This is a genomic window from Ensifer sp. ENS08 (assembly GCF_014852195.1).
In the GTDB taxonomy this organism is placed as follows: Bacteria; Pseudomonadota; Alphaproteobacteria; order Rhizobiales; family Rhizobiaceae; genus Ensifer; species Ensifer adhaerens.
Window position 1 is genome coordinate 1 of record NZ_JACVBF010000029.1, and the last position, 41,131, is coordinate 41,131.

Consider the following 41,131-nt stretch of genomic DNA (forward strand, 5'->3'; position numbering starts at 1 on the left):
TGCCGTTCTGGTTCGAGCATTACAACAATCTTCACCCGCACAGCGCTTTAGGATATCAATCCCCGCGCGAGTTCATCAGCTCGCAATCTCAAGCCTGAGCATGTCCGGTCTTTTGGGGGCAACTCCAGCCGATTTTCTTAACGAGGCGGTGGGTTTCTTGGGCCGCCAATGACAAGAACTCGGCGGGGTCTTTCCCGGTCCCTGCCAACTCTTTCATGGTTTCCCGAGTGAAAGTAAAACGCACTGGCTCTGGAAGGCCTGTGGTTTGGTTCCAAGCCTGTCCCTCAAAGTGCTCGATCCCTCCAGACCCAATGACCATCTTTTTGATGTATAGGTCTTGGCCTCCGTGGCTAATGCTCTGCCTTTTCTTCATCTCGACCTGAGGGTAGGCTTCATGGCGCTTTTGCGAGAGGCGATAGAGTGTCGGCCACCAACCGGAAGTGTCGATCTCGAAGGGCTGACAAGATAAAAGGACATCTCTCAGTTCGGGAGGGATGCCGTTGAGTTTTGTCTGTTTCAGCTTGTCGTCGAATTTCTGTTCTGTCTCAAAACAGGGGAAGTAGATGTGCGGTTTCTTCCCATCATTTGGCCCAAACTTGTCGTAGATCGCGTTCATCACCTTATCCAGCAGGAGGTGAACGTTTACGACGAGGTCTCCAATTTCCACTTCAAGGTCGGCTTTTTGTGAATCGTTACGGGCGTCCTGGATCATTTTTCCCAGCGCAGTGACGTCACGTTCAATTTTACTGAGGCCTCGTTCAAGCGACTGCGGTAGCGGCATGTTTCGTCTCTTCCTGCGATTATCGGTAGAGCACGTTACGCGACTAGAAATTGCCGGATCAAGCGAGATTCGCGTCGCTTCCCACTGTTTTAGGTATTTGTTCCTATTTCGTTCTGGTGATAGGCTGGCGCCATGGTGCGCCCGGTTGACACAGAGGCGAAGCGGTACATCCGCATGACGCTCGGAGATTTGCAGGAGTGGTTTGTCCTCTACGGCAACTGCTTCAAGTGCGATCACGTCGGCTATATCGATCGCTACAGGCTTGTGCATCGGTTCGGCGCGAAGCAGCGCATGAAGCCGCTAGAGGCGAAGCTGTTCTGCAAGCGCTGCGGCAACAGGCATTTCAACGGTTTCGCGGTAGCCCCAATGCAGCGGTGATGAGGCGCGACGTTTTCGCTGTTTCATGCGTTAATGCGTGATGGCTAAAACGTCGCCTAAGAAACCACCTCTTACGCCGCCGGCAGATCCTATGCCGAACCGCGTTGATCCGTGCCTTGCCACGCTCGTCGACGCGCCACCGAAAAGCCCGGGCTGGGGCTTCGAGGTAAAATGGGACGGCTATCGTGCCGCCCTCCATATCGAGCCGGGCCACGTCCGCATCCTGACACGCGGCGGCCACGACTGGACCAGCCGCTTTCCCGCCATTGCAGCTGATGCGCCTACCCTTTGCGCCACCACTGCGATCATCGACGGCGAGGCCGTCGTGCTCGACGAGAAGGGCCGATCCGACTTCGGCTTGCTGCAGCGCGCTCTTGGCCGCCGGCCGGGCGTGCATGGTCCTGGCGAAATCCTCCTCTTTGCTTTTGATCTTCTCTATCTCGACGGGCGCGACTTGCGCCGGCTGCCTTATGCCGAGCGGCGGCAGGTGCTTGAACAGCTTCTCACGGACCGCAACGGGGCGATCCGTCTCTCTGAGGAGGTGGATGCCGATGGCGCCGAGTTCTTCCGGGTTGCGTGCGATCTGGGCCTCGAAGGAATTATCGCCAAGCGCCGGGACATGCCCTATCGGGTCGGACGCCGGCCGGAATGGCTGAAGATCAAATGTGTGCGCCGCGACACGTTCGTGATCGTTGGCTATGAGCCGTCGACGATGCCCGGCCGCCTCGGCCGGCTGCTGCTTGCCGCGAGAGAGGGAAAAGGGCTTGCCTATGTGGGCGGCGTCGGAACCGGATGGACTGATGAATTATCTCGCGAGCTGCGGAAGGTGCTTGAAACGCTGGTGACCACCACTCCTGCGGTAAAGCTTTCGCGGAAGGGTGCCGTCTTCACCGAACCGGTGCTGGTCGCGGACGTCGAATATCGTGCGTGGACGGAAGACAAGCGACTTCGCCACCCATCGTTCAAGGGAGTTACGAAGCGGAGCCCTAAGACCAGGCTTTACGAGCTGGCGGACTAGGCCTCGCGGCGACCATCAAGGATCGCGCGGAGAAGCGACACGATGTAGCCGCTCTTCAGAATGTGGATGTGCTCGCGACCAGCGCGTGTCGTCATGCCGGCCAGGTAGGCCTTTGGTCGACCGTTGACCATTTGCACCGTGAAGGCCGAACCTCCACTCATGCCGTCAGGGTCTATCGAAAGCGGTTCAGCGGCCCTCAGCCTCATCAGCGCCGGGTCGGCAGGTTGACCGTCGAGATCGCAGATAACCTTGTACTTCTTAAATCCAAGCCGTTTTGTTTCTTCATCTACATCGTAGTCTTGCACTGATGAGGGGTAGCCCGTGACCTGCAAGAAGATGGTGTCGGTGTTCGGGGCATAGGGAGGGATGTCCCGGAAGGGAAAAAAGCGGCGCCGAAGATCAGGGTGTTCGCGACATGGCTCCGAAAAGTCGAAAATTGCCAAGTCGGAATAGTCGGAATCCGTCTTGGTAATGAAATGCCGCACGCCGGCCGAAGTCACGAGGTGGGTGCCGTCTTCTTCCAGCAGCGCCACGCGATCGTACTCGATGCCCTTCAATTGATGGCTGCAGCACGCCAGAAAATAGCGTCCTTCAAAGACGATCGGCGTGGCCGATCCACGAAGGGAGAGCAGGAACGTCGGATCGTCATTGTGAACGACCAGGTTGGTCACGTAGCGAGAAAAGACGTTGCTGATCGACCTTGCCGGCACCATCACGCCGTTCAGATCAATGGGCATCTGGAGAAAGGTATCGACCGTTGTGTTCACCTGTCAGACTCAGAATCGGTTGTAGGGGCCACTCATGTTCGCAGGGAGTCGCGACGGTCGTAAAGCCCCCTGGGAACGGTACCTCGGCGGCTGGACACTGTTGAGGAAAAACATAATGAAAAGGCTGGACGGTTGAGTGTCCAGCCTTCGTGTAAGTTATTGATTTTGTGCTCTTCAGGTGGCCCGCCTCGGGGCATCATTAATTGACTACGAACCCAACCCATTCATTCATTTCACTGAAGCACAGGTAACCTTCCGACGGGTGCCGTACCCAATGCTCTCTCCAGACATTATCGAGGTCAAAGACGACGTAGCCACCGATGCCGTTTTCGACAGCGATCCTTCTGAGGACTGCACTCATGGAAAAAATCAATACGACGCTATCGCTCGCTTTGACAGTGAAACCTTCTTGCTTCGCTCGAAGATCGTAGATGAATGGGCCGGGTAGCGCCTTATTCCTAGATGGATTAATTGACCAATTCCGTTGCGGATCAATAGACGGGTTGAGCCTTGGATTTATAGACGGATTTAATTTGTAGTTTATCCGCGAGTTGTATCTGGGATTTATCTGCGTGTTATATTTTGGGTTGATTTGAACATTATATTTAGGGTTTAGCTGCGTGTTGTATTTCGGGTTTAGTTTGATGTTGTGTTTCGGGTTTATTTGGAAGTTATGGTTTGGATTCACCGAGCGATCTCGCTGAGGATCGCGCGCGCGGGGCGACGGGTTCTGCAGTGGGCTTGCGGGGGTGAGCGCCACCAAATCAGCGGCTAGCAGGTATTCGCCGCTGTCATCGGTCCCAAACGAGAAGAAGATCTTCGTTCCGTCTTCTTGAAACGTATACAGCACGCCATCCGCAACGACGGAAACATGTCGATGACTCAGAAGCTCGTCCTTCGTTGAGCCCTCCACCAACCGAATGAAGTTGCCAACGGTCGGTATGGCCTCGGGTGTCGAAATAACGGTCTTGGAAAAATCCGGCGTGACGATGTATCTCATTTGAGAACCTTCTGAATTTCTCTCATCGCCGCTTGGAACTCGCCGGTTTCGCCGTCTTTTATCTTCTGGCGAGATTTCTCGATCTGTTCGGGGAGGAGCCGGCTTAGTGCATACGCACGGCAATACTCTGTGTCTCGGAAGTTCTGGATCTCCGTTTCAAACGCATGCAGCCACTTATGAAAAAGAAGGGTTGCACCGGCAGATACCACCAGCAGGTAGAACGATGTCGACCGATACGTCGAAGACCAGTCCACGTGGCCAGAGGCCGTGATGTCGCTCACGAAGGTGTTTGAGAAGATCCCGATTAGGATCGAGGCCGTAAGTGAGATCGCTGTCTTCAGAAACGGCGATGTGTAAACCTTGTGCTTCAACGCACTCAGCATGCCCTGTCCCTCGAACTTCCCCAATCCTTGATATCAGATGGCGTGTCGTAAGCAACGTACGAGGGAGGAATTGTCGTGAGACACGAGCGGCGAAAAAGATAACCAAATGACGATTTGCCAGCGTGTCCCGCAAAACGGCAAGCGATTGATTTTGGACTCTTACCTCGCTCCGGCATGGGGCACCACCACATACACTTTCTTCACATCCATAGTCCGACATGCCTGAACGCCGCCGCAGTCATTGAACTGTCGCTTGCGAAGGTGTTAGTTGCGCTGCAGCACAAAACTGTCATGGCAGCGTCATGTTACCGAGAATAGAGACCTACGACGAACTCTACCGCGCCTTCCGCTGGCAGATTCCGGAAAAGTTCAATATCGGCGTTGCCGTCAGCGACGCCTGGGCTGAGCGGGCGCCGGAGCGTGTCTGTCTCCAGCATTTCGATCCTGGCGGTACGCATCAATCGCTGACCTATCGTCAATTCGCCCGGCAATCCTCGGCCTTTGCCAAGGGGCTGACGCGGGAGGGTATCATGCCCGGCGAACGGGTGGCGATCCTGTTGCCGCAGGGGTTCGAGACGGCGATTGCCCATGCAGCGATCTATAAGCACGGTGCCATCGCGCTGCCGCTGGCACTGCTCTTCGGCGTCGAGGCGCTCGAATACCGGCTGCGCGACGCCGGCGTGGCGGCTGTCATCACCAACGGCTTTGGCTATGAACGCATCGCGGCGATCCGTGAGCGGCTGCCTGACTTGCGGCTGGTGGTGCTGGCGGATGATCAGCCGCGTCCGGGCACGATTGTCTTCTCTGACTTGGCGTCGGGTGATCCCTCTGGCTTTGTTGCGGCCGATACCGGCCCCGACGATCCGGCCTTGATGATCTATACGTCAGGCACGACAGGGCCGCCGAAGGGGGCACTGCACGGGCACCGGGTGCTGCTCGGCCATCTGCCGGGCTTCGAGTTTCACCATCACTTCCTGCCGCAGCCGGGTGACCGCATGTGGACGCCGGCCGACTGGGCCTGGGCGGGAGGGCTGCTCAACGCGCTGTTACCGTCGCTGCTGCACGGCGTACCCGTCGTATCGTCGCCGGCGCAGAAGTTCGACCCGCATACTGCCTTTCGCATCCTGGAAGAAATGGACGTGCGCAATGCGTTCATTCCGCCGACGGCGCTCAGGCTGATGAAGGCGGTCGAGAATCCGCGCGAGCGCTATCGGCTTAATCTCCGAACCATCGGCTCGGCTGGCGAGTCCCTCGGCCGCGAGACCTATGAATGGGCAAAGGCGGCGCTCGGTCTCGAGGTCAGCGAGTTCTACGGCCAGACCGAGTGCAACATCGTCATTTCGTCAGCCGCCGATCTCGGCGTCGTCAAGCCGGGGTCGATGGGCAAGGCCGCACCCGGCCACCGGGTGGCGATCATCGACGGCGAAGGCCGCGAACTGCCGGCCGGCAGCGTCGGGCAGGTGGCGGTGAAGCGGCCGGACCCGGTGATGTTCCTCGGCTACTGGGGCAACGCGGCGGCGACGGAGAAGAAGTTCATCGGCGACTGGATGACGACAGGCGATCAGGGCGTGATGGACGAGGAGGGCTATTTCACCTTCTTCGGGCGTGACGACGACGTCATCACCTCGTCGGGCTATCGCATCGGCCCGGGCGAGATCGAGGATTGCCTCGCCGGCCATCCGGACGTGCAATTGGCCGCCGCTGTCGGCAAGCCCGATCCGGTGCGCACCGAGATCGTCAAGGCCTATGTCGTGCTACGGCCGGGCGTCGTTGGCGACGCGCGCGTGGCAACCTCCATCCGCGAGTGGGTGAAGACCCGGCTCTCGATGCACGAGTATCCGCGCGAGATCGCCTTCGTCGACAGCCTGCCGCTGACGACCTCGGGCAAGGTGATCAGGCGGTTCCTGCGCGAGCAGGCGGCGGCGGAAGCGCGTGGGGCGATCGAGGTTTCCGAAGCGTCGTAGTCCCTCGGCCGCCGCGCGATTGATTTGAATTGGCTGGAGCGGGATGCGGGCGGAAAACGGCGCACGCTTTTTCCTCATCCCGCTCTAGCGTCCGGCAAGCGCCTTGATCTTGTCGCGCAGGATCCGCGCCATGTTGCGGGTGTTGCGATAGAGGTGGAGCTGGGCTGCCACCTGGCGCACTTCGCGGTCTCGGGTCTGCTGCAGGCCGATCACCATCGTGCCCATGTCTTCGCGCTCCTGCCAGAAACGGCTCATGATCGGGTGGTCCGGCACCGCGCAGGAATCGGAGCGGGCGATGTTGGCGTCGTCGAGATGCCATTCCGTCAGTTCGGCGAGAAGCAGTTTGCCCGGCGAAAACCTGGCATAGCGCTCGTCATAGGCCGTCTTCCAGGTATAGGCCTCGCCCGACATCAGGAAGACGACCATCGAGGCGATCGCCTTGCCGTCGAGATCGAGCGTGTGGATGCGCACGCTGTCGCCGTCGGCCAGATTGGTGATCGCCTCGCGGGCAAAGGCGGCCCGGAAGCGGTCGAGCACCATGGCGCTGCGCGCCTTGCCCTTCCAGCCGGATGCTTCCAGCGCCAGGAATTCCTCCATGCGCAGGCGGACGTCGGCGGGCTGACGGGCGACCGAATAGACGAGCTCGCCCTCTTTTTCGAGATTGTTCCACTGCCGCCGCAGCTCGCGGAAATGCGCCGGGCTGATTGCCTTGCGCAGATAGGTCGGGCCGTCGAGCAGGCTTTCGAGCATCGGCCGGCTGAAGGTGTCCGTCACCGTCAGAGGCAGGTTGCGGCCGATGGCGACGGCGCGGGTGAGGCGGGCGACCTTGCCGTTGAGCCGCATGTCGGGCAGCACCAGGATCGAGGGCAGCCCGGTTGCCGGCGCGGCAAAGGCTTCGAACAAGTTGTCGATGGTCTCGGCCGCATCCTCGGCGTCGAGCAGTGGCACGCCCAGTGGTCCGAACGGGTTCGACCAGGCGCGAATGATCGGCGCGCCGATCGAGAAGCCGGGCTTTTCGATCGAGAACGGCATCAGGAAACGCAGCCGGCTGCGGCGCTCGTCGTTGTCGCGCATGATCGCGAGCCGGATGACTCGCTCTTCCAGGCGTGGCATGGCCGGCGCCAGGAAGCGTCCGGTGAAGAAGACGTTCGGCTCCAGCGCCCGGTTCGACAGAAAGTCGAGTTCGCGCTGCAACTCGTAGCCGGCCCTTGCCGGATAGATGGCAAGATGCCGTCCGGGACGTCCGACCTCGATCAGATGCTCTGCGGTCGGTCCGCTTTCGCCGTCCTGCGCCAGACCGCCGAGAACCCGTGCGGCCCGGCTGTTTGCATCGCTCGGAAGATTGGTATTGCCGATCATGGATGGACAGCCCCGTTGTTTTCATTGCCGGCCCGCGCTCTTGCGAAGGCAAAGAGCGCAAAGCCGAAGGTACGCCGGACGGCGAGGTGCAGCAGCATCGCCTCTACGAACATAGCACCAGCGGTTGCAAAAGCAGCACCGTTCAGTCCGAAAAGAGGGATGAGGCTGAGGTTGAGTGCGATGTTGACCACCAGCGCGCCGGCGTAGAGGATCACGCACAGCGTCTGCTGGCCGGCCATCGTCAGCAGCGTTTCGGCCGGGCCGACGAAAGCCTTGGCGAGGATGCCCGCGAAAAGCACCATCATCAGCGGCAGCCCGGTGACGAAGGCCGGGCCGAAGAGCGAAAGCAGGAACGGCCCTGCCAGTAGCACCAGCGCGCCGACCAGAAGCGATGGCCAGAAGGCCCAGCGGGCGCTTTCGATCGCGATGCCAGGGATGTGGCCGGGATCGCGGGCCATCGCGTTGGAGACGCGCGGGCCCGCGGCTGCCTTGACCGCGAACATGACGAAATGCACAAGCGCCATGGTCTTGGCGGCAGCGAAATAGATCGCGACGTCGTCCGGCTCCAGGTAGAGGCCGACGATCACCACATCGGAATTGGTCAGCAGGAAGCCGAAGCCATCGACCAGGAAGACGGGGATCGAGACCTTGAGCCAACGGCGAAGCTCGATGCGTCGCGGTCCCGGAACATAGCGCGAGCGAAGACGGTAGGTGAGCGCGAGAAACTGCGAGACACTGGTGACATAGGCCGCGGCCATGGCTGCCATCATGGCGGTTTGCGCGGTGTGGGGCGCGCCGGTGGTGACGGCGAGCACCATGAAAACGAGCACGAGCAGCGGCCGGATGATGAAGGTGGGGCTCATCGCGGCAATCGGCCAGCCATGGGCACGCGCCGTTCCGTCCATGACGTCGCCCAGCGAGATCATCGGCAGGGTGAAGAGGCCGAGATAGAGGGGCACAAGGTAATAGGCCTCGATGTGCCCGGAAAAGAACCAGAGGCCGGCAAGGCCGAGGACGGCGACCGTGGTGGCGGAGGAAAGTGCGAAGACACGTACCGTCGTCGTCACGCCGCGGATTTCGTCCATGGCGGCCGACGCCTGGTATTCCGGCAGGAAGCGGATGACGACCGAGTGGAAGCCGACGCAGGAGAGGCTGCCGAACAGGATGACCAGCACCCAGACGAAGACGAAGATGCCATATTCGAACTCGCCCATCAGCCGCGCGAGGATGATCTGAGACAGAAAGGCGATGGCGGCGCTGACGATGCGAACCGAAAAGGCGACGAGCGCCATGCGGCGCGCGGCGTTCTTGGCGTCCGAACTGGTCAGGATGGGGAGAAGCCCGGCGATTATTGCGGACAGGCGGTGTCTCAGTGCCGACGGCAGCATTCGTCCGGCCGTTTGACATACCGCCATGAACACGAGAACACCCTGAGATTACGCAATACAGGGTTTCAGTACTGCCAGAACAGCGTTAACAAAGGGTGCAGCGCGGTTGAAGGAATGGGGGCAACCATGCCGATTGAGGACAGCGAGCGGCAGCGGATTATGCAGGCGAAATCGATTGGCCGCGCATGGTCGGCGATCTCCCGGAGGTCGGCATCGAGCGGCTGGACGACCTGAAAGCTTCCGACGCGCAAGACCTCGCACTTCGTATCAACGCCACGCTCGGTCGCCGCCATATCAACAGCACCGGCATTCGCGCGCTCGAAAACCTGATTGCCCACGCCAGGGCGTGCGATCGCTAGCAAACAGGCTCCAGGAAACGAAAATGCCGCCCGGAGGCGGCATTTCTGAAGGGCAGGGGGGCGCAGACAGTACCTGCATTCCGCGGCTGGCTTATGCCTCGTAGATGCCGTGGCAGTGCTTGTACTTCTTGCCCGAACCGCAGGGGCAGAGCTCGTTACGCGAGACCTTGCCCCAGGACAATGGGTTGGTTGCGTCTCGCTGCACTGGTGGGGCGGCCAGCAGCGTGCCGTCGCCGAAATCGTCCTCGCCGGTGAGCGGATCGATATGGTGGCCATGCATGACAGGCGGAGCCGGCTGCGGCGCTTCGGCTGCTTCGCGCACCAGCTCGACGCGCATGAGCTGTGCGGTCACGGCCTGGCGCAGGTTGCCGAGCAGGGCCTGGAACAGCTCGAAGGCTTCGGATTTGTATTCCTGCAGCGGATCGCGCTGGGCGTAGCCGCGGAAGCCGATGACCGAACGCAGGTGATCGAGGTTGACGATGTGCTCGCGCCACAGATGGTCGAGCGTCTGCAGCACGACCGAGCGTTCGACATACTGCATGATCTCCGGACCGAAGCGTTCGGCACGGTCGGCGGCTTCCTTTTCGGCAGCGGTCATGACGCGCTCGAGAATATCGGCTTCGTCGATGCCTTCCTCGGCAGCCCATTCGGTGATCGGCAGGTCGAGATTGAGGTATTGCTGCACGTCGGCCCTGAGGCCCGCGACGTCCCACTGCTCGGCATAGGCCTTCTCGGGAATGCGCTTGCTGACCATGTCTTCGACGACTTCGGTGCGCATGTCGGTCACGGTTTCGGTGACACTTTCGGCATCCATCAGCTCGATGCGCTGCTCGAAGATCACCTTGCGCTGATCGTTGAGAACGTCGTCGTACTTCAGAAGGTTCTTGCGGATGTCGAAGTTGCGGGCTTCAACCTTCTTCTGGGCGCGTTCGAGAGCCTTGTTGATCCACGGATGGATGATCGACTCACCTTCCTTGAGGCCCAGCTTCTGCAGCATACCGTCCATGCGGTCGGAGCCGAAGATGCGCATCAGGTCGTCCTGGAGCGACAGGTAGAACTTCGATCGACCCGGGTCGCCCTGACGGCCGGAACGGCCGCGAAGCTGGTTGTCGATGCGGCGGCTTTCGTGGCGCTCGGTAGCGAGAACGTAAAGCCCGCCCGCGGCCAGCGCTTTTTCCTTCAGCTGCTGCACTTCGGCGCGGATCGCCTGTTCGCGCTGTTCGCGCTCGGGGCCGGGCTCAACTTCCGAGAGCTCCTGCTGGATGCGCATGTCGACGTTGCCGCCGAGCTGGATATCGGTGCCGCGACCGGCCATGTTGGTGGCGATCGTGACGGCGCCGGGCACGCCGGCCTGGGCGACGATGAAGGCTTCCTGCTCGTGGTAGCGGGCGTTGAGAACCTGGAAGTTGGCAAAGCCGGACTTCTTCAGAAGGTCGGCCAACTGCTCGGACTTTTCGATCGACGTCGTGCCGACCAGCATCGGCTGGCCGCGCTCGTGTGCCGACTTGATCTCGTCGATGATGGCGTTCAGCTTTTCGCCCTGCGTACGGTAGACCTCGTCATCCTCGTCGATACGCTTGATCGGCAGATTGGTCGGAACTTCAACGACTTCCAGGCCGTAGATGTTGCCGAATTCTTCCGCTTCGGTGGAGGCCGTACCGGTCATGCCGCCGAGCTTGGAGTACATGCGGAAGTAGTTCTGGAAGGTGATCGATGCGAGCGTCTGGTTCTCTGGCTGGATCTGCACCTTTTCCTTGGCTTCGAGCGCCTGGTGCTGGCCTTCCGAATAACGGCGGCCCGGCATCATGCGGCCGGTGAATTCGTCGATGATGACGATCTCGCCGTTGCGAACGATGTAGTCCTTGTCGCGCTGGAACAGCTTGTGGGCCTTGAGCGCATTGTTGACGTGGTGGACGATTGCGACGTTTTCGATGTCGTAGAGCGATTCACCCTTGAGCAGGCCCGCCTCGCGCAGCAGGTTTTCGAGCTTCTCGGTGCCTTCTTCGGAGAAGTTGGCCGAGCGCTGCTTCTCGTCGATCTCGTAGTCCTCAGCCGAAAGCAGCGGAATGAATTCGTTGATTGTGTTGTAGAGATCCGAGCGGTCGTCGAGCGGGCCGGAGATGATCAGCGGCGTGCGCGCTTCGTCGACGAGGATCGAGTCCACTTCGTCGACGATGGCGAAGAAGTGGCCGCGCTGGACCATCTGTCCGCGCTCGTACTTCATGTTGTCGCGCAGATAGTCGAAGCCGAGCTCGTTGTTGGTGGCATAAGTGATGTCGCAGGCATAGGCGGCTTTGCGCTGCTCGTCGGTCAGGCCGTGGACGATGACGCCCGTGGTCATGCCGAGGAAGCTATAGATGCGGTCCATGGTGCCGGCGTCGCGCTGGGCGAGGTAGTCGTTGACGGTAACGACGTGCACGCCCTTGCTCGCGAGCGCGTTGAGGTAGACTGGAAGCGTCGCGACGAGGGTCTTGCCTTCACCGGTCTTCATTTCGGCGATGGCGCGTTCGTGCAGGATCATGCCGCCGATGAGCTGGACGTCGAACGGGCGCAAGCCGAGCACGCGGCGGGCCGCCTCGCGGGCGACCGCAAAGGCCGGAACCAGAAGGTCGTCGAGCGTCTTGCCTTCTTCCAGCTGCTTGCGGAATTCCACCGTCTTGCCGGCGAGCGCCTCATCCGACAAAGCCTTCATGTCGGCTTCAAGTGCGTTGATGGCGTCCACCCGTGCCTTGTAGCCACGCACGCGGCGATCGTTGGAGGAGCCAAACAACTTGCGGGCTAGGCCGCCGAGACTGACCATACGAATGGTCCTTTCATTTTTGTTGCCTTGGGTCTCATGGCCGCGCCGCGAAAACCGCGCAATGCCGTGAAACGCCCGGAAACTGTTCTGGACGCGAGGTTGCGTGACAGATAAGAGGGGGGTCGAATTATGTCAACGCAATTGCACTGCCGGACGGCTACAGAACCGCCACATTCTGGTGTTGTGCAGCCGCTACAAGCTGCAGGCAATTGCGCCGAAGGCCAATGTGAAAGGTTAGTGAGCATGACCAAGTTGAAAACCCTGGCCGCCGTGGCACTGGTTGCGGCGATGGCCGTACATGGTGGCGCGCGGGCGGAAGACGCCGATCCGGTGGTCGCCAAGGTTGGCGGCGAGGACGTGCGTCAGTCCGAACTCAATCTTGCTCTGGGTGGTCTCGACCCGCAGCTGCAGCAGATGCCGGAAGAGCAGAAGCGCGCCGCGGCACTGTCGGCGATCATCGACGTTAAGCTTCTTTCCGCCACGGCCGAGAAGGAAGGCCTGCAGGACGACGCCACTTTCAAGCAGCGCGTCGCGTACCTCACCGAGCGCGAACTTCACAACGCCTACTTCAAGAAGCATGTCGTCGACGCCATCACCAAGGAAGAGGTGAAGGCACGCTACGACAAGGAAGTCGCGGCCATTCCGGTTCAGGACGAAGTGAAGGCCCGCCATATCCTGGTCAAGACGGAAGACGAAGCCAAGGAAATCATCAAGGAACTCGACGCTGGCAAGAGCTTCGTCGAGCTTGCCAAGGCGAAGTCCACCGATCCGAACAAGAACGACGGCGGCGACCTCGGCTACTTCACCAAGGGCCGCATGGTGCCGGAATTCGAAACGGCTGCCTTCGCTCTCGAGAAGGGCGCCTACACCAAGACCCCGGTCAAGACGCAGTTCGGCTTCCACGTAATCCTGGTCGAAGACAAGCGCCCGCAGGCTCCGCCGCCGCTCGAGCAGGTCGAGCAGCAGGTTCGTCAGCTTGTCATGCGTGATAAGTATGTCGAGCTGCTTGCCGCAGCCAAGAAGGATGCAGGCGTCGAAATTTCCGACCCGGCGCTGAAGCAGGCCTATGACGAGGCCAACAAGGCGCAGGAAGCGCAACAAGCCAAGTAATTCGATCGGCGGGCCCTGCCACTGGCAGGGCCTGTCGTCACCGCTTTTTGTCGATGCCCGGCGGTGAAAACCGTTCGGGCATTTGTCGCAAGATGGATCTGGAGCCGTTTCGGTTGTAGACCGCTCCGGATCCTTGTTCTTAGGCATTTCCTGAAGGCCGCCAGGCTCTTTTGGAAATGCTTTGGCTCCAACACGTCACAGCAGGTTTCCCATGTCCGGCTCCGTTTCTCCGCTCGCTCCGAAAACCTTTGCCGAAATGCCCTCCGTGCGCGGCGTCCGCATGGCGACCGCAGCCGCGGGCATCAAGTACAAGAACCGCACCGACGTGCTGATGATGGTGTTCGACCGGCCGGCCGTCGTGGCCGGTGTCTTCACCCGTTCCAAGTGCCCTTCGGCCCCTGTCGATTTCTGCCGCAAGAACCTTGCCGGCGGTGTCGCGCGCGCTGTCGTCGTCAACTCCGGCAACGCCAATGCCTTCACCGGCAAGAAGGGCCGCGAAGCGACAGAACTGACGGCAAAGTCGGCGGCAAAGGCTGTCGGCTGCGCGGAGAGTGAAGTCTTCCTGGCGTCGACCGGCGTCATCGGCGAGCCTTTGGACGCGACCAAGTTTGCCGGCGTGCTCGACGATCTGGCTATTGCCGGCAAGGAGGACTTCTGGTTCGAAGCCGCCAAGGCGATCATGACGACGGATACCTATCCGAAGGTAGCGACACGCAGCGCCGAAATCGACGACGTCAAGGTGACGATCAACGGCATCTCCAAGGGCGCCGGCATGATCGCGCCCGACATGGCGACGATGCTCTCCTTCGTGGTCACGGATGCCGACATTGCGCCTTCGGCGCTGCAGGCCCTGCTGTCGGCCGGCGTCGGCCCGACCTTCAACTCGGTCACGGTCGACAGCGACACTTCGACGTCCGATACGCTGATGCTGTTCGCTACGGGCGCGGCATCGGCCGACGGCCAGCCGGCAATCTCCGATGCGGCCGACCCGCGTCTTAATGCCTTCCGCGCCGCACTGAACGACCTTTTGCGCGATCTCGCGCTCCAGGTGGTGCGCGACGGCGAAGGCGCTCGCAAGATGGTCGAGGTGACTGTCGAAGGCGCCGAGAATGATGCGGCCGCCAAGCGCATCGCGCTTTCGATCGCCAATTCGCCGCTCGTCAAGACGGCGGTCGCCGGTGAAGACGCCAACTGGGGCCGCGTGGTCATGGCCGTCGGCAAGTCCGGAGAAATGGCCGAGCGCGACCGGCTGGCGATCTGGTTCGGCGACGTGCGCGTCGCCGTCGAGGGGGAGCGCGATCCCACCTATTCTGAAGCTGCGGCCACGGCCGTGATGAAGGAAGAGGACATCACGATCCGCGTCGAAATCGGCCTCGGTTCCGGTCGGGCCACTGTCTATACCTGCGACCTGACGAAGGAATATGTCGAGATCAACGGCGATTACCGGAGCTGAGGCGCCGGTTATGTGATGGTGAGCGGCCTAGCGCGCCAGGCCGTAGAGGTAGCAAGATGACATCGAATGATATTCGGCCCGTGGCGGGCAAGGCACAGGCCGAAGCTGGGGAAGTGGCAATGGTGGATCTTCCAAACGTGCGCCGTCTCGAGGCCGTGGGTTTCCGCGCCTGGCCGGCAGCGTCCGTGCAATATGATGGCAGCTGGCTGATCCGGCTCAATGCAGGCCATGATTCCAAGCGGCTGAATTCCGTCAATCCGCTTGATCCGTCCGACTATCGCGACATCCCGGTCCGTCTCGAAAAGGCTGCCCGGCGCTTTGCCGACTACGGCCGGCCGCTGACTGTGCGCCAGACGCCGCTGACGCCGCCGCAGCTTGTCGCCCATATGGATGCCGAGGGCTGGAATGCGTTCAGCCGCAGCCTGGTCATGAGCGTCGACCTGGTCGAGCGCGAGTTCGGTGACGGCATCGATCATCTGCCGATCAAGGATGTCGGCCGGTTCGTCGATGCGTGCATCGGGATTGCGAAGAGCGATCCGAAGCGCAAGGCGGCGCTGGCCGAAATCATCAACGCGATCAAGCCGGAGAGTGGCCTCTTCCTGTTCGAGGATGCCGAGATGGGGCCGACGGCCGTGGCGCTCGTCGTCCAGGACAACGATCTTGCCGGCATCATGCAGTTTGCCGTGGACGAGCGGGTCCGTGGCCGGGGCGTCGGCAAGGCGATGCTCGACGTCTGCCTGCGCTGGGCGCGTCTGCGCGGAGCCAAGAAGGCCTGGCTGCAGGTGGAAGCGGATAACAGCGCGGCTATGGCGCTTTATCGCGGCGCCGGTTTCTCCGAGGTTTACAGCTACATCTATCGAACGCCGGGAGCTTGAGGCCATGGATGCCAACGGAAAGAAGATCGTGCTTGTCGCGGCCTGCGCGCTTGTCGATTCCGATGGTCGCATCCTGCTCGCGCAGCGGCCGGAAGGAAAATCGCTTGCCGGCCTATGGGAGTTTCCGGGCGGCAAGGTTGAAGCCGGCGAGACGCCGGAGGAAACCCTGATCCGCGAGCTTGAGGAAGAACTCGGCATCCGCACCAAGGTCGCATGCCTGGCGCCGCTCACCTTCGCCAGCCACACCTATGACGACTTCCATCTGCTGATGCCGCTCTATGTCTGCCGCCGCTATGAAGGGGTTGCGATCGGGCGGGAAGGCCAGGCGATCAAGTGGGTCCGGCCAAAGGCCCTGCGCGATTTTCCGATGCCGCCGGCAGACGAACCGCTTATCCCGTTTCTTATGGATTTGCTCTGAACCTACCCGAAATCTGATTGATTATTAATCGATCGTTTATCTCCCTGGCGCAAAGATAGCTCCAATTCAGTTTTGGTACGTATCGTTGGCAACGGCGTATCGATTTCAGGCAGTGCGGTGGAACCAAGCTTGGGAAGGGCGCTTGCGTTCGCCGTATTTTGCGCGTTTGTGAGGCTGGGATGGTGGACGACGATTTCTGGAACACGGTTCAGGAAAAGGATCTGATGAATAATCAGTCCCGCCGGACAGGTGTGCTCAATCTGTCGCTGTTGTTCGGAACGGCGGTGATCGCGCTGACGCTGATCCTGACGCCCATGCTGTCATCCAAGACCGACAAGCGCATCATGGCGAACACGCCCGTCGATTACGACAACATTTCCACCGGCTCCATCCCTTCGAAGGGGACCACCAAGCGCTACACGGTTCGGCGCAGCGTCCTTCAGGAAATGCCCGGAGCGGTTTGCATTATCGATGCCGACGGCCGCAAGAGCGGCTGCTGAGGCGAACGCCATCGGCCCGTTTGGCGCTGGCGTCCGATTCGGATTGAACACAAATCTGGCTGGGGACGCATGGAAACGCTTAGACGCTTGTTTGGTGGCACGGACGGCGGCATCGCCATCGAGTATGCGCTGATCGCCGCCCTCGTCTCCCTCAGCTTAATCTTCGGGGCCAACCAGATCGGCAACGCCCTGACCTACGTCTACGACTCGCTCGCCGCAGCGTTCCCGAGCGCATAAGCACTAAAACCGGATCTGGGGTGGATGCCGCCCTAGAGCGGCTGCTCCTTCGTGCCAAGCGCTACCGAAAGCCGTTGCTTTGCTGAACCCGGCTTCAGCGGCTTCTGCTGGCTTTCGTGCGGCGCCCAGCCGGACAGATAGATGATGGAGAAGGTAGCGCGAACGCGGCCGTCCGGATCGGAGAAGCGCTCCGCGTAAATTTCCGCAGCCCTGAGGAAGAACCGCCTGGAAACGGGCGTGCGGCTGCGCGCCGAAAGCGGGCTGGTCATACCCATGGCGCGCAGGTCGCGGATCAGCGCGAACAGCGAATCGTAGCGCACCGTGTAGGTTTCAGTGTCGGTGACCGGCAGTGCGAACCCGGCGCGTTGGAGCAGAGCGCCGACGTCACGGACATCGGCGAAGGGAATGACGCGCGGGCTGGCGCCGCCGGTCAGCTCGGCCTCTGCAGCCAGAAGCGCTTCGCGCAGCTCCTGCAGCGTGCCGCTGCCCGGGATGGCGGCGAGGAACAACCCATCGGGCTTTAGCGCCCGCCGCACCTGGATGAAGGCGCCCGGTGTATCGTTGGTCAGATGCAGGGACAGCGGCGAGACGATCAGGTTGACGCTTTCCGGTTCGGCCGGAACTTCCTCGAGCGAGGCGATCGTCACCGGCGCCTCGGTCGAGCTGAAGCGGGCGTCGGTCTCGACGCGCTCGATGGCGTCGATCTTGCCGGTCGCCATCAGTTGGCGGGCCGTTTCTCCGGTATAGCCGTGAAGTTCGAGTGCGCGATCAAAATGACGCTCGACCACGCCGACACGCTCGGCGAGCTCTTCGGCAACGATGTCGAGAAGAAAACCGGCCTTCGGATCGGCGTTTCTGAGCGCCCTTGCCCGGTGCGCCTCGACGAGGCTCTGGTCAAAGATTTTTTCCACGATAGTCTCTCCGCGATGGGCAGCAAAGAGACCTTCGGAGGCACAAAGTCAACCGCATGGCATGGGAGAGGTTGCGTATTCCGCAGGCGTGGCGCGCGGGCATGCTGAGACGGTTCGGACTGGGGCTTGTCGATCTCGTCTTTCCACCTGTCTGTTGCGGTTGCGGCCGGCTGGTCGGCGATCATCGCGCGGTCTGCGCCTCCTGCTGGGCGACGCTGCCGCTGATCGAACGGCCCTATTGCGATATTCTCGGCATGCCGTTTTCGGTCGATCACGGCGCCGGAGCGGTGTCACCGGAGGCGATCGCCAATCCGCCTGCATTCGATCGGTTAAGGTCGGTGGCGATCCATGAAGGCGTTGCCCGCGATCTGGTCCACGGGCTGAAATATCGCGACCGCACGGATCTCGCGCCGATGATGGCGACATGGATGATCCGGGCGAGCGACGGTGCCGTCGCTTCCGCCGACGCGATCATCCCCGTGCCGCTGCACGCCTTCCGGCTGTGGAAGCGGCGGTTCAACCAGTCGGCGGAGTTGGCGCGAGCCATTGCGCAGCTCTCCGGTCGTCCGTATCAGCCCGACATCTTGAGGCGCATCCGGCGCACGAGCCCGCAGGTACGCCTGGGGTTGCGCGCCCGCGAGGAGAACGTCCGCGGCGCCTTCGCCGTCTCGGAAAGCGGCAGGGCGGGTCTCAGTGGGAAAAGCGTGGTTCTCGTCGACGATGTATATACGACCGGCGCAACCGTTGCCGCAGCGACCCGTGCGCTGAAGCGGGCGGGAGCCGGGTCGGTCACGGTTTTGACCTTTGCAAGAGCCGTATCCGGTCTTATATGACAATCAGATGTCCGGCACGGTCGCCGGCAAAGGAGCGGTTCAGGATCATGGCTTCGGTGGTCATTTATACGCGTCAGTTCTGCGGCTATTGCTCGGCCGCAAAGAAACTCCTCGAAACCAAGGGCGTTTCCTTCCTCGAGCACGATGCCACCTATGATCCGAACGTTCGGCAGGTGATGATCGACAAGTCGCACGGTGGGACGACGTTCCCGCAGATCTTCATCAACGACATTCATGTCGGTGGCTGCGACGACCTGCACGCGCTGGAACGCGCCGGCAAACTCGACGCGATGCTGGCTGCCTGAGGCACCGTACCTTGCATGAGGCGACGACCCGTTTATCAGCGGTGAGCGCTTAGGAGTTGGACGTGATGACTTTCAAGGCCGCAGCCATTCAGATGTGTTCCGGCGTCGATCCGCGCAAGAATGCGGAGACGATGGTGCGGCTCGCGCGCGAAGCGGCAGCCCACGGCGCGACCTATATCCAGACTCCGGAAATGACCGGGGCGCTGCAGCGGGACCGGGCGGCGCTACGCGCGATCCTGAAGGACGAGGCCAACGATCTTATTGCCGCGGCGGCAGCTCAGCTTGCCGGCGAACTTGGCGTCTACCTCCATGTCGGCTCGACGCCGATCGCGCTTGCTGGCGGCAAGATCGCCAATCGCGGCCTGCTGTTTGGCACGAATGGCCAAAAGATCTGTGACTATGACAAGATCCATATGTTCGACGTCGATCTCGACAACGGCGAGAGCTGGCGGGAAAGTGCCGCCTATCAGCCAGGCAGCATTGCGCGCCTGGCCGAACTCGACTTCGGCAAACTTGGCTTTTCCATTTGCTACGACGTGCGCTTCCCGGAGCTTTTCCGGCAACAGGCCGTTGCCGGCGCCGAGATCATGTCGGTGCCCGCCGCCTTCACGCGGCAGACGGGCGAGGCGCACTGGGAAATCCTGCTTCGCGCCCGCGCGATCGAGAACGGCCTCTTCGTCATTGCCGCCGCGCAAGGGGGCACGCATGCGGATGGGCGTGAGACGTTCGGCCATTCTATGATCGTCGATCCCTGGGGGCGCGTGCTCGCTTCGGCTGGCCCTACGGGCGAGGCGGTTGTGCTTGCCGACATCGATGTCGCCGCCGTGCACGCGGCGCGCGCCAAGATACCGAACTTGAAGAATGCCCGTAGCTTCGTGCTCGATGAAGTGGCGCCGACCGGGAAGGGAGGCGTTGCCGCTTGATCCGCTACACCCTTTCCTGCGACAACGGCCACGATTTCGAGGGCTGGTTCTCGTCGAGTGACGATTTCGACCGCCAGGTCGAGCGCAAACTGGTTTCCTGTCCGAGCTGCAACTCGACCTCCGTTGCCAAGCAACTGATGGCGCCCTCGGTCGCGACCGCGCGCAAGAAGGAGGCGACGCGGGCGGTGATCATGGACCAGGCGCAGAAGGAAACGGTCGCCAAGATCCGCGAGCTGGTGAAGTCCGTACGCGAGAACGCCGAGGATGTCGGTGAGCGCTTTCCCGAGGAAGCCCGCAAGATCCACTACGGCGAGGCGGAAGAGCGCGGGCTGATCGGCAAGGCGACGGCGGAAGAGGCCGTGGCGTTGCTCGAAGAAGGGATCGCGGTCGCGCCGCTGCCGATCTTGCCCGACGAGGTCAACTGACGCGGGGCACTTTCGCATCTGCGCGTCTAAACTTTGGTTCCCGCCCTTTAAATACAATGCCTTGGCTCCCATCTCGCAGCTTTGCAATGGGAGTTTTCCAGCCAATGGCATTGTCCGATGTTCACATTTCCACTGATCGCCTCGTTATCCGGCCCTTCGCGCCTGGCGATTTTCCGGCATTCTTTGCCTATCACCGTCTGCCGGAGGTCTACCATTATCTCTATCAGGACCCGCTCGACGAAACGGCAGCGCGGACAAAATTCGCCAAGGCTTCGGCGCCAAAGCTCGTTGACGATGGGGACGTCGCGGTGTTTGCCGTCGAGCGCCGCGAGGATGGCGTACTGATCGGCGAGGTCCTGCTGAAGCTCGCAAGCAGTGCGGCGGAACAGGCGGAGACCGGCTACATCTTCAATCCCGACTTTGCCGGCAAGGGCTACGCTACGGAAGCGATGCGGGCGTTGCTTGATCTCGGCTTTTCGACGCTGAAGTTTCACCGGATCTTTGCCCGGCTCGATGCCCTCAACAAGGGATCCGTCGGCGTCGTCGAGCGTCTCGGCATGCGCCGCGAAGCGCATCTGATCGAGAACGACCGGTTCAACGATGTCTGGGGCGACGAATACGTCTATGCGCTGCTGAAGCGCGAGTGGCAGGAGCGTCGGCAGGCTGGCTGAGGCCGCCGACAGCTGCTCATAGCGGCCGCTTGGCGACGATCATGTAGTTGACGTCCATGTCCTTGGACAGGTTCCACTGATTGGAAAGCGGATTGAAGAAGACGCCGGTCCGCTCGGTCACTTCGAGGCCGTTGGCCACGAGCGGCTTTTCCAGTTCCTCCGGGCGCACCAGTTTTTCATACTGGTGCGTACCGCGCGGCAGCCAGCGCAACACGTTCTCGGCTGCGAAGATGGCAAGCGCCGCTGCCTTCATGGTGCGATTGATGGTGGCGACGAACATCAGACCGCCGGGGCGAACCATATGGGCGCAGGTGGTCATGAAGAAATCGACATCGGCGACATGCTCGACCACTTCCATGTTGAGCACGATGTCGAAGCTCTCGCCGGATTCGGCAAGGGCTTCGGCGGTCACGGCGCGATAGTCGACCGCCACACCGCTTCCGGCCGCGTGCGTCTTGGCGATGCCGATGTTCTTTTCGGAGGCGTCGGCGCCGAGAACATCGGCGCCCATGCGTGCCATCGGCTCCGACAGGAGGCCGCCGCCGCAACCGATATCGAGCAGGCGCAGACCTTTGAGCGGCTGCGGGCTCCTGGGATCACGGCCGAAATGCTCGGCCACCTTGTCGCGGATATAGGCGAGGCGAACGGGATTGAACTTGTGCAGCGGCCGGAACTTGCCGGTCGGATCCCACCACTCCGCGGCCATGGCGGAAAAGCGGTCAACCTCGCTCTGGTCGATCGTCGTGCGTGCGGTCTCGCTCATGTCGCCGTCTCCTTGCATCGTCCCGACAGCGCCGCGCGTCTTTCAAGGCGCGCTAAGGACGCTGTAGCACTTTAAAGTGCTGCATAATTCTATCCTTAAATCGATCCCGATTTAGGGACTTGTGCAGCAGTGAAGTCGGACGATCGGACAAGGAAGTCAAGAGGCGGCGCTGGGCCAGATCGGCGCACACGCGTGCGTGGCGCCCGTCCTGCTAGGCGTCCGCTTCTGGCTGGTAGTGCAGGATAACCACACCGGACGTCAGAGGGCGTGTGTGGGTCAGTTTGAGTTTCGTCCGCTTCAGCCCTGGTTTGAACAGCGGCACACCCTCGCCGAGCAGCACCGGATTGATGCCGAGGCGATATTCGTCGACGAGGCCCTTCTCGATCAGTTCGCTCGCGAAGTCGGCGCTGCCGAAAACGAAGATCGTGCCGCCATCCAGCGCCTTCAGTCGTTCGACTTCGCTTGCAGCGTCGCCGGTCACGAGCGTCGTGCCGGCCCAATCGGCGGAGGTCAGCGTGCGCGAGAAGACGAATTTCTCGACGCCGTTCATGAAGGTCGCGATGTCGCCTTCGGCGGATGGCCAGTAGCCCGCCATCATTTCATAGGTCACGCGGCCGAAAAGCAGGGTGTCGGCCTCGAGCTGCGTTTCGCCGATATAGGCGGCGAGCTCGTCCTCGAAGACGAACCACTCGATGTCGTGCCCCGGTGCTTCGAAGAAGCCGTCGACGCTAACCATGTCCCACATGATGACCTTGCGCATAGTATCTCTCCCGTTGCGGCATGCCTGTCACGGGAAGGGTGGCAAATCTGATATGGTTTTGCAAGTGGTTTTATTTTTGCATCGGATTGGTTAGCGCTATGGCTCTTCCGCGTGCTAGTTTCTGCGCTGGCGAGGGGAGGAACCCACATGGGCCTGAACAGGATCGACTGGGCGGTCGGCGTCATCGCGCCGCAGCCATCCGATCATCTGCTCGAAGTCGGTTGCGGCCATGGCATTGCCGTGACGAAGGTTTGCGATCGGCTCGACGAAGGGGGGATTGTCGCCATCGACCGCTCGGCTGTGATGATCGCGGCGGCAGCACGCAGAAATGCTGAACATGTTGCTGCAGGCCGGGCGACCTTGCGGGTTGCGGAGCTTCGCTCGTTCGATCTCGGTGGCCGTCGCTTCGCCAAGGCGTTCGCCATGCGCGTCGGCGTGTTCACGCGGGGCGATCCCGCTCGAGAGTTTGCGGCGCTGGCGCAGCTGTTGAAGCCTGAGGGACGTCTTTTTCTTTTCCATGACGAGCCGTCCACGGGGGCGGACGACGTTGGCGCGCGGCTCGCGGCGGCGGCCCTTCGCCAGAGCTGGCAGGTCGAGGCACTGTCGGCGCAGATTTTTGACAGCGGCGAAGTCGCATGCCTGATTGCGCGGCCGCCCGCCTGATGATGTTGGCATTTGTGACGCCCGCTTGTTGCGGGCGTCACAAATGCGATGATTGCGCTTTATGTCAGCCGACGTCGCCTGCCGCCGCCGAGGCGAAGAAGTCCTCGGGATCCTCGACCTCGACGAGGCGGCGCTTCTCGATCAGCCAGAAGCGGTCGCCGACATTGCGCACGAAGCTGCGGTCGTGGGAGACGAGCAGGCAGCTCGTCTCGTTTCTCAACAGCTCCGTTTCGAGCGCTTCCTGGCCCTCGATGTCCAGGTGGTTGGTCGGTTCGTCGAGCAGGTAGAAATTGGGCTCCTTCAAGCGCAGCACCAGCATGGCAAGACGCGCCTTCTGGCCGCCCGACAGCCGGCCGATCGCCTTTTCCTGCATGTCGATGCCGACGCCGACACCGACGAGCAGGCTACGGGCGCGCTGGTCGCCGAGCGAGAAGCGGCGGGACAGCGCGGCAAGCGGCGTCTCCTCGTCCGACAGGCCGGCAAGCGCCTGGTCGCTGTAGCCGAGCACCAGCGAGGGTGTTGCCTTCAGCGTTTCGGGCGCACGGCCTGGTTCCTCGATCGCCGCGCGGATCAGGTTGACGAGCCGTGTCTTGCCGGCGCCGTTTTCGCCAAGCAGCACGATGCGGTCGCCCTGGCAGATCCAGCGCTTGCCGGTGCGGAAAAGCGGGGTGCCATCGGGCGTTTCGACCTGGACGTCGTCGAGCGTCACCAGGATCTTGGCATGGGTTCCTCGATTGGCGAGCCGGATCGCGCCGGCGGAACGTTCCTGATGCGCAGGCTTTGCCGCATCCTCCAGCCGCTCTGCGCGCTGCTTCAGTTGCTTCGTCTTTATCGTGAGCAGGTCGCTGCCGGAGTTGATGCCGATATTGTTGAGCTTGGCGGCCTGGCGACGCAGTTGCTGCGCCACCTTCATGTCGCGCTGGTAACGCCGCTCCTCCGATGCGTCCACCTCATCGAGAGCGGCGCGCGCCCGCGAATAGGGGAGCGCGAAGATCGGCGATTGCTCTGGCCTCAGGAACAGCGTGCGGTTGGTGGTTGCGTCCAGGAAGGCGCGGTCGTGGCTGGCAACCAGCACCGGCACGTCGCGTGGCAGCGCATTCAGCCAGGCCTCCAGCCGGCCGATCTTGGCGAGATCGAGATGGTTGGTCGGCTCGTCCAGCAGCAGCGCGTCTGGCTCGCTAACCCAGACGCGGGCAAGCAGCATCAGCCGCTGCCAGCCGCCGCTCAACTCCGACACGGCGCGAGTCCGCGGAACCTCCGGCACATCGAGGGAATCGAGCACGATATCGACGCGCCAGCTTTCGTTTTCCGCCTGGTCGGCCGGGAGGGCCGAAAGAACGGCGTCGTGGAAGGAGAGAGGTAAAAGCGACGCAGGCACGTTCTGCTCGACGTGACCGACCGTCAGCCCGCGCGAGCGGGTGATTTCGCCGACGGTCGGATCAAAGCTGCCGGCGATTGATCTCAGCAGGGTCGACTTGCCGCGGCCGTTGGCAGCGACGATGCCGATACGATCACCGGATGCGACGGACAGGCTAAGACTGGAGAAAAGCGGTGTGCTCAGGCTGACGCCGAGGTTGCGGATATTGATCAAGGCCATGGTCGTTCTCTGGACTGCACGAGCGACGGCGGATCATCCGGGGCGGCACTTCAGGCCGGGGTTTCGGATGGTCGAGCCCGCAACACAGACATGCTGTGCTCGGGCCGCATCGGCTCGGTATTGGAAGACGATGCAGGCGTTGAAACCGAAATGGTTCCGCACTGCATCACTCTGGGCAGACCAGGGATAGGCTCGCGATCTTCGCGAAAGGATGTCTGGTCAGCCCTGCAAACGCATCTGCAGGGCTTGGACGGGGCCACGCTGGCGGTGGTGCCGGAAAAATGTCATCACGTGCAGCCCCCTTTCTCGAATTTGAACTTGCGGCAGCGTCAATAACACCGTCGCGCGCAATTTTCAATGGCTTCGCGCCGGCCCCGAGCCGGTGTGCTCACATCTGCAGCCCGAGGAACTTGAACGGTTCGGCCTGCTTGAAGTCGCCGGTCGCGTCGCCCGAATAGGTGTGATCCTGGTTTTCGCCGAGATCGAGCTTCATCACCTTGCCGGTCTCCTTGGTAAAATCGATCTTCTTCAGGTCGACCCAGAAGGTGTTCGGGGTCAGCGCCGACTCGAAGAAATAGAGCTTGCGCTTGTGATCGACCACGGTGCGCCAGCGGGTCGAGGAAATGTTCGGTTCCTCCGGCGTGTTGAGCCCATAGGGAACCGAGACATTGCGAATGACGCTGAAGACGCTGGCCAGCGCACGGTCGGGGTTCTCGTCCTTCGGAATGGCGTTGACGTAGAACGAGGCGCGAGCGAAACGATCGGCCGCGCGGTTCGTGCCCGGCAGCATCACCGTGCCGCCGATCTGCTTCCAGTAGGCGTTCAGGGCCAGTTGCTGGTCGAAGACAGGCGAATTGGTCATCACCTGATACGGGCGACCGTGATGGATCACCTGCTTGCCGCCGATATACTCGACGATTGCGCTGTCGCCGGTCTTGTCCGAGATCGAAAGGTGCAGCGTCGTCAGCCGGTTCTCACCCGGTACGTTGTCGGTGACGATCGTGAACGGTTCTTTCTCAAGCGCCTTCACCGCATCCTCGACAGTGGCGAAGCTGTCGAGCACATATTGCGCCCAGGCGGCGATCGTCAGGCCCGGCTTCGATTTGTCATTGAAGTCAGGGTACTCGGATTCGACCAGCCACAGGAGATTGGCATTGAGGCCGGCCTCGTTGACGCCGTCGGTGGTCGAGACATCATAGCCGGTGGCCACGACGCTTCCATACTTCGCCGTCCATTTGAACGAGTTCGGCCCTGCCTGACCGTTGCGCTCGGTGCCGCGCGGCAGGACCCAGAGGTTGGTCGCGACGTCGCTCTTCCAGTCCATCGATCGGGCAGTGATGATATTGTCATCGGGGCCGAGATAGACGAGGCGGGTGCAGGCTTCCGCCGTCGTCTGACCGAGCATGAGAAGGGCGGCAAGTGCGGATGTGACCGATCGGACGGCCGGCTTTACGATGAACGTCATACCATTCTCCTTCGCGGGCAAAGCGTATGCTGGGTATCCGCCAGACGGTCCTTGAGCGTTGAAGCAGGCCCAGGTTCTAAAACAACATGGAAAAGCCGATCACCGGGCCGTGCTGGTTCACGTCCCAGCGGAACTTGTTCGCGCCCGTGAAGTCGTCGCTTTCGTAATCCTGATAGAGCAACCGGTACCCGGCGCGCAAAATTGTCGGCTGGCCAAGCATTTCGGTCCGGTATCCGAGATAGGCCTGGGCGTTGACGCTGAGCTTTGAGCCGACATCGAAGCCGCCGACATCGGCCTCGGCGACGAGGTTCCAGCGCTCGCTGAGATCGGCGTTGAGCCGCAGGCCGACGAAGGGGTCGGTCCAGTCGGCGCTCTTGCTCGTGTTGAAACCGGCCACGGACACGTCCGCCTCGAGCTTCGTCCAGCGCAGACCGATCGTCGGCTCGATCGACAGCGTCCGGGGCTTGCCGAAGACGGTGTTGCCGCCGAGTTCCTGCTCATAGACCTGATAGAACGCGCCGAAGGCCAGCGTCGTCATCTTGATGTCGAGGCCGATCTCATGGCTGAGCAGCTCCTCATCCTGGCTGGTACGGACGTATTGGCCGTCGAAATAGACACCCCATTGGCCGTTGGTCAGCTCGATGTTGCCCATCAGCGCCAAGTCGAGATGGTCGAGCGTGTCTTTGAAGGGCACGTCGACATCGGTGTCGAAGCCGGCAAGCGATGCGTCCCCCTTGAGGCTCGCCGCCCAGACATAGGGGCTGACGATCACCGTCCAGTCGCCTTGCGGCGCCATGCGCGCCTGGTCGAAATCGGCGGCGTTCGACAGTGTCGAACACAAGAGCGTCACGGAAAGCGCGACGGCACAGCGGGCCATCATTCGTGCGGTTGCGGGTATGCGATGTGCTTGCATGTCTGCCCCCTCAAGCGTCCGTTGGCAGCCTAGCCGGCGCTGCCGCAATTTCAAGTGGCGCAAACCGCGACCGCGCACGTTTCCCCACCGTGCGTATGGAGCCTTATTCCTGCCGCCCTGCCATTGCGCGCAGGCCCCTGATCCGCTAAGAGACGCCGCGACTTTCCGCTCCCCGAAGCGGTGACTGCCGATGTGCGAGAAGTCTCCCAAGCTTTTTGACCGTCGGGCGCCGGCGGGGGCTTTCCTGTCACGCGCGCAAGCGCGCGCAATTTGGGTACCGGTAGAGGCACATGGCACGCATCGTGATGAAATTCGGCGGGACGTCCGTCGCTGATTTGGAACGCATCCACAATGTTGCCCGCCATGTGAAACGCGAGGTCGATGCCGGCCACGAAGTTGCCGTCGTCGTTTCCGCGATGTCCGGCAAGACCAATGAGCTGGTCGGCTGGGTGCAGAACATGCCGAAGGCAACCGGCGCCAACTCGCCCTTCTACGATGCGCGCGAATACGACGCGATCGTCGCGTCCGGCGAACAGGTGACCTCCGGTCTTCTCGCCATCGCGCTGCAGTCGATGGGCATCAACGCCCGCTCGTGGCAGGGCTGGCAGGTCCCGATCCGTACCGACAACGCCCACGGCGCTGCCCGCATTCTCGACATCGACGGTGCCGAGCTCATCCGCCGCATGGGCGAGGGCCAGGTCGCCGTCATCGCCGGCTTCCAGGGACTTGGGCCTGACAACCGCGTCGCCACCCTCGGCCGCGGCGGCTCCGACACCTCGGCCGTTGCGATTGCCGCCGGCGTCAAGGCTGATCGCTGCGACATCTACACCGACGTCGATGGCGTCTACACCACCGACCCGCGCATCGAGCCGAAGGCGCGGCGTCTGAAGAAGATCGCGTTCGAGGAAATGCTGGAAATGGCATCGCTCGGCGCCAAGGTGCTGCAGGTGCGCTCGGTGGAGCTTGCCATGGTGCACAAGGTCCGCACCTTCGTGCGTTCGTCTTTCGAAGATCCCGATGCGCCGGGCATGGGTGACCTTCTCAATCCGCCCGGTACGCTGATTTGTGATGAGGATGAGATCGTGGAACAGGAAGTCGTAACCGGCATTGCCTATGCCAAGGATGAAGCCCAGATTTCGCTGCGCCGTCTCGCCGACCGGCCGGGCGTCTCCGCCGCGATTTTCGGCCCGCTGGCTGAAGCCCATATCAACGTCGATATGATTGTCCAGAACATCTCCGAGGACGGTTCGAAAACCGACATGACCTTCACGGTTCCCTCCGGCGATGTCGACAAGGCACTGAAGGTGCTCGGCGACAACAAGGACAAGATCGGTTACGACGTCGTCCAGTCCGAAGCCGGCCTCGTTAAGGTATCGGTCATCGGTATCGGCATGCGCAGCCACGCCGGTGTTGCAGCGTCGGCCTTCCGTGCGCTTGCCGACAAGGGCATCAACATCAAGGCGATCACCACTTCCGAGATCAAGATTTCGATCCTGATCGATGGACCCTATGCGGAATTGGCGGTTCGCACTTTGCATTCCGCCTACGGTCTCGATAAGAGTTAATCGACAGACGACCGATTTGGGATTCGCGGCGACTTGGCCGCGCATCCCGTTTGCTGCCGTCCCCTCTATTTCGGGAGACCCCACGCGATGAGAGACCTTTCCGCAGGTCCGCGCGTTCTCCTCAAGCGGTTGCGCGAGTTGATGGCGGAACCGCTGGAGCCGCAGGAGCGCCTTGACCGTATCGTGCGCCAGATCGCGCAGAATATGGTCGCGGAAGTGTGTTCGGTCTACGTGCTGCGCTCCGACGGCGTGCTCGAACTCTATGCGACCGAAGGTCTGAACAAGGCCGCCGTTCACCTGGCGCAGTTGAAGATGGGGCAGGGCCTCGTCGGCACCATCGCCGCTTCGGCCCGGCCGCTCAATCTGTCCGACGCCCAGTCTCACCCCGCCTTTACCTACCTGCCGGAGACCGGCGAAGAGATCTATCATTCCTTCCTCGGCGTGCCGATCCTGCGCACAGGGCGCGCGCTCGGCGTTCTCGTCGTCCAGAACAAGGCGATGCGCAACTATCGCGAGGACGAGGTCGAGGCGCTCGAGACGACCGCCATGGTTCTCGCCGAGATGGTGGCAACCGGCGAGCTCAAGAAGATCACCAAGCCAGGGCTCGAACTCGATCTCTCGCGTCCCGTCTCGATCGACGGCAACAGCTACGGCGAAGGCATCGGCCTTGGCTATGTCGTCCTGCACGAACCAAGGATCGTCGTCACCAATCTTCTCAACGAGGATACCGACCAGGAGTTGCAGCGGCTTGCAGAGGCGCTCGGGTCGCTGCGCATCTCGATCGACGACATGCTGTCGCGCCGCGAGGTGTCGATGGAGGGCGAGCATCGAGCCGTGCTCGAGACCTACCGCATGTTCGCGCATGACCGCGGCTGGGTGCGCAAGCTCGAAGAAGCGATCCGCAACGGCCTGACGGCGGAAGCCGCCGTCGAGCGTGTGCAGAGCGAAACCAAAGCGCGCATGATCCGCCTGACGGATCCGTATCTGCGCGAGCGCATGCATGATTTTGACGATCTCGCCAACCGCTTGCTGCGCCAGCTCTCGGGCTACGGCGCCAAGCTTTCGGCGAGCGACTTCCCGAACGATGCGGTGATCGTCGCGCGCGCCATGGGCGCTGCCGAGCTGCTCGACTATCCGCGCGAAAACGTGCGCGGCCTGGTGCTCGAAGAGGGTGCCGTCACCAGCCACGTGGTGATCGTTGCACGCGCCATGGGCATTCCTGTGATCGGCCAGGCGACCGGTGCCGTGGCGCTTGCGGAGAACCGCGACGCGATCATCATCGATGGCGATGACGCCAAGGTGCATCTGCGGCCGCTCGCCGACCTGCAGCGCGCCTATGAGGAAAAGGTTCGCTTCCGGGCGCGGCGTCAGGCACAGTTCCGCGCGCTGAAGGACGTCGAACCGCTGACCCGGGACGGCACGCGTATCACGTTGCAGATGAATGCCGGCCTATTGGTCGACCTTCCGCATCTGAACGAGGCGGGTGCCGAAGGCATCGGCCTCTTCCGCACTGAACTCCAGTTCATGATCGCCTCGACCATGCCGAAGGCGGAGGAACAGGAAGCCTTCTACCGCAGCGTGCTGAAGCAGACGGGCGGCAAGCCCGTAACCTTCCGCACACTCGATATTGGCGGCGACAAGGTGGTTCCCTATTTCCGCGCTGCGGAAGAGGAAAACCCGGCGCTCGGCTGGCGCGCCATCCGGCTTTCGCTCGACCGGCCGGGTCTGCTGCGCACCCAGCTCCGCGCGATGCTGCGGGCGGCGGCCGGTGCCGAGCTCAAGCTGATGCTGCCGATGGTCACCGAGGTTTCCGAACTCAGGATCGCGCGCGACCTCCTGCAGAAGGAAATCGAGCGGCAGTCGAAGCTCGGCGAGCAGTTGCCGCGCAAGCTGCAATTCGGCGCCATGCTGGAAGTGCCGGCGCTGCTCTGGCAGCTCGACGAGCTGATGACCGAGGTGGACTTCGTCTCGGTCGGCTCCAACGACCTCTTCCAGTTCGCGATGGCCGTCGACCGCGGCAATGCCCGCGTGTCCGATCGTTTCGACGTGCTCGGGCGCCCGTTCCTCAGGATCCTGCGTGATATCGTGCGCGCCGGCGACCGGCACGATACGCCGGTGACGCTCTGCGGCGAGATGGCGAGCAAGCCGCTCTCGGCCATGGCGCTGCTGGGTCTTGGCTTCCGTTCGGTGTCGATGTCGCCGACGGCCGTCGGACCGATCAAGGCGATGCTTCTGGCGCTTGACGCGTCCAAGCTCGGCGCACTGCTCAACGCTGCACTGGACGACACGCGAGATCAGACGCCCGTTCGCCAGATGCTGGTGGATTTCGCCGCGGAAAACGGCATTCCGGTTTAGATTGAAGTGACGCGTCGCAACCCTCGTCCGGAGCTGATCCGGCCGGGGCGAGACGCATTGGAGTGAGACTTGGCAAAGCTTCCCGTTGAAAAGATGCGCGAACTGGAACGGCGGTTCGGTGAAATCGAGGCGCGCATGTCCGCCGGCCCGGCCGCGGACGTCTACGTCAAGCTCGCCTCGGAGTATTCCGAACTGCAGCCGGTGGTGACGAAGATCCGCGCCTACGAAAAGGCGACGGCGGAGCTTGCCGACATCTCCGCCATGCTCGCCGACAAATCGACCGATCGCGAGATGCGTGATCTCGCCGAAATGGAAAAGCCCGAGGTCCAAGCGACGATCGAGGGTTTGGAACAGGAAATCCAGATCCTGCTCCTGCCGAAGGATGCGGCCGACGAAAAGAGCGCGATCCTTGAAATCCGCGCCGGAACCGGTGGTTCCGAGGCGGCGCTGTTTGCCGGCGACCTGTTCCGGATGTACGAGCGTTATGCGGCGGGCAAGGGGTGGAAGGTCGAAGTGCTGTCGTCGAGCGAAGGCGAAGCCGGCGGTTTCAAGGAAATCATCGCTACAGTTTCCGGGCGCGGCGTGTTCGCGCGGCTGAAGTTCGAATCTGGTGTGCACCGCGTACAGCGCGTGCCGGAGACGGAGGCGAGCGGTCGCATTCACACCTCGGCGGCAACCGTCGCAGTGCTGCCCGAGGCCGAAGACATCGATATCGAGATCCGGCCCGAGGATATCCGCATCGACACGATGCGCTCGTCGGGCGCCGGCGGACAGCACGTCAACACGACGGACTCGGCCGTGCGCATCACCCACCTGCCGACCGGTCTCGTCGTCACCAGCTCGGAAAAGTCGCAGCACCAGAATCGTGCGAAAGCGATGCAGGTGCTGCGCTCGCGCCTCTACGAGATGGAGCGCCAGCGCGCCGACAGCGAACGCTCGGCCGACCGCAAGAGCCAGGTGGGATCGGGCGACCGCTCCGAACGCATCCGCACCTACAATTTCCCGCAGGGACGCCTTACCGACCACCGCATCAACCTGACGCTCTACAAGCTCGACCGGATGATGATGGGCGAGATCGACGAAGTCGTCGATGCGCTGCTTGCCGACTACCAGGCGAGCCAGCTGGCGCAGCTCGGCGAGCAGCGGGGCTAGGAGATGGCCGAGACGCTCGCGAGCCTGGTTGCCGAAAGTCGCGATCGCCTGCAGGCGGGCGGCATCGAGCATGCGGCGCTCGACGTCCGGCACCTGATCTCGGGCCTGCTCGACCTGTCGCTGAGCGCGGTCGTGTCGCGGGGCAGGGACCCGGTTTCGGATGAGGATGCCCAGCGGATCCGGGCGGCGGTTGCGCGCCGGCTGGCGCGCGAGCCGGTCTATCGCATCCTCGGTGAACGCGAGTTTTTCGGCCTGCCGCTGAGGCTGTCGAAGGAAACACTGGAGCCGCGCCCGGACACCGAGACCTTGGTCGACCGCATGATCCCCTATCTGCGCGCGGTGGTCGCGCGAAAGGGAGGTTGCGAGATCATGGATCTCGGGACCGGCACGGGCGCGATTTGTCTCGCGCTTCTGTCTGAGGTTCTTGAAGCCAGGGGCACGGCTACCGATATATCCGGAGACGCGCTGGCAACGGCGACGGCAAATGCCGTCGCTCTCGGACTTGCGGATCGCTTTCGGCCGTTGCTCAGCAACTGGTACGAAAAGGTGGACGGTCGTTACGACGTTATCGTCTCAAATCCGCCGTATATCCGGTCCAGTGTGGTCGAAGAGCTTGAGCCGGAGGTGAGACTTCACGACCCGGCCGCAGCGCTTGATGGCGGAGAAGATGGGCTAGATGCCTATCGCGCCATCGCTTCTCAAGCTGGTCATCATCTTGAGACAAACGGCGTGATAGGCTTGGAAATCGGTTTCGACCAGAAAGAGGCGGTAACGGCGTTGTTTTACGCCGAAAAATTCCGTCTGCGTGAAGAGGCGAAGGATCTCGGCGGCAATGACCGCGTCCTGATCTTCGAACGCGACACAAACCGTTGAAAAAATGCTGCACTGGCGCATCTTCTTTCTTGCAGAGGCAAAGAAAGGGCTTGGAATCCCAGAGGAAGCGGGCTAGTTTGCCCGCGCACTGGGCAGAAGGTCATGGACCTAAGATTCGTTCCGGTATGACCTGGCCACGGGGATTGCTCTCAAGAAAGAGTTGCTAGGGTTCAACACGTGCCTTGTGCGGGTACCTGTTAATTTGACGTCAGTCGGCGCCGAAGCCGCCATTGTGCGAGCGCAACGGTGCGTGCTCTGTCGGGCGGATCCGGCCGGAAGACGAAACCACATGATCATCATTATCAAGAGAATTCGGGTGAATGTACTATGAGGCCAGGACAGCAAAACAAGCGCGGCCGCGGGCGAAATAACAACAACAATAACAACAACAATGGAAGCAACAACAATCACAACCGCAAGGGCTCGAATCCGCTGACGCGGACCTACGACAGCTCCGGTCCGGATGTGAAGATTCGCGGTACGGCCCAGCACATCGCCGAGAAGTACTCTGCACTTGCGCGCGACGCCCAGAGCTCCGGCGACCGGGTCATGGCGGAAAATTACCTGCAGCACGCCGAACACTACAACCGCATCATTGCTGCCGCGCAGGCGCAGATGCAGGATCGTTTCCAGCGTGACGACCGTCAGGACTTCCGCGGCCACGACGCAGCCGACCAGGACCAGGACGATCTGGATCAGGGCTACGCCGACGACATGCCGGCTTCGGGTGCCGCAGCCGTAACGCCTGTTGCCGAGCCGCAGCCCGTTGTCATCGACGGTACCGGCCCGCAGCCGGTGATCGAAGGCACGCCGGCCGAAGTTGCGATGGAAGAAGAAGCTCCTGCCGCTTCCGGCCGTGCCGCAACGCGCCGCCGCAACGCGCCGCGTCCGCGCCGTCCCCGCCGCAGCGCCCAGGAAGGTGCTGCCGACGAGGCTCAGCCGTCAGGCGATGACGCTCCGGAAGCGCCGGCTCTGGCTGCTTCCGAGTAAGCGAAGTCGCTTTAGTCAGCCTGCCCGGTGCAGGCATCAAAAACCCGGCCCATCGCGGCCGGGTTTTTCTTTGCACGGCAAACGCTGATCAGCCAGTTGCACTGGTCAGCTTTTGGCACTGTCGATGATGAGTGCAGTTAGGTTGCTGCTCGCAGCGGTCTCGTTTGTGCGCCCGCGGATCAGTTCGCGGCCGATCGCCTCGGCCGCGCCGGCGATACCCGTGCAGCGAAGCCTCAGATCGTCGCCGGGGACTTCCGAGAAAGGAGAGAGGGCTGCCTTGATCATGGCGACGTAATCGTCAGCCTGCTGTTGCTGCGTGGCGATCATGTCCGCATTGCCGCGCAGCGCGCCGGAGATCGCCTGCCATTCCTCGCCGCTTTCGACAGCACAGTTGATGTAGACGGAACTGATGATATCGGCGACCGCTTCGAGCCGATTTAATGCACCCTTCAGCGCGACCTTCAGTTTTTCCGTGTGCCGGTCTTCGATTTCCTGGGAGAGCGCGATCAAGAGCCCCTCGCGCGTGCCGAAATGTTCATAGGCGATGGGCTTGCTGACGCCAGCGCTTTCGGCGAGATGGCCAAGCGTCAGGGCGTCGGCGCCCCGTTCGCGCAGGATCTCCCTGGCGGTCTCGAGCAGCTGGGCGCGCCGCTCGGGCTTCGCAAGCTTTGGGCCTTTCGTCCGGCTCATCGGTCACAATCCTCTTTTCGCGTCGGCTCATGCCTCTTGAAAGTGGTATTCGGCATCTTACTTACCAATAGTAAGTTACTAATGGTAAGTTCGGTAGGCGCCGCTTACCTCTCGTTTAGGAGATAGGAAGATGTCGAGCAAGTTTCTGCCCGTTTTGATTGTCGGTGGTTCCGGTGTCGTCGGGTCGCAGGCCGCAAGGATCATTCGTGGTCTGCACCCGACGTTGCCGATCGCGATCGGTGGCCGCGATCTTGGCAGGGCCGAGGCGGTCGCACGTGAGGTTGGTGGCGCGGTCGGGGTCAGCGTCGACCTCAGTCGCCCGGATCTCGGCCTTGGCGATGCGCCCCGCTTCAGCGCCGTCGTCATCTTCCTGAAAGACGAAAAGCTGAGTTCGATGCGTTACGCCCAGCGCCACGGCATTCCCTATATCAGCCTATCGAGCGGCACCTTCGAGGTCGGTCCGGAGATGGCGCAGTATATCCATGCGCCGGACAGTGCGCCGATCCTGCTCGCCAGCCACTGGCTCGCCGGCGCCGCGATCTTCCCGATCCTCGACTTTGCCAAAGCCTATGAGGCGATCGACACGATCCGCATCGGCGTCTTGCTCGACGAAGAGGATATGGGTGGGCCGGCAGCACTTGCGGATTACAACCGCATCACCGGCCTTGCGCCCGCCGCTTTGACCGTCGCGGATGGCAAGTTCCACTGGGCCGGCGGCGAGGATTCCAAGGCGCGCTTCAGAAGCGTTGACGGCGTCGAACTCGAAGCGACCGCCTATTCGCCCTTCGACGTCATGGCGCTTTCGGCCCGTACCAACGCCAGCGATATCCGCCTGGATCTTGCCTATAGCGTGTCCGCGAGCAGGCGGCGCGGCGAACCGTTCTCGACGGAGATCGCCATCGATATCAAGGGCCGCGACAAACACGGCGAACTGGTCGACCGTCGCTATGAGATCGTGCACCCTCAGGGCCAGGCCCCACTGACGGCGCTTGGCGTCGCCCTTGCGGTCGAGCGCATGCTCGGCCTTGAAGGAGGGGCCGCCCCGGCGCCGGGCCTCTATCTGCCGGAGGTCCTGATCGAGCCGGCCTACTATGTGCGGCGGATGAAGGAATTCGGCGCGTCCTTCGCCGAGCGAACGCCCGCGGCATAGACGATCCCGCGGCCGCGTTACCCTTTCGGTGCGCGGCCGCCTCGCGGTTGCAGATTTCCGTCTCAGGAGCGTCGGGAGGCTCTTTAATTTCCAAAATCGCTGCCCCATATTCGCTTCGGACGCGTTGATCCGACGCAAAGCGGGGATCGCGTCACACTGACAGGCTTGCCGAATGCGGGAGCCTGATCCTGAAACACCGACGGGTGCCATGATGGGCCTGCCGGGCTATGGAGGTAGAGTATGAACATCGAAAAATATTCCGAGCGCGTGCGCGGTTTTCTGCAGTCGGCGCAGACCTATGCGCTGGCGCAAGGACACCAGCAGTTCACGCCGGAGCATGTGCTGAAGGTACTGCTCGATGACGACCAGGGCATGGCCGCCTCGCTGATCGAGCGGGCCGGTGGTGATGCCCGCGAAGCGCGCGCCGGCAATGACGCAGCGCTTGCAAAGCTTCCCAAGGTTTCCGGCGGCAACGGTTCCGTCTATCTGTCGCAGCCGCTTGCGCGGATGTTTTCGAGCGCCGAAGACGCAGCCAAGAAGGCTGGCGACAGCTTCGTCACCGTCGAGCGCCTGTTGTTGGCGCTGGCGATCGAAAGCTCGGCGGCCACTGCTGACATCCTGAAGAAGGCCGGCGTCACGCCGACCAAGCTCAACCAGGTGATCAACGACATCCGCAAGGGCCGCACCGCCGACAGTGCCACTGCCGAACAGGGCTTCGACAGCCTGAAGAAATACGCGCGCGACCTGACGGCCGACGCGCGAGAAGGCAAGCTCGACCCGGTCATCGGCCGCGACGACGAGATCCGCCGCACCATCCAGGTGCTGTCGCGCCGCACCAAGAACAATCCGGTTCTGATCGGTGAGCCCGGCGTCGGCAAGACCGCGATCGCCGAGGGCCTGGCACTGCGCATCGTCAATGGTGACGTGCCGGAAAGCCTCAAGGACAAGCGGCTGATGGCGCTCGACCTGGGCGCGCTGATTGCCGGTGCGAAGTTCCGCGGCGAGTTCGAGGAGCGGCTGAAGGCCGTGCTCAACGAGGTGCAGGCCGAAAACGGCGAGATCATCCTGTTCATCGACGAGATGCACACGCTGGTCGGGGCCGGCAAGGCCGATGGCGCCATGGACGCCTCCAACCTGTTGAAGCCGGCGCTGGCACGCGGCGAGCTGCATTGCGTTGGCGCGACCACGCTCGACGAGTACCGCAAGCATGTCGAAAAGGACGCGGCCCTTGCCCGTCGCTTCCAGCCGGTCATGGTCGAGGAGCCGACGGTCGAAGACACGATCTCGATCCTGCGCGGTCTGAAGGAAAAGTACGAGCAGCACCACAAGGTCCGGATTTCGGATTCGGCGCTGGTTGCCGCCGCGACCCTTTCGAACCGCTACATCACCGACCGGTTCCTGCCGGACAAGGCGATCGACCTGATGGACGAAGCCGCGTCGCGGCTGCGCATGCAGGTGGATTCCAAGCCCGAGGAGCTCGACGAGCTCGATCGTCGCATCATCCAGCTGAAGATCGAGCGCGAGGCCCTGAAGAAGGAAACCGATGTCTCGTCGAAGGATCGGCTGGAGAAGCTCGAACTTGATCTTGCTTCGCTCGAAGAGCAGGCATCCGCGCTGACGGCCCGCTGGCAGGCGGAAAAGCAGAAGCTCGGGCGTGCGGCCGATCTCAAGAAGCAGCTCGACGAAGCTCGCAACGAGCTGGCGATCGTCCAGCGCAAGGGCGAGTTCCAGCGTGCCGGCGAACTGACCTACGGTGTCATCCCGAAGCTCGAAAAGGAGCTCTCGGACGCCGAAAGCCAGGAGAACGCCAATGCCAACCCGATGGTGCAGGAGGTCGTGACCCCCGACAACATCGCGCATGTGGTGTCTCGCTGGACGGGCATTCCGGTCGACAAGATGCTGGAAGGCGAACGCGACAAGCTGCTTCGCATGGAAGACGAATTGGCGAAGTGGGTCGTCGGCCAGGGTGACGCCGTGCAGGCAGTTTCCCGTGCCGTCCGGCGTGCCCGCGCGGGTCTCCAGGATCCGAACCGGCCGATCGGCTCGTTCATCTTCCTGGGCCCGACCGGCGTCGGCAAGACGGAGCTGACCAAGGCGCTTGCCCGGTTCCTCTTCGACGACGAGACCGCGTTGCTGCGTGTCGACATGTCGGAATACATGGAGAAGCACTCCGTCGCCCGGCTGATCGGTGCGCCTCCGGGCTATGTCGGCTACGAGGAAGGCGGTGCGTTGACCGAAGCCGTTCGGCGCCGGCCCTATCAGGTCGTGCTGTTCGACGAGATCGAGAAGGCGCATCCGGATGTCTTCAACGTGCTGCTGCAGGTGCTCGACGACGGCCGCCTGACCGATGGTCAGGGTCGCACCGTCGACTTCCGCAACACGATGATCATCATGACCTCGAACCTCGGCGCGGAGTATCTGGTCGGGCTTAGCGAAAATGAGGACAGTGATGCGGTTCGCGACCAGGTGATGGAGGTGGTGAAGTCCGCCTTCCGGCCGGAGTTCCTGAACCGCGTCGACGAGATCATCCTGTTCCACCGGCTGCGTCGGTCGGAGATGGGGGCGATCGTCGATATCCAGCTCGAAAGGCTGCGCAAGCTGCTTGCCGAGCGCAAGATCACGCTGGAACTCGACGACGATGCCCGCGCGTTCCTGGCCGACAAGGGCTACGACCCGGCCTATGGCGCCCGTCCGCTGAAGCGGGCGATCCAGAAGTTCGTGCAGGATCCGCTCGCCGAGAAGATCCTGCAGGGGGAGTTCCCTGATGGTTCGACCGTCAAGGTGCTTTCGGGCTCCGACCGCCTCAACTTCAAGCGCGGGGCGGGGCCGGACAAGGAAGCCGCCTAAGTCCAGCAGCGCACAAATCAAGAGGCCGCCCTTCGGGGCGGCCTTTCTGTTTGTGCCGATTTTCGAGCAGGGGAGGGGAGCGGTTAGTTGCTCGCGACCTCTGCGCCCGTGCCGTCCTTGTTCAGCAATTCGTCGATGCGGTCGCGTTCCTTCTCGAACTTCGCCAGCGCGTCGCCCGAAAGCGACTTGCCGCCGGGCAGTCGGATGCGCAAGGGATCGACCTTGTTGCCGTTGACGATCAGCTCGTAGTGCAGGTGCGGTCCGGTCGAAAGGCCGGTCGTTCCGACCCAGCCGATCACCTGGCCCTGGACGACCTTGTTGCCGACCTTGACGTTTTTGGCGATCGCGCTCTGGTGGTTGTAGGAGGACACGTAGCCGTTGGCATGGCGGATCAGCGTCTGGTTGCCATAGCCGCCGGAATCCCAGCCGGCCTTTTCGACGACACCGCCGCCGGCGGCGATGATCGGTGTACCGCGCGGGGCTGCCCAGTCGACGCCGGTGTGCATGCGCGAGAAACCGAGGATCGGGTGCCGGCGCATGCCGAAGCCCGAACGGAAATGGCCATTCGGCACGGGATTGCGCAGCAGGAACTGGCGGATGCTTTTGCCGTCCTGGTCGAAATAGTCGATCGTGTTGTCGCTCGGATCCTGGAACCGGTAGAAGGCGGTAACGGCATCGCCGAATTTGGCGCGAACATAGAGGAGCTCGGATTCCTCCGTCGCCATGCCGCGTTCGTCGGTCACGGAGAAGAAGGCTTCAAGAGAATCCGTCGGCTTCAGCTGCGCCTGGAAATCGACATTGCTGGCCAGCAGCTTGACGACGAGGCCAACCATGTCGGCGTTCATGCCGTAGGAAAGTGCCGCACGGTAAATGCCGTCATAGACCCGCGGAAGGTCGTGGCTGCTGGTCATGACCGGCGCGCCGTTGTCGTCGAAGGCGGTGGCGACCGCGTCGAGCCTCGGTGGCTCGGCGCCGGGGACGAAGCGGCCCTTGTCATCGACCGCCATCGTCAGCACATGCCGGTTGCGCGAATAGATCGTGGCCCGCACGATGCGTGCGTCCTGGCCCTTCTGCGTCTCGCCGTTCTGGATGATGCCGATGCGCAGGACATCGCCTTCGGAAAGCTCGCTGGCGCCGAGCGCCTGGCCGAGATAGCTGGCGGCGTCCTCGGCCTGCGCCTTGGTGTAGCCGGCACTGCTCATGACTGTCGCGATGTCGGTCTGGCGCCGCACCGGAATGATGTCGTCGGCGTATTCGGTGGTTTCTTCGTCGATCGTCTCGTAGGCGGCGTCACTCTTGTTCTGCTCGACGATGCGCGCGGTCAGGCCCTGGAGAAGATCGAGCCCGTCACTCTCCGAGGCGAAGCGCTGCGGATCGACATAATAGAGCGAGGCGACCTGGGTGCTGCCCTCGGTCAGGACAGAGCCGTTGGTGCGGACATTTTCCTCGACCTCTTCCAGCGACATCGAACTGTCGAAGGTGGGGCCGCCGCGCAGCGGGAAGTCGACGGTTTTCAGCGCCACTTCGGAATCGACGTTCGAGCCGTAAAGCGTGCCGGTTCGCGAAACGGGGGATTCTTCCTCGGCCTCTTCCGTCGAGAAGATCGCCAGAGGATCGAAGTCCGGGTAGCTTTCCGAGGCCTGATGATTGGCGGCGAGCGCCATCTTTACGTGAACGAAGGGCTGTTTGCGCACCACTTCCTTCTCGCCGTCATGGGTCATCGTCGAGACTTCCATGATCGTCTTGTCGGCCGGCTTGGCAACGAGCTTTGGCGACAGGATGCGGCCGCCGCGAACGGCGATCGCTTGCTCGTCGCCATTCGAACCGGCATCGAGTGCGGCATAGGCTTCGGCCGGGATTGCCAGCTGCTGGCGTCCGTCAAGCGCTGCAAAGAGCGCGACACCCATCAGAAGGCTCGAGGTGATCCCCGTCAGGAAGGTGCCGGATAGCCAGCGCAGCGAAATCTCGCGCCTGTCGGGCGCGCGCCGGCCATGCGCCAGGATCGGTGGCTGGTCGCCAAGCGACCTGACCATGTTCTTGTCGGTGATCATGCCGAACTGAGGGTCCCCGATTTCTCTAAACCGTATTCTTGCCTGCGATACGTTGCGCGAAGGTGTGCATCTTTCACGCGGCGGAGTCAAATCACGCGCGGAGCTGCAAGGGCGATATCCTATATATCCCAAGCCTGTCCGCGCGCCCGCATCCGCGACGCATCTTCGTTTTCGCTTAGATAGGCCGATTGTGAAAAAGGTAGGGCCAAATTGTGTCTCCACAGGCCCGGGGGAGGGGGTAAAACTTTTTGGGGGCGCAAAGCCCTGCGTTTGTGGGCTTTGTCAGAAATCTGTCATTTTTTCCGAAAATCCCTGTTGACGTCTGTGAGGATGGGGGTCTATAAGCCCGATCACTGACGAGGGCGGCGGCGCTGCTGGCGACGACGACCTTCGCTCTAGAGTTTCCTGATTGGCTTGGTGCTGATTGAGGGGTTCGGAA

Annotated in this window: 39 protein-coding genes; 23 read left to right on the plus strand and 16 right to left on the minus strand. The window is 62.2% G+C overall.

Translation table 11 applies throughout. The features are described from left to right. Positions 1-98 (plus strand): integrase core domain-containing protein (locus IB272_RS33345; protein WP_192444694.1); only part of this gene is annotated, 98 nt, incomplete at its 5' end. Here IB272_RS33345 and IB272_RS33350 read toward each other — a convergent pair. Beyond that, on the minus strand, positions 89-781 hold the full coding sequence (locus tag IB272_RS33350; RefSeq protein ID WP_192445811.1) for a hypothetical protein: 693 nt from the start codon (positions 779-781) through the stop codon (positions 89-91). The two genes, IB272_RS33345 and IB272_RS33350, sit on opposite strands and share 10 nt — an antisense overlap. A gap of 132 nt (positions 782-913) precedes the next feature. Here IB272_RS33350 and IB272_RS33355 point away from each other — a divergent pair, with 132 nt between their 5' ends. Together IB272_RS33355 and ligD are read left to right on the plus strand one after the other, a co-directional pair. Further along, positions 914-1,159 carry a hypothetical protein gene (locus tag IB272_RS33355; RefSeq protein ID WP_192445812.1) on the plus strand — a complete coding sequence of 82 codons (246 nt, stop codon included), beginning with the start codon at positions 914-916 and terminating at the stop codon, positions 1,157-1,159. Positions 1,160-1,199: 40 nt separating this feature from the next. Then, positions 1,200-2,177, plus strand: a complete 978-nt coding sequence (gene ligD / locus IB272_RS33360; protein ID WP_192445813.1) for a non-homologous end-joining DNA ligase — start codon at positions 1,200-1,202, stop codon at positions 2,175-2,177. Here ligD and IB272_RS33365 read toward each other — a convergent pair. The 3 genes from IB272_RS33365 to IB272_RS33375 all read right to left on the minus strand — a co-directional run bounded on the left by IB272_RS33365 (position 2,174) and on the right by IB272_RS33375 (position 4,327). Further along, on the minus strand, positions 2,174-2,944 hold the full coding sequence (locus IB272_RS33365; RefSeq protein ID WP_192445814.1) for a hypothetical protein: 771 nt from the start codon (positions 2,942-2,944) through the stop codon (positions 2,174-2,176). The genes ligD and IB272_RS33365 overlap by 4 nt on opposite strands. A 199-nt stretch (positions 2,945-3,143) precedes the next feature. Next, entirely contained in the window at positions 3,144-3,944 is an 801-nt protein-coding gene (locus IB272_RS33370; protein WP_192445815.1) for a hypothetical protein, read from the minus strand. After that, the gene (locus IB272_RS33375; RefSeq protein WP_192445816.1) at positions 3,941-4,327 is read right to left on the minus strand and encodes a hypothetical protein; all 387 of its coding nucleotides are present in this window, start codon (positions 4,325-4,327) and stop codon (positions 3,941-3,943) included. Before IB272_RS33375 ends, IB272_RS33370 begins: the two co-directional genes overlap by 4 nt. Positions 4,328-4,629: 302 nt before the next feature. Between IB272_RS33375 and IB272_RS33380 the strand changes: the two genes are divergently transcribed. Next, positions 4,630-6,291, plus strand: a complete 1,662-nt coding sequence (locus IB272_RS33380; protein ID WP_060584439.1) for an AMP-binding protein — start codon at positions 4,630-4,632, stop codon at positions 6,289-6,291. 84 nt (positions 6,292-6,375) lie between these two features. On the opposite strand, the gene IB272_RS33385 is transcribed toward IB272_RS33380, so the two are convergent. The 4 genes from IB272_RS33385 to secA all read right to left on the minus strand — a co-directional run bounded on the left by IB272_RS33385 (position 6,376) and on the right by secA (position 12,197). Continuing rightward, entirely contained in the window at positions 6,376-7,650 is a 1,275-nt protein-coding gene (locus IB272_RS33385; protein WP_034797746.1) for a GNAT family N-acetyltransferase, read from the minus strand. Then, a complete protein-coding gene (locus IB272_RS33390) occupies positions 7,647-9,038 on the minus strand; it encodes a lipopolysaccharide biosynthesis protein (RefSeq protein WP_060584441.1) in 1,392 nt (463 codons plus the stop codon). The genes IB272_RS33385 and IB272_RS33390 overlap by 4 nt, the downstream gene beginning before the upstream one ends. Positions 9,039-9,103: 65 nt before the next feature. After that, a complete protein-coding gene (locus IB272_RS33395; RefSeq protein WP_192445817.1) occupies positions 9,104-9,400 on the minus strand; it encodes a hypothetical protein in 297 nt (98 codons plus the stop codon). 88 nt (positions 9,401-9,488) lie between these two features. Further along, entirely contained in the window at positions 9,489-12,197 is a 2,709-nt protein-coding gene (gene secA / locus IB272_RS33400; RefSeq protein ID WP_060584443.1) for a preprotein translocase subunit SecA, read from the minus strand. Positions 12,198-12,440: 243 nt separating this feature from the next. Here secA and IB272_RS33405 point away from each other — a divergent pair, with 243 nt between their 5' ends. The 6 genes from IB272_RS33405 to IB272_RS33430 all read left to right on the plus strand — a co-directional run bounded on the left by IB272_RS33405 (position 12,441) and on the right by IB272_RS33430 (position 16,790). Then, on the plus strand, positions 12,441-13,307 hold the full coding sequence (locus tag IB272_RS33405) for a peptidylprolyl isomerase (protein WP_034797733.1): 867 nt from the start codon (positions 12,441-12,443) through the stop codon (positions 13,305-13,307). Between the two features lie 211 nt (positions 13,308-13,518). After that, a complete protein-coding gene (gene argJ, locus IB272_RS33410; RefSeq protein WP_060584445.1) occupies positions 13,519-14,760 on the plus strand; it encodes a bifunctional glutamate N-acetyltransferase/amino-acid acetyltransferase ArgJ in 1,242 nt (413 codons plus the stop codon). A gap of 119 nt (positions 14,761-14,879) precedes the next feature. Continuing rightward, positions 14,880-15,635, plus strand: a complete 756-nt coding sequence (locus IB272_RS33415) for a GNAT family N-acetyltransferase (RefSeq protein ID WP_090299875.1) — start codon at positions 14,880-14,882, stop codon at positions 15,633-15,635. A gap of 4 nt (positions 15,636-15,639) precedes the next feature. Then, a complete protein-coding gene (gene mutT / locus IB272_RS33420; RefSeq protein WP_060518377.1) occupies positions 15,640-16,053 on the plus strand; it encodes an 8-oxo-dGTP diphosphatase MutT in 414 nt (137 codons plus the stop codon). 179 nt (positions 16,054-16,232) lie between these two features. Next, positions 16,233-16,553 carry a hypothetical protein gene (locus IB272_RS33425; protein WP_034797725.1) on the plus strand — a complete coding sequence of 107 codons (321 nt, stop codon included), beginning with the start codon at positions 16,233-16,235 and terminating at the stop codon, positions 16,551-16,553. Between the two features lie 69 nt (positions 16,554-16,622). Beyond that, on the plus strand, positions 16,623-16,790 hold the full coding sequence (locus IB272_RS33430) for a Flp family type IVb pilin (RefSeq protein ID WP_082566310.1): 168 nt from the start codon (positions 16,623-16,625) through the stop codon (positions 16,788-16,790). Positions 16,791-16,822: 32 nt separating this feature from the next. Here IB272_RS33430 and IB272_RS33435 read toward each other — a convergent pair whose 3' ends face one another. Beyond that, complete coding sequence (locus tag IB272_RS33435) at positions 16,823-17,701, minus strand: methyltransferase domain-containing protein (RefSeq protein ID WP_060584446.1); 879 nt, start codon at positions 17,699-17,701, stop codon at positions 16,823-16,825. Positions 17,702-17,802: 101 nt separating this feature from the next. Between IB272_RS33435 and IB272_RS33440 the strand changes: the two genes are divergently transcribed. The 5 genes from IB272_RS33440 (at position 17,803) to IB272_RS33460 (ending at position 20,858) form a co-directional block, all read left to right on the plus strand. Further along, positions 17,803-18,534 (plus strand): ComF family protein, encoded by a 732-nt coding sequence (locus IB272_RS33440; RefSeq protein WP_234798704.1) that lies wholly within the window; start codon positions 17,803-17,805, stop codon positions 18,532-18,534. Between the two features lie 47 nt (positions 18,535-18,581). Continuing rightward, positions 18,582-18,839, plus strand: coding sequence for a glutaredoxin 3 (grxC, locus tag IB272_RS33445; RefSeq protein WP_034797718.1), 258 nt, complete (start codon positions 18,582-18,584; stop codon positions 18,837-18,839). A gap of 65 nt (positions 18,840-18,904) precedes the next feature. Beyond that, on the plus strand, positions 18,905-19,762 hold the full coding sequence (locus tag IB272_RS33450) for a carbon-nitrogen hydrolase family protein (RefSeq protein ID WP_060584465.1): 858 nt from the start codon (positions 18,905-18,907) through the stop codon (positions 19,760-19,762). Beyond that, positions 19,759-20,187 carry a DUF1178 family protein gene (locus IB272_RS33455; RefSeq protein WP_034797716.1) on the plus strand — a complete coding sequence of 143 codons (429 nt, stop codon included), beginning with the start codon at positions 19,759-19,761 and terminating at the stop codon, positions 20,185-20,187. Before IB272_RS33450 ends, IB272_RS33455 begins: the two co-directional genes overlap by 4 nt. 104 nt (positions 20,188-20,291) lie before the next feature. Continuing rightward, positions 20,292-20,858 carry a GNAT family N-acetyltransferase gene (locus IB272_RS33460; protein ID WP_034797714.1) on the plus strand — a complete coding sequence of 189 codons (567 nt, stop codon included), beginning with the start codon at positions 20,292-20,294 and terminating at the stop codon, positions 20,856-20,858. 16 nt (positions 20,859-20,874) lie between these two features. Here IB272_RS33460 and ubiG read toward each other — a convergent pair whose 3' ends face one another. Together ubiG and IB272_RS33470 are read right to left on the minus strand one after the other, a co-directional pair. Continuing rightward, a complete protein-coding gene (gene ubiG, locus IB272_RS33465; RefSeq protein WP_060584448.1) occupies positions 20,875-21,621 on the minus strand; it encodes a bifunctional 2-polyprenyl-6-hydroxyphenol methylase/3-demethylubiquinol 3-O-methyltransferase UbiG in 747 nt (248 codons plus the stop codon). 211 nt (positions 21,622-21,832) lie between these two features. Beyond that, the gene (locus IB272_RS33470) at positions 21,833-22,381 is read right to left on the minus strand and encodes a dihydrofolate reductase family protein (RefSeq protein ID WP_060518369.1); all 549 of its coding nucleotides are present in this window, start codon (positions 22,379-22,381) and stop codon (positions 21,833-21,835) included. A 147-nt stretch (positions 22,382-22,528) separates the two neighbouring features. Between IB272_RS33470 and IB272_RS33475 the strand changes: the two genes are divergently transcribed. Further along, the gene (locus IB272_RS33475) at positions 22,529-23,044 is read left to right on the plus strand and encodes a class I SAM-dependent methyltransferase (protein ID WP_060584449.1); all 516 of its coding nucleotides are present in this window, start codon (positions 22,529-22,531) and stop codon (positions 23,042-23,044) included. 64 nt (positions 23,045-23,108) lie between these two features. Here IB272_RS33475 and IB272_RS33480 read toward each other — a convergent pair whose 3' ends face one another. The 3 genes from IB272_RS33480 to IB272_RS33490 form a co-directional block, all read right to left on the minus strand. Continuing rightward, entirely contained in the window at positions 23,109-24,641 is a 1,533-nt protein-coding gene (locus IB272_RS33480) for an ABC-F family ATP-binding cassette domain-containing protein (protein WP_060584451.1), read from the minus strand. Positions 24,642-25,029: 388 nt separating this feature from the next. Beyond that, the gene (locus IB272_RS33485; protein WP_060584453.1) at positions 25,030-26,106 is read right to left on the minus strand and encodes a linear amide C-N hydrolase; all 1,077 of its coding nucleotides are present in this window, start codon (positions 26,104-26,106) and stop codon (positions 25,030-25,032) included. Between the two features lie 76 nt (positions 26,107-26,182). Continuing rightward, positions 26,183-27,019: a hypothetical protein gene (locus tag IB272_RS33490; protein WP_244546836.1), complete on the minus strand. Its 837-nt coding sequence runs from the start codon at positions 27,017-27,019 to the stop codon at positions 26,183-26,185. 290 nt (positions 27,020-27,309) lie between these two features. Here IB272_RS33490 and IB272_RS33495 point away from each other — a divergent pair, with 290 nt between their 5' ends. The 5 genes from IB272_RS33495 (at position 27,310) to IB272_RS33515 (ending at position 33,954) form a co-directional block, all read left to right on the plus strand. Then, positions 27,310-28,584, plus strand: coding sequence for an aspartate kinase (locus IB272_RS33495; protein ID WP_034797696.1), 1,275 nt, complete (start codon positions 27,310-27,312; stop codon positions 28,582-28,584). Between the two features lie 87 nt (positions 28,585-28,671). After that, on the plus strand, positions 28,672-30,939 hold the full coding sequence (gene ptsP, locus IB272_RS33500) for a phosphoenolpyruvate--protein phosphotransferase (protein WP_034797694.1): 2,268 nt from the start codon (positions 28,672-28,674) through the stop codon (positions 30,937-30,939). A gap of 69 nt (positions 30,940-31,008) precedes the next feature. After that, on the plus strand, positions 31,009-32,091 hold the full coding sequence (prfA, locus tag IB272_RS33505; RefSeq protein WP_060584455.1) for a peptide chain release factor 1: 1,083 nt from the start codon (positions 31,009-31,011) through the stop codon (positions 32,089-32,091). 3 nt (positions 32,092-32,094) lie between these two features. After that, complete coding sequence (gene prmC, locus IB272_RS33510; RefSeq protein WP_034797690.1) at positions 32,095-32,964, plus strand: peptide chain release factor N(5)-glutamine methyltransferase; 870 nt, start codon at positions 32,095-32,097, stop codon at positions 32,962-32,964. A 327-nt stretch (positions 32,965-33,291) separates the two neighbouring features. Next, positions 33,292-33,954, plus strand: coding sequence for a DUF4167 domain-containing protein (locus IB272_RS33515; RefSeq protein ID WP_034797687.1), 663 nt, complete (start codon positions 33,292-33,294; stop codon positions 33,952-33,954). Between the two features lie 105 nt (positions 33,955-34,059). Here the strand turns inward: IB272_RS33515 and IB272_RS33520 are convergent, their stop codons facing one another. Next, positions 34,060-34,644: a TetR/AcrR family transcriptional regulator gene (locus tag IB272_RS33520; RefSeq protein WP_060584460.1), complete on the minus strand. Its 585-nt coding sequence runs from the start codon at positions 34,642-34,644 to the stop codon at positions 34,060-34,062. 130 nt (positions 34,645-34,774) lie between these two features. Here IB272_RS33520 and IB272_RS33525 point away from each other — a divergent pair, with 130 nt between their 5' ends. Further along, positions 34,775-35,794, plus strand: coding sequence for a hypothetical protein (locus tag IB272_RS33525; protein ID WP_060584461.1), 1,020 nt, complete (start codon positions 34,775-34,777; stop codon positions 35,792-35,794). A 240-nt stretch (positions 35,795-36,034) separates the two neighbouring features. Further along, positions 36,035-38,641: an ATP-dependent chaperone ClpB gene (gene clpB, locus IB272_RS33530; protein WP_060584463.1), complete on the plus strand. Its 2,607-nt coding sequence runs from the start codon at positions 36,035-36,037 to the stop codon at positions 38,639-38,641. Positions 38,642-38,724: 83 nt separating this feature from the next. On the opposite strand, the gene IB272_RS33535 is transcribed toward clpB, so the two are convergent. Further along, entirely contained in the window at positions 38,725-40,692 is a 1,968-nt protein-coding gene (locus IB272_RS33535; protein ID WP_060518351.1) for a M23 family metallopeptidase, read from the minus strand. Positions 40,693-41,131 lie beyond the last annotated feature (439 nt).

Excerpts from the sequence above, each read along its gene's own strand:
- IB272_RS33425 (WP_034797725.1), top strand. The coding sequence starts at position 16,233 with ATGGTGGACGACGATTTCTGGAACACGGTTCAGGAAAAGGATCTGATG.
- IB272_RS33375 (WP_192445816.1), bottom strand. The coding sequence starts at position 4,327 with ATGCTGAGTGCGTTGAAGCACAAGGTTTACACATCGCCGTTTCTGAAG.
- IB272_RS33475 (WP_060584449.1), top strand. The coding sequence starts at position 22,529 with ATGGGCCTGAACAGGATCGACTGGGCGGTCGGCGTCATCGCGCCGCAG.
- IB272_RS33490 (WP_244546836.1), bottom strand. The coding sequence starts at position 27,019 with ATGCAAGCACATCGCATACCCGCAACCGCACGAATGATGGCCCGCTGT.
- IB272_RS33350 (WP_192445811.1), bottom strand. The coding sequence starts at position 781 with ATGCCGCTACCGCAGTCGCTTGAACGAGGCCTCAGTAAAATTGAACGT.
- ligD (WP_192445813.1), top strand. The coding sequence starts at position 1,200 with ATGGCTAAAACGTCGCCTAAGAAACCACCTCTTACGCCGCCGGCAGAT.
- argJ (WP_060584445.1), top strand. The coding sequence starts at position 13,519 with ATGTCCGGCTCCGTTTCTCCGCTCGCTCCGAAAACCTTTGCCGAAATG.
- IB272_RS33470 (WP_060518369.1), bottom strand. The coding sequence starts at position 22,381 with ATGCGCAAGGTCATCATGTGGGACATGGTTAGCGTCGACGGCTTCTTC.
- prmC (WP_034797690.1), top strand. The coding sequence starts at position 32,095 with ATGGCCGAGACGCTCGCGAGCCTGGTTGCCGAAAGTCGCGATCGCCTG.
- IB272_RS33355 (WP_192445812.1), top strand. The coding sequence starts at position 914 with ATGGTGCGCCCGGTTGACACAGAGGCGAAGCGGTACATCCGCATGACG.
- grxC (WP_034797718.1), top strand. The coding sequence starts at position 18,582 with ATGGCTTCGGTGGTCATTTATACGCGTCAGTTCTGCGGCTATTGCTCG.
- ubiG (WP_060584448.1), bottom strand. The coding sequence starts at position 21,621 with ATGAGCGAGACCGCACGCACGACGATCGACCAGAGCGAGGTTGACCGC.
- IB272_RS33495 (WP_034797696.1), top strand. The coding sequence starts at position 27,310 with ATGGCACGCATCGTGATGAAATTCGGCGGGACGTCCGTCGCTGATTTG.
- IB272_RS33450 (WP_060584465.1), top strand. The coding sequence starts at position 18,905 with ATGACTTTCAAGGCCGCAGCCATTCAGATGTGTTCCGGCGTCGATCCG.
- IB272_RS33520 (WP_060584460.1), bottom strand. The coding sequence starts at position 34,644 with ATGAGCCGGACGAAAGGCCCAAAGCTTGCGAAGCCCGAGCGGCGCGCC.
- IB272_RS33390 (WP_060584441.1), bottom strand. The coding sequence starts at position 9,038 with ATGCTGCCGTCGGCACTGAGACACCGCCTGTCCGCAATAATCGCCGGG.
- IB272_RS33460 (WP_034797714.1), top strand. The coding sequence starts at position 20,292 with ATGGCATTGTCCGATGTTCACATTTCCACTGATCGCCTCGTTATCCGG.
- IB272_RS33415 (WP_090299875.1), top strand. The coding sequence starts at position 14,880 with ATGGTGGATCTTCCAAACGTGCGCCGTCTCGAGGCCGTGGGTTTCCGC.
- IB272_RS33440 (WP_234798704.1), top strand. The coding sequence starts at position 17,803 with ATGCTGAGACGGTTCGGACTGGGGCTTGTCGATCTCGTCTTTCCACCT.
- IB272_RS33430 (WP_082566310.1), top strand. The coding sequence starts at position 16,623 with ATGGAAACGCTTAGACGCTTGTTTGGTGGCACGGACGGCGGCATCGCC.
- IB272_RS33535 (WP_060518351.1), bottom strand. The coding sequence starts at position 40,692 with ATGATCACCGACAAGAACATGGTCAGGTCGCTTGGCGACCAGCCACCG.
- ptsP (WP_034797694.1), top strand. The coding sequence starts at position 28,672 with ATGAGAGACCTTTCCGCAGGTCCGCGCGTTCTCCTCAAGCGGTTGCGC.
- secA (WP_060584443.1), bottom strand. The coding sequence starts at position 12,197 with ATGGTCAGTCTCGGCGGCCTAGCCCGCAAGTTGTTTGGCTCCTCCAAC.
- IB272_RS33380 (WP_060584439.1), top strand. The coding sequence starts at position 4,630 with ATGTTACCGAGAATAGAGACCTACGACGAACTCTACCGCGCCTTCCGC.
- IB272_RS33370 (WP_192445815.1), bottom strand. The coding sequence starts at position 3,944 with ATGAGATACATCGTCACGCCGGATTTTTCCAAGACCGTTATTTCGACA.
- IB272_RS33485 (WP_060584453.1), bottom strand. The coding sequence starts at position 26,106 with ATGACGTTCATCGTAAAGCCGGCCGTCCGATCGGTCACATCCGCACTT.
- IB272_RS33525 (WP_060584461.1), top strand. The coding sequence starts at position 34,775 with ATGTCGAGCAAGTTTCTGCCCGTTTTGATTGTCGGTGGTTCCGGTGTC.
- IB272_RS33385 (WP_034797746.1), bottom strand. The coding sequence starts at position 7,650 with ATGATCGGCAATACCAATCTTCCGAGCGATGCAAACAGCCGGGCCGCA.
- mutT (WP_060518377.1), top strand. The coding sequence starts at position 15,640 with ATGGATGCCAACGGAAAGAAGATCGTGCTTGTCGCGGCCTGCGCGCTT.
- IB272_RS33405 (WP_034797733.1), top strand. The coding sequence starts at position 12,441 with ATGACCAAGTTGAAAACCCTGGCCGCCGTGGCACTGGTTGCGGCGATG.
- IB272_RS33515 (WP_034797687.1), top strand. The coding sequence starts at position 33,292 with ATGAGGCCAGGACAGCAAAACAAGCGCGGCCGCGGGCGAAATAACAAC.
- IB272_RS33480 (WP_060584451.1), bottom strand. The coding sequence starts at position 24,641 with ATGGCCTTGATCAATATCCGCAACCTCGGCGTCAGCCTGAGCACACCG.
- clpB (WP_060584463.1), top strand. The coding sequence starts at position 36,035 with ATGAACATCGAAAAATATTCCGAGCGCGTGCGCGGTTTTCTGCAGTCG.